The 57671-nt window shown below is 31.1% G+C and carries 49 protein-coding genes (1 of these 49 running past the window's edge); 37 read left to right on the top strand and 12 right to left on the bottom strand.

Annotated features, from left to right (window positions below; translation table 11 throughout):
* The 10 genes from pseI to RDK80_RS09160 form a co-directional block, all read left to right on the top strand.
* Positions 1-518, top strand: partial view of a pseudaminic acid synthase gene (gene pseI / locus RDK80_RS09205; protein WP_308524110.1) — the 3' portion only. 499 nt of this gene lie to the left of the window's left edge; 518 of the gene's 1017 nt are visible here — the last part of the coding sequence; its start codon lies beyond the left edge, outside the window; its stop codon occupies positions 516-518.
* Positions 515-1480: a hypothetical protein gene (locus RDK80_RS09200; RefSeq protein ID WP_308524109.1), complete on the top strand. Its 966-nt coding sequence runs from the start codon at positions 515-517 to the stop codon at positions 1478-1480. Before pseI ends, RDK80_RS09200 begins: the two co-directional genes overlap by 4 nt.
* A gap of 12 nt (positions 1481-1492) precedes the next feature.
* Positions 1493-3106 carry a glycosyltransferase gene (locus tag RDK80_RS09195; protein ID WP_308524108.1) on the top strand — a complete coding sequence of 538 codons (1614 nt, stop codon included), beginning with the start codon at positions 1493-1495 and terminating at the stop codon, positions 3104-3106.
* An 80-nt stretch (positions 3107-3186) separates the two neighbouring features.
* Positions 3187-4470 carry a 6-hydroxymethylpterin diphosphokinase MptE-like protein gene (locus RDK80_RS09190; RefSeq protein ID WP_308524107.1) on the top strand — a complete coding sequence of 428 codons (1284 nt, stop codon included), beginning with the start codon at positions 3187-3189 and terminating at the stop codon, positions 4468-4470.
* A 19-nt stretch (positions 4471-4489) separates the two neighbouring features.
* Complete coding sequence (locus RDK80_RS09185) at positions 4490-4687, top strand: YjfB family protein (RefSeq protein WP_256311256.1); 198 nt, start codon at positions 4490-4492, stop codon at positions 4685-4687.
* A gap of 145 nt (positions 4688-4832) precedes the next feature.
* On the top strand, positions 4833-5492 hold the full coding sequence (locus RDK80_RS09180) for a hypothetical protein (protein ID WP_216554827.1): 660 nt from the start codon (positions 4833-4835) through the stop codon (positions 5490-5492).
* Between the two features lie 74 nt (positions 5493-5566).
* Entirely contained in the window at positions 5567-5884 is a 318-nt protein-coding gene (locus RDK80_RS09175; protein WP_094899663.1) for a hypothetical protein, read from the top strand.
* 259 nt (positions 5885-6143) lie between these two features.
* On the top strand, positions 6144-7130 hold the full coding sequence (locus RDK80_RS09170) for an alpha/beta fold hydrolase (protein ID WP_308524106.1): 987 nt from the start codon (positions 6144-6146) through the stop codon (positions 7128-7130).
* A gap of 197 nt (positions 7131-7327) precedes the next feature.
* Entirely contained in the window at positions 7328-8569 is a 1242-nt protein-coding gene (locus RDK80_RS09165; protein WP_094899673.1) for an aminopeptidase P family protein, read from the top strand.
* A gap of 24 nt (positions 8570-8593) precedes the next feature.
* Positions 8594-10021, top strand: coding sequence for an aminopeptidase (locus tag RDK80_RS09160; protein WP_308524105.1), 1428 nt, complete (start codon positions 8594-8596; stop codon positions 10019-10021).
* 56 nt (positions 10022-10077) lie between these two features.
* Here the strand turns inward: RDK80_RS09160 and RDK80_RS09155 are convergent, their stop codons facing one another.
* Positions 10078-10620 carry a hypothetical protein gene (locus RDK80_RS09155; RefSeq protein WP_094904305.1) on the bottom strand — a complete coding sequence of 181 codons (543 nt, stop codon included), beginning with the start codon at positions 10618-10620 and terminating at the stop codon, positions 10078-10080.
* Positions 10621-10910: 290 nt separating this feature from the next.
* Between RDK80_RS09155 and RDK80_RS09150 the strand changes: the two genes are divergently transcribed.
* Together RDK80_RS09150 and RDK80_RS09145 are read left to right on the top strand one after the other, a co-directional pair.
* On the top strand, positions 10911-12944 hold the full coding sequence (locus tag RDK80_RS09150; RefSeq protein WP_308524104.1) for a methyl-accepting chemotaxis protein: 2034 nt from the start codon (positions 10911-10913) through the stop codon (positions 12942-12944).
* Positions 12945-13088: 144 nt separating this feature from the next.
* Positions 13089-15551, top strand: coding sequence for an ABC transporter substrate-binding protein (locus RDK80_RS09145; RefSeq protein WP_308524103.1), 2463 nt, complete (start codon positions 13089-13091; stop codon positions 15549-15551).
* Between the two features lie 35 nt (positions 15552-15586).
* Here RDK80_RS09145 and RDK80_RS09140 read toward each other — a convergent pair whose 3' ends face one another.
* Together RDK80_RS09140 and RDK80_RS09135 are read right to left on the bottom strand one after the other, a co-directional pair.
* Positions 15587-16438 (bottom strand): YihY/virulence factor BrkB family protein, encoded by an 852-nt coding sequence (locus RDK80_RS09140; RefSeq protein ID WP_216554848.1) that lies wholly within the window; start codon positions 16436-16438, stop codon positions 15587-15589.
* Between the two features lie 85 nt (positions 16439-16523).
* Complete coding sequence (locus RDK80_RS09135; RefSeq protein ID WP_094904299.1) at positions 16524-17588, bottom strand: winged helix-turn-helix domain-containing protein; 1065 nt, start codon at positions 17586-17588, stop codon at positions 16524-16526.
* 187 nt (positions 17589-17775) lie between these two features.
* Between RDK80_RS09135 and RDK80_RS09130 the strand changes: the two genes are divergently transcribed.
* From RDK80_RS09130 to RDK80_RS09100, 7 genes are all read left to right on the top strand, one after another.
* Positions 17776-19479, top strand: a complete 1704-nt coding sequence (locus tag RDK80_RS09130; protein WP_216554869.1) for a peptide ABC transporter substrate-binding protein — start codon at positions 17776-17778, stop codon at positions 19477-19479.
* 74 nt (positions 19480-19553) lie between these two features.
* A complete protein-coding gene (locus RDK80_RS09125; protein WP_256311262.1) occupies positions 19554-20489 on the top strand; it encodes an ABC transporter permease in 936 nt (311 codons plus the stop codon).
* Positions 20490-20500: 11 nt separating this feature from the next.
* Positions 20501-21421: an ABC transporter permease gene (locus RDK80_RS09120; protein ID WP_216554871.1), complete on the top strand. Its 921-nt coding sequence runs from the start codon at positions 20501-20503 to the stop codon at positions 21419-21421.
* Between the two features lie 12 nt (positions 21422-21433).
* A complete protein-coding gene (locus RDK80_RS09115) occupies positions 21434-22459 on the top strand; it encodes an ABC transporter ATP-binding protein (RefSeq protein WP_094904296.1) in 1026 nt (341 codons plus the stop codon).
* A complete protein-coding gene (locus tag RDK80_RS09110) occupies positions 22452-23408 on the top strand; it encodes an ABC transporter ATP-binding protein (protein WP_094904295.1) in 957 nt (318 codons plus the stop codon). Before RDK80_RS09115 ends, RDK80_RS09110 begins: the two co-directional genes overlap by 8 nt.
* Positions 23409-23427: 19 nt before the next feature.
* Positions 23428-24813: a TldD/PmbA family protein gene (locus tag RDK80_RS09105; RefSeq protein ID WP_308524102.1), complete on the top strand. Its 1386-nt coding sequence runs from the start codon at positions 23428-23430 to the stop codon at positions 24811-24813.
* Between the two features lie 2 nt (positions 24814-24815).
* Positions 24816-26168 (top strand): TldD/PmbA family protein, encoded by a 1353-nt coding sequence (locus tag RDK80_RS09100; RefSeq protein ID WP_308524101.1) that lies wholly within the window; start codon positions 24816-24818, stop codon positions 26166-26168.
* 22 nt (positions 26169-26190) lie between these two features.
* Here RDK80_RS09100 and RDK80_RS09095 read toward each other — a convergent pair whose 3' ends face one another.
* Complete coding sequence (locus RDK80_RS09095) at positions 26191-28191, bottom strand: S9 family peptidase (protein ID WP_308524100.1); 2001 nt, start codon at positions 28189-28191, stop codon at positions 26191-26193.
* A 161-nt stretch (positions 28192-28352) separates the two neighbouring features.
* On the opposite strand from RDK80_RS09095, the gene RDK80_RS09090 reads away from it, so the two are divergent.
* From RDK80_RS09090 to RDK80_RS09075, 4 genes are all read left to right on the top strand, one after another.
* On the top strand, positions 28353-28895 hold the full coding sequence (locus tag RDK80_RS09090; protein ID WP_216554888.1) for an RNA polymerase sigma factor: 543 nt from the start codon (positions 28353-28355) through the stop codon (positions 28893-28895).
* The gene (locus RDK80_RS09085) at positions 28888-29199 is read left to right on the top strand and encodes a hypothetical protein (protein WP_094904290.1); all 312 of its coding nucleotides are present in this window, start codon (positions 28888-28890) and stop codon (positions 29197-29199) included. Before RDK80_RS09090 ends, RDK80_RS09085 begins: the two co-directional genes overlap by 8 nt.
* Positions 29189-31315 carry a hypothetical protein gene (locus RDK80_RS09080; RefSeq protein ID WP_308524099.1) on the top strand — a complete coding sequence of 709 codons (2127 nt, stop codon included), beginning with the start codon at positions 29189-29191 and terminating at the stop codon, positions 31313-31315. The genes RDK80_RS09085 and RDK80_RS09080 overlap by 11 nt, the downstream gene beginning before the upstream one ends.
* 97 nt (positions 31316-31412) lie before the next feature.
* A complete protein-coding gene (locus RDK80_RS09075; protein WP_308524098.1) occupies positions 31413-32255 on the top strand; it encodes an HDOD domain-containing protein in 843 nt (280 codons plus the stop codon).
* A 19-nt stretch (positions 32256-32274) separates the two neighbouring features.
* Here the strand turns inward: RDK80_RS09075 and RDK80_RS09070 are convergent, their stop codons facing one another.
* From RDK80_RS09070 to RDK80_RS09045, 6 genes are all read right to left on the bottom strand, one after another.
* Positions 32275-33990 (bottom strand): hypothetical protein, encoded by a 1716-nt coding sequence (locus RDK80_RS09070; protein ID WP_216554902.1) that lies wholly within the window; start codon positions 33988-33990, stop codon positions 32275-32277.
* A gap of 143 nt (positions 33991-34133) precedes the next feature.
* The gene (locus tag RDK80_RS09065) at positions 34134-35165 is read right to left on the bottom strand and encodes an ABC transporter permease (protein ID WP_094903545.1); all 1032 of its coding nucleotides are present in this window, start codon (positions 35163-35165) and stop codon (positions 34134-34136) included.
* Positions 35162-36199 carry an ABC transporter gene (locus RDK80_RS09060; RefSeq protein WP_094903547.1) on the bottom strand — a complete coding sequence of 346 codons (1038 nt, stop codon included), beginning with the start codon at positions 36197-36199 and terminating at the stop codon, positions 35162-35164. Before RDK80_RS09060 ends, RDK80_RS09065 begins: the two co-directional genes overlap by 4 nt.
* Positions 36200-37783 (bottom strand): sugar ABC transporter ATP-binding protein, encoded by a 1584-nt coding sequence (locus tag RDK80_RS09055; protein ID WP_308524097.1) that lies wholly within the window; start codon positions 37781-37783, stop codon positions 36200-36202.
* Between the two features lie 62 nt (positions 37784-37845).
* Complete coding sequence (locus tag RDK80_RS09050; RefSeq protein ID WP_256313001.1) at positions 37846-38967, bottom strand: DUF3798 domain-containing protein; 1122 nt, start codon at positions 38965-38967, stop codon at positions 37846-37848.
* A 196-nt stretch (positions 38968-39163) separates the two neighbouring features.
* Entirely contained in the window at positions 39164-40411 is a 1248-nt protein-coding gene (locus tag RDK80_RS09045; RefSeq protein WP_201259998.1) for an HlyC/CorC family transporter, read from the bottom strand.
* 199 nt (positions 40412-40610) lie between these two features.
* Here RDK80_RS09045 and RDK80_RS09040 point away from each other — a divergent pair, with 199 nt between their 5' ends.
* Positions 40611-42308, top strand: coding sequence for a M3 family oligoendopeptidase (locus tag RDK80_RS09040; RefSeq protein WP_235601395.1), 1698 nt, complete (start codon positions 40611-40613; stop codon positions 42306-42308).
* 41 nt (positions 42309-42349) lie between these two features.
* Here RDK80_RS09040 and RDK80_RS09035 read toward each other — a convergent pair whose 3' ends face one another.
* Positions 42350-43258, bottom strand: a complete 909-nt coding sequence (locus RDK80_RS09035; protein WP_308524096.1) for an aromatic acid exporter family protein — start codon at positions 43256-43258, stop codon at positions 42350-42352.
* A 170-nt stretch (positions 43259-43428) separates the two neighbouring features.
* Here RDK80_RS09035 and RDK80_RS09030 point away from each other — a divergent pair, with 170 nt between their 5' ends.
* The 11 genes from RDK80_RS09030 (at position 43429) to panF (ending at position 54747) form a co-directional block, all read left to right on the top strand.
* On the top strand, positions 43429-43803 hold the full coding sequence (locus RDK80_RS09030) for a flagellar protein FlaG (RefSeq protein ID WP_094903557.1): 375 nt from the start codon (positions 43429-43431) through the stop codon (positions 43801-43803).
* A gap of 11 nt (positions 43804-43814) precedes the next feature.
* Complete coding sequence (fliD, locus tag RDK80_RS09025; protein WP_094903559.1) at positions 43815-45497, top strand: flagellar filament capping protein FliD; 1683 nt, start codon at positions 43815-43817, stop codon at positions 45495-45497.
* A gap of 16 nt (positions 45498-45513) precedes the next feature.
* Positions 45514-45903 (top strand): flagellar export chaperone FliS, encoded by a 390-nt coding sequence (gene fliS / locus RDK80_RS09020; protein WP_094903561.1) that lies wholly within the window; start codon positions 45514-45516, stop codon positions 45901-45903.
* Positions 45904-45911: 8 nt separating this feature from the next.
* Positions 45912-46382 (top strand): flagellar export chaperone FlgN, encoded by a 471-nt coding sequence (gene flgN, locus RDK80_RS09015; protein ID WP_094903564.1) that lies wholly within the window; start codon positions 45912-45914, stop codon positions 46380-46382.
* A gap of 235 nt (positions 46383-46617) precedes the next feature.
* Positions 46618-47958: an MATE family efflux transporter gene (locus RDK80_RS09010; protein WP_094903566.1), complete on the top strand. Its 1341-nt coding sequence runs from the start codon at positions 46618-46620 to the stop codon at positions 47956-47958.
* A gap of 403 nt (positions 47959-48361) precedes the next feature.
* Complete coding sequence (panB, locus tag RDK80_RS09005) at positions 48362-49201, top strand: 3-methyl-2-oxobutanoate hydroxymethyltransferase (RefSeq protein ID WP_094903568.1); 840 nt, start codon at positions 48362-48364, stop codon at positions 49199-49201.
* A 26-nt stretch (positions 49202-49227) separates the two neighbouring features.
* Positions 49228-50151 carry a ketopantoate reductase family protein gene (locus tag RDK80_RS09000; protein ID WP_094903570.1) on the top strand — a complete coding sequence of 308 codons (924 nt, stop codon included), beginning with the start codon at positions 49228-49230 and terminating at the stop codon, positions 50149-50151.
* A gap of 55 nt (positions 50152-50206) precedes the next feature.
* Positions 50207-51466, top strand: a complete 1260-nt coding sequence (locus RDK80_RS08995; protein ID WP_308524095.1) for a M20 family metallopeptidase — start codon at positions 50207-50209, stop codon at positions 51464-51466.
* A 22-nt stretch (positions 51467-51488) separates the two neighbouring features.
* Positions 51489-52826, top strand: coding sequence for a branched-chain amino acid transport system II carrier protein (locus RDK80_RS08990; protein ID WP_308524094.1), 1338 nt, complete (start codon positions 51489-51491; stop codon positions 52824-52826).
* Between the two features lie 67 nt (positions 52827-52893).
* Positions 52894-53235 (top strand): YhdT family protein, encoded by a 342-nt coding sequence (locus RDK80_RS08985; protein ID WP_235601396.1) that lies wholly within the window; start codon positions 52894-52896, stop codon positions 53233-53235.
* Between the two features lie 15 nt (positions 53236-53250).
* Positions 53251-54747, top strand: coding sequence for a sodium/pantothenate symporter (gene panF, locus RDK80_RS08980; protein WP_308524093.1), 1497 nt, complete (start codon positions 53251-53253; stop codon positions 54745-54747).
* 154 nt (positions 54748-54901) lie between these two features.
* Here the strand turns inward: panF and RDK80_RS08975 are convergent, their stop codons facing one another.
* The gene (locus tag RDK80_RS08975) at positions 54902-55657 is read right to left on the bottom strand and encodes an IclR family transcriptional regulator (RefSeq protein WP_094903578.1); all 756 of its coding nucleotides are present in this window, start codon (positions 55655-55657) and stop codon (positions 54902-54904) included.
* Positions 55658-56052: 395 nt separating this feature from the next.
* Between RDK80_RS08975 and RDK80_RS08970 the strand changes: the two genes are divergently transcribed.
* Both RDK80_RS08970 and RDK80_RS08965 read left to right on the top strand, forming a co-directional pair.
* The gene (locus tag RDK80_RS08970) at positions 56053-56757 is read left to right on the top strand and encodes a TraX family protein (protein ID WP_094903580.1); all 705 of its coding nucleotides are present in this window, start codon (positions 56053-56055) and stop codon (positions 56755-56757) included.
* Positions 56758-56909: 152 nt separating this feature from the next.
* Positions 56910-57608, top strand: coding sequence for a response regulator transcription factor (locus tag RDK80_RS08965; protein ID WP_308524092.1), 699 nt, complete (start codon positions 56910-56912; stop codon positions 57606-57608).
* Positions 57609-57671 lie beyond the last annotated feature (63 nt).

The following is a 57671-nucleotide window of genomic DNA, read 5'->3' as shown; positions in this document are numbered from 1 at the left end:
ATAATATTACAATATTAAAATGTACAAGTTCATATCCAGCTCCATATGAGGATATGAACATACTAACAATACCAAACATGAGGGAAACCTTTGGAGTAAACGTAGGATTATCGGATCATTCAATGGGAAGCACAGTGGCTATTGGAGCAGTAGCATTAGGTGCTAAACTTATAGAAAAACATGTAATTTTAGATAGAAGTATAGGAGGACCTGATGCAGAATTTTCAATGGAAATAGATGAATTTAAATCAATGGTAGACGAAATAAGAAAACTAGAAAAGGCATTAGGGAAGGTAGAGTATGATCTTACAGAAAAAGTAATAAAAAATAGAACCTTTTCCAGATCATTATTCTTTACAGAAGATATAAAAGCAGGAGATAGAATAACTGAAAAGAACATGAGGTCAATTAGACCAGGATATGGAATGCATCCAAGATATTATTATGAAATATTAGGAAAAAAAGTAACCAAAAATATCAAAAGAGGAACTCCTGTTGATTGGAGCCATATAGAATGAAAAGAATAGTAATTAGAACATTGGGAGGCAGGAAAATAGGATATGGACACTTTTATAGGTGTCTTTCTTTGGCTAAGGCTATTAGATTATTGGATAAAGATATTGATATTACTTTTATAATAAATGAAGAACTAGAAAATCTAATAGCTAACACTGGATTTAAATTTATAATAAGTAGTGATTTAAAAAAGGATTATAAGATAATGGACAAACTAAATATTAATTTGTTTATATTTGATTCATATTTGGGTAATAATGAATACCTTATAAATGTGAAAGAGAAAACTAAATTAATGCTAATTGATGATAACAATGATATATACGATTCATCAATACCTGATATTATTTATAATGGAAATATACATGCTGAAAGTTTAGGATATTCTGATATAGAAGGACAATTAAAATTATTAGGACCCAAATATTTAGTAATGAAGGAAGAATATTGGGATAATAATACAGATTTAAATTCAAATAAAGATGGGATTCTAATTACAACAGGTGGTACAGATGAATATGGTATTACATTAAAGATATTAGAAGAGATCAAAGACTTAGATATAAAGATAAAAATTATCATTGGACCTGGATATACATATGATTATATTAAGAAGATTGAAGAAATAAAAATGGAGAATGTAGAACTAATTTATAAGCCAAATAGTTTAAAAAGATATATAGCTTCTTCTAAATTAGTAATTACTGCAGGGGGAAGTACAGTATATGAGGTACTATCACAAAGAAGCATTCCAATTATATTTAGCATAGCAGATAATCAGGATTTGATATGTAAAGAATTAAGTGATATTGGAATTGAGTATTTAGGCAAGTATCCAGATATAAATTACAATATGATTATTAATAATATTAAAAGATCGAATATTAGAATATATTCAAAAGATGAAATGTTTAGTTTGATAAAAGGTGATGGAGCTAAAGTGACTGCAGAAATATTAATGTAGGAGTGGTATAAGTTGGGTGAAAAAATAGTTGTATTTGAAATAGCTAGAGATGGAAACTATACATGTAAACTTCAGGATTCTAAACATACGAGGTATCTATACTCTAAGTATAGACCAATCCGTTCTATAGAAGATATAGGTTGGAGTTACACGCAATCACAAGAGTATATATTGTTAGGAATAGGATTAGGATATGAGTTAGAAAGTCTTATTGATAAAGGAGCAAAGCATATTATAATAATAGATAAAGATAACACTTTTATTAATTTTATTAAGGATAACATGTTAGAATTATGGGAAGAAATAAAGGATCATATTACTCTATATATAGGAGAAGAGTATTATTCATTGTGTAAAAAAAATATTAAAGGTAAAGATATAGTTATTAATAATCATTTAATGCAAGTGGATCCTTTATACTATTCCAATGTAATAAAATATTTGAATGATATTTCCGAAAGTTCTAAAACTGTTGAAAAAGATACTGTAATGGTATTTGAACATCCTACAATTGCAGATGATTGTATAGAAGCTTTTAGAAACTTGGGGTATATAGTAAACAAACAACATTGGCTTCCAAAGGAAAGATTGTATACAGAGATATCAAAGAAACACCCGAAATTCATATTCACTATTAACCCTAGCGAAATAATATCTGAGATAGCGGATTATTTAAATATTATATATATATCATGGACAGTAGATACGCCTGCATATTCTTTATATTCTGAAGGAAGAAAACGGAAAAAACAAATTTATTTTGTTTATGATGAAGTTATTGTTTATAAGCTTAGGCAGAAAGGACTAGATAATGTATATTATATGCCTGTAGCTGCTAATGTAGAACGGTTGGATAAGATTGATATTTCGGACAAAGAAAAGATGCTTTATAATACCGTAGTTAGCTTTTTAGGGTCTTCAGCCTATGAAAATGAATTTAATGAATATATAGAGAAACATCTTTCGGTAGCTTTAAAAAGAGAGATAGAGAATAAGATTTCTCTTCAAAATTTATCAAAAAATTTTATTTTACCATACATTGTAGATAATTCCATAATTGAAGATATTAATAGGGAAACAGGGTATCTAATTACTGGAGATGATTACCTAAGCCCCTATGAAAAGTTAGGATTTTTGTTAGGAAGAAAGCATAGTGAAATTGAGAGGGAACAAATAATTAAGTTTTTAGGAGAATTATATAAAGTAAAAGTTTATGGAGATGAATCATGGAGAAATAAAATTTATGGTAAGAGTATTTATATGGGTTATGCTGAGCATTTTATAGAAATGCCCAAAATTTTCAGATGTTCCAAAGTGAACATTAATTTAACAAGATCTTTTGTTGAAACGGGATTACCTATGCGAGTTTTTGATGTTCTAGGAAGTAAAGCTTTTTTAGTAACGAATGATAAATTAGATATACGAAGATATTTTCAGGATGGCAGGCATTGTATAATATTTAGAGATTTACAAGACTTACAAGATATCATAGAATATTATTTAGTACATGAAGAAGAACGACAACATATAATTAATGAAGGATATAGCTTGGTAAAAAAACATCATACATATGAGATACGTCTAGAAAAAATGATGGAAATTTGCAGAAAAGAGATACAACAATAGACGAGTAGATTAGTACTAGGAACAGATAATAATAAACTTGGATTAAAATTGATAAAAATTTTCAAGGGAGACAAGTAATCATGATAATTAATCGCTCTTATACACTGATTTTGACAAAACAATCTAATATGCCGACTATTCAAGCAGATGTTGATAATAAAAGCTTTCTTCTCTATAGCAAATATAATCCTATTAGAGATTCTAAGGCTTTTGCAGAAGAAGTATATGATGAAAATGCAGAAATTTACTTTATCTATGGATTAGGGTTAGGTTACCATATAAATGCATTAGAAGATAAAATTAATGCTAATAGTAAAAGTTATCATATATATGTTATTGAATGTAATAGGGATATATTGAAATTAGCAAGTGAAAACGTTGATTTAAATAGAATTTTAAATAATAAAAACATAACTTTTATTAGGATGAAAAATGAACGAAAATCCTATGAAAAACTAAACAAAATACTATCAATTAATAATATAAAAATAGCAATCCATAGACCATCATTAAATATCATTCCAGAAGAATTCATAGAACTTAAATACATACTGGAAGAATTTCAAATGAAACAAAATACCATAGATTCAACAAAAGATATGTTAGAACAAAACTTTATGGAGAACATTAAGAACTTTGATGAAAATGTAGACATTTTATTTAGTAAACATATAAATAAACCCCTCTACTTAGTTGCAGCAGGTCCATCTTTAGATAAAAATATCCATGAATTATCTAAAGTTAAAGATAATGGGATTATTTTATCTGTTGGTAGAGCAGTTAGAACACTATTAGTATCAGATATTATACCAGACTATATAATTATCACTGATCCATCAGAATATCTCTATGATATGCAATTAAATGGACTAAATATTGATGTGCCAATCATAGTATTATCTACATGTGATAAAAATGTAATGCTAAAATATAATGGATTTAAATATATAGCGTTACAAGAAGGATATCCTCTAGCTGATGAATATGCCAAAAACAATAATCGCAAGCTAGTAAAAACAGGAGGTTCTGTAGCCACTACAGGATTAGATGTTGCTATTAGAATGGGATGTAACCCAATAATATTTGTGGGACAAGACCTTGCATTTACAGAAAATAAAACTCATTCCAAAGATACCTTTGCAAAAAATGTAATTGAAAGTAATAGTTTAAGAGAAGTTGAGGATGTTTACGGAAATACTATACGGACCTCAAAAAACTTATATATTTATTTGAGATGGATACAAAATAGAATCTTAGAAGAAAAAGATATAGAATTTATTGATGTAACTGAAGGGGGAGCGAAGATTAGGGGAACTAAGGTTATGAAGTTAAGTGAGGTTATAGATAAATATAGTAGAATATGATTAAAGGAGGCACAACACCATGGATATAGCAGCAATATCAATGAATCTTAGTCAAATGAAAGTAGCCCAACAAGCCAGTATTTCAGTAATGAAGATGGCAATGGATACAGTAGAAGTACAAGCCGTAGATTTGACTCAAATGCTAGAGGTAAATACGAAGATGATGGAGCAATCAATTACTCCTCATCTAGGTAAGACTATAGATATTAGATTATAAGGACAGATTTTCTGTTCTTTTTTTATAAGCAAATAGGATATAATTGGATTCAAAAAAACATGTATCTACATTCAGCTATATGATACAATTAGAAAGAAGTAAATGAATAGAAAGTGAATTTCAGAAGTTGAATGGAGGAACATACTTGACTAATCTTAATACAACAGTAAAAGAAAATATAATAGAAGAAGCATATCTAACAGACCATGAAGATTTTGTCAAAGTTAATAATTTATATTATGGTGGACTTCAAAAGTGGCTATATATGGAGAAGCTGAGAACTAAATTCTGGGCAGATAGGTCTTGTGGTGTAACTGCTGCTGGAAATGCTTTGATCCATATGGCTATGTATAGGAAGGGGTTAGAGGATATATATAGATATCCGGGTCTTTCAAGAGTTGAATTCACTAGATTTATTGATGAAATTTATAGATATGTTAAACCTAATATATTTGGTATACCTAGTTTAGGAAAATTAAATAAAAGATTGAAATCATTTGCTAAATCTAAGGGGGTTATCCTAGATGCCAAAAGTCTATCTATGCCTAAGGATGTAGATACTGCCATAAATTTTATTAAAGAAGGATTGATGATAGATTCACCAGTACTAATGCTTACTTGGAATAGCAAAATCAAAAACCTCAGATATCATTGGGTGACTATTACGGGCTATGTTAAAGATTTAGAAGGTATTAATTATATAATTACGTCCAATTGGGGACAAAAAGAGATGTTTTCCTTAGATAATTGGATAAAAGAAAAGAATTTATATAGGGGATTAATTTATTTCTACCAACCTATATAGGTATTAAGTTTCAAATCTTATAAAATGAGAGAATTTATTGAATTCTATGATATAATTTACTTGAGGTGATTTTCATGGCATATGAAATGTGTAAGAGATGTGGGAAATTCTTTGATAGAAATGGAAGATCATATTGTGAGGATTGTTTTAAAAAAACAGAGAGAGAGCATGATCTAATCATAGAGCATATAAGGAAGCATCCTGATGCCACTATTTTAGATATTATCACCGCAACAGGAGTAACACTGAAAAGTATTAATTGTTTAGTGGAAGATGGATATGTTTCTTATATAGATAATAAAATTAAGAAACTAGATAAAGAAGAAATTTCTAGGGCGATAGATAAAATAATAGATACAAAAAGTAAGTTTCATATAAGAAGAAGCTTATAGTAATGCATTTAGGAAAGTTGGGTAAACCAGAAGAAATAGAGAAACTGGCAGTATGTTCAAAGTTTGTATATGGAGCTGTATTTGTTATATATAGCGGATGGTTAATTAAATAGGTTAAAATATAAGGATAGTTTTGAAAATTAATTCATTACTGTCCTTTTTTATTAATTCATAAAGTTATAAATATAAAATAATCTTGCAAGTCAATAATATTAGTTATACAATATATATAACAAATATTATTAATGGAGGGAATTCCATGAACAAAATAAATAGAATTACTTTATTTCTTATGATAATTCTTATTTTAACTTCTGTTACAGGTTGTACGAAGAATAATGATAATGATGAAATAGGAACGGAATTTATAGAGGAAGAATATAACTTAGAGGTTGCAGAAGGAAATATATATGGAACCTTAACTTTACCTAAGGAAGGAAATAATTTTCCAGTAGCTATAATAATAGCTGGGTCTGGACCAACAGATAGAGACGGTAACAATCCATTAGCTGGAAAAAATAATAGTTTAAAGATGATTTCAGAGTCTTTAGCGAAAGAAGGAATAGCTTCTATTAGATATGATAAGCGAGGAATTGGAGAAAGTAAGCCTTTAGTTAAAAAGGAAGAAGATTTAATCTTTGAAGATTATATAGATGATGTTGTAAGATGGGTGAATAAATTAAGAGAAGATAAAAGGTTTAGTAAAGTCATAATTATAGGTCATAGCGAAGGTGCATTAATTGGTGCTACAGCATCTTATAAGTCTAATGTTGAAGGATTCATTTCAGTGTCTGGTATGGGGTATTCTGCTTATGATACATTGAAAAGACAATTAAAAAATCAGTCAGGAGATATATATGAGAAGAGTCTTCCGTTGTTAGATACATTAAAAGAAGGAAATTTAATATTTAATCCTCCGCAAGAATTATATTCCTTATTTAGACCTAGTGTTCAACCATATATGATTTCTTGGTTTAAATACGACCCTGTGGCAGAAATTGCAAATGTGAAGGTACCTATATTAATTCTTCAAGGAGATAATGATATTCAAGTTGAAGTAACAGATGCAGAGATTCTACATGAAGGAAATCCTGATAGTAAGTTAGTTATAGTTAAAGGAATGAATCATGTATTAAAGGATGCACCTACAGATAAAGAAGGGAATATGGCTACTTATAGTAAGCCTGATTTACCATTGAACCAAGAATTTATAACTGAGATAATAACTTTTGTTAAGGGCATATAAAGGATAAAGAGCAGGAAATATATCTTATTATAATAGGACTAGTAAAGCTAGTTCTATTATTTTGGAAAAATTCTCATATTATGAAAGTTATATTTGAATTTGTTCCCTTACTAACATATAATCAAAGATATAGCTGTTTAATATTACAGATTGCAAATATCAAAGCTAATAAAATTATAAATAATGGGGGGATGGATATGGACAAAGGATTTTTCACCAAGAATAGAAAAGAACTAGAAGAAAGGTTAAATAATGATAGTGTTTTATTATTATTTGCAGGGACAGCACCATATAAATCTGCTGATGAACTCTATCAATTTATACCAAATAGAAATTTTTATTATTTAACGGGTATTGATCAAAGTAAAATAATTCTTTTAGTGAGCAAAATTGATGGAAAGATTTCAGAGAAACTATTTATAGAAAGACCAGATCCAATTATGGAGAAGTGGGTAGGGGCTACGATTACTTCTGAAGAGGCAATAGAATTATCGGGAATAGATAACATTGAATACTTAGATAATTTTGAGGGAGCTATAGGATCTATCTTAAGCAGAAATAGAATAGAAAAAATATACTTGGATTTAGAAAGACAAGAAATTAATACATCAATGACAGAGGCTCAAAACTTTGCTAAGATAATTAATGAAAAATATCCATATATACAAATTAAAAATATTTATTATGATATTGCAGAGTTAAGAATGATAAAATCAGATGAAGAGATTGAGTTAATTAAAAAGGCAATAGAAGTAACTAATGAAGGAATTATGAATATGCTTGACAATATTAAACCAGGAATGATGGAATATGAAATTGAAGCATATTTTGATTTTACTTTGAAGAAAAATGGAATAACCAATAGAGCCTTTGAAACAATCGCTGCAAGAGGTAAAAATGCTACCATACTTCACTACTCCCAGAACAACTGTAAAGCAGAAGAGGGGGATTTGATATTATTTGATCTGGGAGCACAATATAGATATTATAATGCAGATATAAGCCGTACATTCCCTATCAATGGTAAATTTACTGAAAGACAAAAACAAATTTATAATATTGTTTTAAAGGCACAAAAAGCTGTTGAAGAAGCAGCAAGACCAGGGCTTCCTTATAAAGAATTAAACGAAATTGCTAAAAAGGTATTAGCAGAAGGATGTAAAGAATTAGGGTTAATAAATGAGGATAGAGAAATTTCAAAATACTATTTTCATGGAGTGTCACACTATTTAGGAGCAGATACACATGATGTAGGAATATATAATATTGATTTAAAACCAGGTATGATTATAACTAATGAACCAGGTCTTTATATTGAAGAAGAGGAAATAGGAATAAGAATAGAGGATGATTTGTTAATTACGGAAAATGGATGTGAGAATTTATCTAAAAACATCATAAAAACTGTGGAAGAAATAGAAGCAGCTATGAATAAATAATCTAGATATTATGGAGGGGTAAAAATGACTAATAAATCAGAAGGAAAAAAGCTACAAGAAAAATTAACTCACAAATGGAAAAATGTATGGGAAACATTAGATAGTAGTGAAAAAGAGAAAATCTTCGATATAAATGAAGAATATAAGGATTTCTTGGATAAAGGAAAAACAGAGAGAGAAGCAGCAATGGAAATAATAAAAGTAGCTAGAGAAAATGGCTATATATCAATAGATGAAATAAGAGAAAGGGGTATAAGGCCTACTCATGGAATGAAAATTTATGCAAATAACAAAGATAAATCAGTTGTATTATTTGTATTAGGAAAAGAAAAACTTGAAAAAGGAATGAATATAATTGGATCGCATTTAGATGCTCCAAGAATAGATTTGAAACAATTTCCCCTTTATGAGGATTCAGATTTTGCACTATTAAAAACTCATTATTATGGTGGAATAAAAAAATATCAATGGGTAACATTGCCGCTAGCTTTACATGGAGTTGTAGTAAAATCAAATGGAGAAAAAGTTAATATTGTTATAGGTGAAGATGAAAATGACCCAGTATTTTTCATAACTGATTTACTTCCACATCTAGCTAAAGATCAAATGGCAAAGAAAATGGATGAAGGAATTACGGGAGAAGGATTAAATATTTTAATAGGTAGTATTCCTTATAAAGATGGAGAGATAAGTGAGAAAGTTAAATTAAATGTATTAAACATACTCAACGAAAAATATGGAATCATAGAAGAAGATTTTACTACTGCAGAATTTGAAATAGTGCCTGCAGGAAAATCGAGAGATGTAGGCATAGACAGAAGTATGGTTGGAGGCTATGGACAAGATGATAGGGCTTGTGCATTTACTTCTTTAAGAGCAATATTAGATATAGGCACTCCAAATAAAACAGCTGTTGCTCTATTTGTAGATAAAGAAGAAATAGGCAGTGTAGGAAATACAAGCATGGAATCAAAATTCTTTGAAAATACAGTCTCAGAATTAATAGATATTATAGAAGAAAAATATTCAGAGCTTATAGTAAAAAGAGCATTAGCAAATTCTTGTGTACTTTCGGCTGATACATTGGCTGGTTTTGATCCTAACTATCCTGAGGTTTTAGATAGAAAGAATTCGCCTTTTATAGGGAATGGAATAACTTTAGTAAAATATACTGGTGTTAGAGGAAAAGGCGGAAGTAATGATGCTAATTCCGAATATCTAGGTAAAATCAGAAAGATATTCAATGATAATAATGTAGTATGGCAAATGGGAGAATTAGGAAAGGTTGATCAAGGTGGTGGAGGAACCATCGCTTATATACTTGCAAATTATGGAATGGAGGTAGTAGACTGTGGAGTACCGTTACTAAGTGTCCATGCTCCATATGAAATTGCAAGTAAAGCTGATATATACATGACCTATAAAGGATATAATGTTTTTTATAAAAATTAAATAAGATAAAATAGAAAAATACATATCCACTGGTTGTCCAGTGGATATGTATTTTTTTATTCTTCATTTACCCAAGCATCAAATTTTTCCATAGTTAATCTATAGGTTTCCTTTGATATCTCTGGAAGTTCACCTAGTATTTTTTCTGCTTCTTTAAAGCCTTGTTCAATAGCAGATTTAAGAGTTTCCGCTTTAGACTTGTCTCCACCTGAGATAGCGATTGCAAAATCTACTAATCTTTGGCTTACAGCTTCTGCTCCAAGTGGACCATCAGGTCCTATTAGTGCTTGTGCTTCAATTCTTGCAGTTTCATCTACTTCTACAATTTCATTTTCACCTAGCAGTTCCAAAGTCTTTCCTTGGCGTTTAAGCATTTCCTGTACTAATCTTATTAGATGAGCATGAGCTTGCTGGCTGTCTCTTTTTAATTTAGCTACTGTATTTTTGTCATAAACATGAGATGTCTCTTTGTTTTCTGTCTTTTCATAAACTGCTGCAGGAGTTTCTTTTACTTCTGATTTTATTGTAGTCTTTTTTTCAGACTCCACTTTTTCAGGTTGAACTATAGGTTGAGTTGGTTGTATATTTTCAACTTTCATCATTATCACCTCTACTATATTTATCGACATATGGTGGAAAAAATTAACTATTTATTTGTATGTCATTTATTTGTATTTTTATAAAAATAAAACCTCTCTTTTCTTATATTTCTTAATCTGATAAGAAAGTCTTATTTTATAATAAAGCCTATTATATATCTATATAGCAAAAAGATAAATATGGAAAAAAATGGAATAATTTGTGAAAAAATGTTACAATGTTTTGGGATATAAGATAATTTTATGTATCCCATATTAGTATAATAAAAGTTAGACAAGGAGATGGGAGAATGCAGAAAGAGAAGAAGCAAAAAAAAGGTATTATCAACTTTAACACTTTGAAAACAAGAATGCTTTTATCAAACGTACTAATTTTATTAGTCGTATCTTTATCTATGGCATTTATATCTTATATACTTTTTAGCAAAAGTATAAGCAATCATATGGATCAGATTTTAACCAATAGAGCTCATGATTCCGCAAGATTAATAGATGAAAAGATAGATAAGTTTTTAGTTGCTATAGAAGGTGTAGCTAGTCATGCAAGAATATCTAATCCAGAAATAAGTTGGGAAGAAAAGTTTCAAGCATTAAAGGAAGAAAAGGAACGAATGAAATACGAAGAATTATATATAGCAGATTTAAATGGTAATATAAAATTAGAGAATGGTGAAACTCTAAATATATCAGATAGAGAACATTTTAAAATTGCTAAGACTGGAAAAAGTACTATGTTAGAAGCTACTGAAAGTAGGATAACAGGATCAGATGTATTACCTATTTCTACACCAATTAAATATAATGGCAGAATAGTTGGAGTATTAATAGGTGCTAAACCTGCAGAAGAAATCTATAGTATTATTGATGGAATAAGTTTTGGAGAAACAGGTGATGCTTTTTTAATTAACCAGAAAGGAGAACTAATATCCTATCATATTAAAGAAGTTGTTGAATCAGGAGATATTACAATAGAAAAAATGAAAGATGTCCCAGAACTTAAAGGACTAACAGAAGTTTTTCAAATGATGGTAAATGGAGAATCATCCGTAGATGAATATTATTATGATGGTAGAATGAGATACGCTAGCTATACACCATTAGGATATAATGGATGGTCCGTAGCTGTGGCTATAGATGTAAAAGAAATGGCAAAGGATATAGAGCAATTAAGGCTTTATATGACTGGTATTACAGCTTTGGCCCTAATCTGTGGAGCATTATATTCAATATTTTCAAGTAATGCTATTGTTAATCCTATAAGGAAAATTACTGAACATATGAAAGAAGTAGCAGAATTAAATATCAAAAAAGATGTAAATATTAAAATCTTAAATAGAAAAGATGAAATAGGAGAAATGGGACGTGCAAATAATACTGTAATTGAAAATCTAAGAAATTTTGCGACCCAAATTAATGAATCTGCCGAGCAAGTTGCTTCTTCTTCAGAAGAATTAACTGCAATATCTGAGGAATCAACATCTGCCGCTGCGAATATGGCTGAAAGTTCCGGTGAAATTGTTCAGAGCTCTGAAAACCAATTAAATGAGATTTTAAGTGTTACATCATATATGGAAGAAATAGCTGCTCAAATCCAAGAGATAAGCAACAATGCTGATTCAATATATAATTTGGGTAACGAGGTATCAGAAAAGACTAATATTGGGAAAACAAAAATGGTAGAAACTGATGTACAGATGAATAATATTGTAAGAAGCTCAGAAGAAGTAAAAGAATCCTTAGAAGAAGTAGATAACAGTTCTCATGAAATGGATGAAATAATCAATGTTATTAGATCTATTGCAGAACAAACAAATTTACTGGCTTTAAATGCTGCAATAGAAGCGGCAAGGGCGGGAGAGGCAGGAAGAGGATTCTCTGTAGTAGCTGATGAGATTAGAAAACTAGCAGAAGAGACAGGAATATCTACAGGGAAAATAGACAATATAATAGAAAAAAATCATGCACTAATAAGTAAAGCCAATTATAATATGGAATTAAGTAATTCTGAAGTTAAAAAAGGTATGAATACTGTAAGTGAAGCTATTCAATATTTTAACCAGATATCAGAAGCCATAGATAAGGTAGTGGTACAAGTAGGAAATATAACTAAGGCTATAAATCAGGTAGCAGAAGGAACTGAGAATGCAGTAAATTCAGCTGTATCTATTGAAGGAATGACTAAAGGTATATATGATAGTATTCAAAATATATCTGCTGCAACACAAGAGCAAACAGCTTCTATGGAAGAAATTGCTTCATCCTCTGAAAGTTTATCTCAATTAGCTATGGAGTTAAGAGATTTAGTATCTAAATTTGAAATGTAATTGATAAAAGGACAGAATTTCTGTCCTTTTATCAATTATTAAGCCTTAATTTTAAAGACATATACCTTATATTTCCTTTTAATTACAAAGCCATTATGATATAATTCTAACATATAAGAATAATTTCTAACATAGGAGGTTGCCATGATTAAGAAATGGAGAAATGGATGGAACTCTAAGAAGGTAGAAAGTATTGAAGAAATTAATGTAAATGCGGATAAAGAAGTGATTATAAAGTCTTTAAAATTAGCAATGATAAAACAAAATGAAGAAAATTTATTGTACAATCTGAATATAAAGATTCAGGATTCAAACAATCAAACGGAAAGCTTAACTAATATAATAGAAGCCTTATCAATAAAGGTAGAAGAACAAATGGCATTTATTTCAAAGGTAGTTGAAGAGATAAATAATTATTCAGCTATGGCTGAAGAGTTGAATGCAAGCTCAAGCACATCCTATGAAACAGCGAAAGATACTCTTGTGGTTGTAGATGAGGGCAGCAGGGCTTTGCATAATACAATTCGATCAATGGAGGAAATAAAACAGTCAATTGCCTCTGTAATGACAGAAATAAACGGATTAAAATCATCTGCTTTTCAAATTGATAGTATATTAAACATAATTAAGGATATTGCTGATCAAACGAATCTATTGTCTTTGAATGCCGCTATAGAAGCTGCTAGAGCAGGAGAAGCTGGAAGGGGATTTGCAGTTGTAGCCAATGAAGTAAAGGCATTAGCAGATAAAAGTGCAAAATCTGCAAATGATATCTCATCTATAATTAAGGATATAAATGTAAATGTGGCTAGAACTATAGATGCTATAGAGAAGAGTAATAAAAAAATAATAGAAGGTTCTGAGATTGCAGAAGAATCAAATCTCTCATTTAAGAAAATTGAAATGGCCATAGAGTCAATGTTAGAAACTATAGACGAAATAAATAATGCCATATCAGTGCAGACAAATAGCTTAGAAGAAATAGTAAATTCTACAGATGCAATGTCAAATATATCTGACAAGTCCATGTCTATGGTAGAGAGTGTACTGATTAATACACAATTTACTAAAGCTGCTTTGATGGCATTACAGCAAGTAGCAAATTTATTAAATGGAATGACAAATGAGTTAATTGGTGAAATAGCTGATAATAAAGAGGAAATTGTAATAAGGCATAATTTATCAGAACCTATATTTACACTTGATCCAGCAATGGCAAATGCCATGGAAAATATTAGGTTCTTAATGAATATACATACGGGACTATTGACTACCAGCGAAACAGGTGATGTGCTACCATCTTTAGCTAAGAATTGGTATGTAGAGGATGATAATCTCACCTGGATATTTAATCTCAAAAATAATGCTACATTCCACAATGGTAAAAGGATTTATAGTAAAGATGTAAAATATTCATTGGAAAGAATGCTGTCACCAAAGCTTAAATCTCCTAATACTTGGTTTATAGATTATATAGAGGGAGCTAAAGAATATATTGATGGGAAGGCAAAAGAAGTTACAGGGATAAGGGTACTAAATGATTATAGATTGGCTATTAAGCTATCAGTGCCTTTTAGTGGATTTTTAATGTTTCTATCACAGACTTCCTGCGCAGTAATGGATCAAGAGGAATTAGACAAGGGTAATTTTGTAGGATGTGGTCCTTACAAAATAGAAAGTTATAATGATAATATCTATAGATTAAGAGCTTTTGAAAATTATATAGGCGGAAGACCCTATTGTGATATTATGGAAATAATAAGTAGTGATAGAAGTCCTTTGGATAATTTTATTAATAAAAAATATGATTTCTATGTAGTTCAAGGCAAGCGAGAATTAGATAGATTAAAGGAAACAGAGTATTTTAAAGGTTTTAAAAGCACCGAATTATTAGCGACTTTGTATTTAGGATTTAAGATGAAAAATAAGGATTCTCATTATACTTCAAAGCCAGTGAGACAAGCCCTTAACTATGCTATAAATAAGAAAAGGATTATAGATGAACTCATAGGAGGACTTGCATCTGAGGCAAAATGTATGATACCATCGGGACTAATACCATGTGATCATGTAAGAGGTTATGAATATAATCCTGAAAAAGCAAAATCAATATTAAAACAGAACAATGTGAATCTAAATCAGCCGTTAAATATTTTATGTGGTGAGAGTATTCATCCATTATTTAAATTTGTGGAAGAGGATTTAAATAATATAGGAATTAAATGCAAGTATAATCAGATATCAAGTAAAGAATTTGCAAATTCAGCTAATTTGTATAAGGGATATGATTTATATATGTATGGGTGGTATGCAGACGCAGTAGAGCCATCTTCATTTATAGAACCATTATTTTCAATAGATAGTGCATCTAATTTCAGTGGATATAGTAATGAGGAAGTTATGAGATTACTCAAAATAGCAAAGGCTACAGTAAATCCAATGAGAAGATTGGAATATTATAAAGAAATACAAAGTATAATATCTGATGATGCACCCTGTATACCTTTATATCATCCACATAATGGAATTTGTACTCAAGAGGGAATAATTAACGTAAATCTTTCTTCGTTAGCCATGATTAAATTTGATAATATAATAAAAGAATAAAATAAAGGGACAGTAAATAATCTGTCCCCGTTTCTCTAATTATCCATTGATTTTAAAGTTGCATTTATTTCTCCACCCATAATAATTATTATACTGCTTATGTAAAGCCATATTAATAGAACTATTATGCCGCCTAGACTGCCATAAGTTTTTCCATAGTTGCCAAAATTATTTACATAATAAGAAAATATAGTAGATGTAATTATCCATCCAAGAGATGCAAAAATAGCTCCAGGCATTGCATGTTTGAAATTTATTTTTTTACCATTTCTGATAGATGGAATATATCTATATAATAAAGCAAATATAAGAACCATAAAGGATAGAGATATAATTACTCTAAAATATTGCCAAAATATAATGAATTTTTGTGTAATGCCTAAAAAGTCAAATAATTTATTTCCTAAAACTTCACCAAAGACCAAAGTAAGAAGTACTATAACCAAGAGTACCAATAATGCAATAGTAAATAATACAGCCAATCCCCGAAGTTCAAGATAAGATCTAGTTTCCTCAACATCATATGCCTTGTTTAGAACCCTAATAAGTGCCATTATGCCTTTAGAGGCAGCCCATATACCAGTTATGGCACTTAAGGAAAGTAAGGTTTGATTACTGGTATTTATAGTTTCAATTACCAAAGTAGCAATTAATCTTTGGGTGTCTAGAGGTAATAATACTATTATGCTATGTAATACATCTTCTCTAGCAATAGGTGTATAGCTTAATATGTTCAGAAAAAATATAAGAAATGGGAAAATAGATAGTACTAAGAAATAGGATAGTTGTGCACCTATGGCTGTTACACTATCATCTTTCATTCTAAATAAAAACTCTTTTAAGAATTTTGCATATTTATTATTATATCTGTCTAGCCAATTTAGCAAAAGACACACCTCCCACTTTCAATATATTACTATTTTACCATATAATTACATATTTGAACAATGAGTCATGGAAGAATTCCATGACTCATTCTAATAAATCCTTTAAAGCTGCATCAAATAACTTCTGAAGATTTTCTTTATTTGTTGTATAGTAATATCTATTATTTATAATACTAGGTTCAAAATTTAGTATTTCTAAATCTAGCAATAAATTTAGGTGATAGGAGAGTGTAGCAGTAGTTAGATTAAAATAGTCTGCCAGTTCCTTATTATACCATGGTTTTTTGGATGTCATTTTTAGAATTTCAATTCTTTTTTCATCAGACAATGCTTTAAATAATGCTTTGTAGGTATCCAATGCTTTTCTGTTTTCAAATCGATGTTCAATAGTCTGACCACAATACATAACTAATGTATCTTCAAATGTAAAATAAAGAAGTCCCACATCAATAAAAAAACTCATATAGATAATGATATTATTGTGAAGAGCCATAGCTTTAGAATAGTCACCCATACCTATAGTATTTATAAAATAGACAGGGTCTTTTTGAAATAATTCATTATGAAAAACAAGTCTTTCTTTCATATAGCTATAAATATTTTCTTCAAAAGGTTTATAGAATTGATCATAAAAAATAGTGAGTACATCTATTGACCTATCTAGGTATTGTTTTGGATGATTTTTAAAATGTAGAAAAGAAGAGGCTATTTCGTCAGAAAAATTCTCGGTTAAGGCAAGTTTTAAATTCTCATCATCATCTAATGAAGTATCCAATTCATAAAATTTGTAGGCAATCTTGACCATAGTAAATAAATCTAATGATTTCAATGACTCTATTAGGGCGAGAGGTTCTTTTATATTTTCCATTAGAATCAGATGAAAACAAACGTCTAATAATCTATAGGTATCATTTGTCACAAATATTATATCGCTGCGTAAAAAAGGTGATATATTATTATCTACATATTTTAGCCATTCTTTTACCTTTTCATTGGGTGAAAAATCCATAATATCTTTTGCAACGTCTTTTTCTAACTCTGGAGTATTCCAGTGGACTTGGCGTGTTTTATTATTGCTATATTTTAAAATTGATGTAATGAATTCTACTGCTTTATTATATTGAATTTTACATGCAATACTATTCTCCATTTCTCATCCTCCTAAGTAGTGTTAAGTAAATGATACATTATACAGAAAATTTATTCAATACCTATAATAAACTATGTTAGAAAATATTCTAATGCAATGTTAGATAATAATTGACTTATGTTAGAAAATATTCTATACTAAAGTTGATAAAATTAATATACTTAATAATAAAAAGGAGGATTCACAGATGAGAAACAAGAAGTTTTTAGCATTATCAATGGCGATTTTGTTAATTTTACTTGCTGTAGCAGGCTGTGGAAAAAAAGACGATGCAGTTGTTGACAAACCAACAGATACTGCTGGTGGAGAAAATGATGAAGTAGCAGCAATTGACAGTGAACAATATCTAAACCTAATATTAAGTGCAGAACCAAGCACTTTAGATGCATCTAAAGGTTCAGATAGTTATTCAAATGGAATACTTAATAATGTTCTAGAACCACTTACTAGATTAGAAGAAGATGAAAACCAAGCTAATTTTTTAGCACCAGCAGGTGCTGAAAATTGGGAACATAATGAAGATGGGACTGTTTGGACATTTAAGATAAGAGATTCAGTATGGTCAGACGGGGTTAAGGTAAGAGCACAAGACTATGAATATGGTATAAAAAGATCAGTAGCAAAAGAAACAGCTGCTCCATATGCATATTTATTAACACCTATCAAAAATGCAGAAAAAGTTAATAGTGGAGAACTTTCAGTAGAGGAACTTGGAGTTAAATCATTAGATGACAACACTCTTGAAATTACCCTAGAGTCTCCAACGCCATATTTTCTATCTTTAACTTATCAGAGAGTTATGTTACCTCAGAGAGAGGATATAGTTGAACAATATGGCGATAAATATGGTTCAGAACTTGATACTTTAGTATATAATGGACCTTTTACTTTAACTAGTTGGGTTCACAATAGTGAATTAATTTTAACTAAAAATGAAAATTATTGGGGAAAAGATGAGGTTAAATTACAAAATATAAATCTTAAGATTATTCAAGATGAAAATGCAGTTTATAATTCCTTATCTAACGGTTCTGTTGACCTAGCAACAGCTAATAAACCAGAATGGAAAGAAAAGTTTATGAAGGATGAGAACTTAACTCATCTTGAAGTAGTTAATCCAAATACTTTCTTTATGTTTTTCAATACTCAAGATAAGGTATTTAAAAATGCTAACATAAGAAAAGCATTTTCAGCAGCTATAAATAGAGAAGAATTAGCTAATGTTATTTTCCATGGAGTACATGCTCCAGCATATGGTTGGGTTCCACCAAATATAAATATAGGTGATGATGAATATAGAACTGTAGCAGAATCACCAGTTAAAAAATTAGCTGATGAAAATCCAGATCCAAAGGCACTATTAATTAAGGGTCTGGAAGAATTAGGAATGGACCCAGATCCATCTAAACTAACAGTAAAGATATCTTTAGGAGCAACAGATCAATGGTTTAGGACTTTTGGGGAATATTTACAACAAATGTATATTAAAAATCTAGGTGTTAACTTTGAAGTTGAGCAAATGGAATGGCCAGTATTCAATAGTAATGTAGAAGAAGGAGATTTCCAAATAGGTTATATGGCATGGGGTGCAGAGTTTAATGATCCAATTGCTATGTTATCTTTATTAAAGTCTGATTCAGCAGCTATAGGGACTGGTTGGGTAAATCCTAGATATGATGAACTTATAGAATTATCAGCTAAGGAAATGGATCCAGTTAAACGTCTAGAATATTTTAAGGAAGCAGAAAAAATACTATTATATGACGAAGCAGCATTAGCTCCAGTAGTATATCAAAGATTAAATGTATTTCAATATAAATATGTTAATAATCTAGGCGTTACTCCATTCGGTACTCAAGGATATAAATACGGTTTTACACAAGGCAGATAGTTAAAAACATTCATAGCAGTTTGTGGGTTGTGCCTACAAACTGCTAGTTTGTAAATAGGACAAGGAGGAAGATTATGAGTAGATATATTTTAAAGAGAATTGGCTATATGCTACTTACTTTATGGATTGTTATAACTCTTACTTTTTTCCTAATGCATAGTATACCAGGAGATCCACTAGCACATATGGCAAAAAAATTACCTGAACAAATTAGGATAAACTTTTATAAAAAATATGGACTAGATGAGCCTGTTATAGTACAGTATGGAAAATTTATGAAAAATTTAATCACTAAGGGTGATTTAGGAGAGTCTTTAAGATATCCAGGAAGATCAGTTACTGAAACCATATTAAAAAATGCAAATGTATCTGGTAGATTAGGTGCTCAAGCAATAGCACTAGGTATTACCATAGGCATCACTTTGGGGATAATTGCAGCATTAAATAGAAACAAGTGGCCAGATTATCTAGTTATGTTTATAGCGATCTTAGGTATTACAGTTCCAGTATTTATTATCGCTGCACTTTTACAATATACATTATCAGTAAAGTTTGAATTGTTACCAACTACTGGTTGGGGGAAATTCAAACATACAATCATTCCTACAATAGCTATGTGTTTTGGTTCTATAGCTACCTATGGAAGATATATGCGTTCTAATGTATTAGAGGTTATAAATCAAGATTATATTCTTACTGCTCAGGCTAAAGGTGTTAGCCCATTTAATGTCGTAAGAAAACATGTACTTAGAAATGCAATACTTCCTGCTATTACTATACTTGGACCTCAAATAGCTGGAATATTTACAGGTTCTTTTGTTATTGAAAGAATATTTGGTATTCCAGGTCTAGGATCATATTATATTACTTCCATTAATGATAGAGATTATACTATGATCATCGGAACCACAGTTTTCTATGCAGCATTATTTGTAATATCTCAATTGGTGGTAGATTTACTTTATGGTGTTGTAGATCCTAGAATTAGGGTTTCAAAAAATAGCAAGTAGGAGGGGTGGCAATGGAAAATATTTCAAAAGATAAATTTAGAAAGATTGGTATTGATTCATCTTCTGGGGAAGCCATGGCACGTCCTAGAGTTGGCTATTGGCAAGATGCTTGGAGACGATTAAGAAGCAACAAAGTTGCAATGTTAGCCATTATAATACTTTTCACTATAGGTATAATGACTGTAATAGGACCATATATAAATGGATATAAATATGAAGAGATAGATTCTACTAAGATGAATATGAAGCCAAATGGAGAGCATTGGTTTGGTACAGATGAACTTGGGCGTGATGTTTTTTCAAGGGTATGGCAAGCAGGTAGGACGTCTATGATTATAGGTATTTTTGGTGCAATTATTTCTACTGTAGTAGGAAGTATCTATGGTGCTGTTGCAGCATATTTTGGTGGTAGAGTAGATAACATTATGATGAGGATTGTTGAAATTCTAACATCTATTCCATATTTGATAGTTGTTATCCTAATATCTATAATTGCGGAATCAAGAGATATATGGACTTTGCTTTTGACTTTGACTTTAACTGGCTGGTGTGGAATGGCAAGACTTGTTAGGGGACAGATGTTACAAATAAAACAACAGGAATATATTATGGCGGCTGAAGCATTGGGAGTTAAACCTTGGAAGATTATCACAAAGCATTTGATACCCAATTCTCTTGGTATAGTTATTGTTGCTATTACTTTTGATATTCCAGGATATATATTTGCTGAATCCTTTTTATCATATATTGGACTTGGACCTCAACCGCCAGCTACTTCTTGGGGGGCTTTAGCATCAGCTGCTCAACAAAACTTTATTTTTTATCCTCATCAATTGTTTTTCCCAGCACTTATGATTGCTTTAACCATGTTGTCATTTACATTGCTAGGTGATGGACTTAGAGATGCTTTAGATCCTAAACTAAGACAATAAGGAGGGAAAAAGATGGACAAGATATTAGAAGTTAAAGATTTAAATATATCATTTCATACCTATGCAGGCGAAGTAAAGGCTGTTAGAGGAATTAGTTTTGATTTAAATAAAGGAGAAACCTTAGCCCTTGTTGGAGAATCAGGTTGTGGTAAGACAGTTACAGCGAAGGCTATTCTAAGACTATTAAAGACACCACCAGCAGAAATAAAGAAAGGTTCACAGATTTTATTTGATGGTGAAGATGTTGTACAAATGAATAAAAAAAGACTGCTTTCTTATAGGGGAGAAGATGTAGCCATGATTTTTCAAGATCCTATGACATCTTTAAATCCTACTATGACTGTAGGTAAACAAATAATGGAAAGCTTACAAATTCACAAGAAAATGAGTAAAAAAGAGGCAGAGCAGGAAGCTGTTAAACTTCTTAAACTGGTTAATATTCCAAATGCAGAAGAAAGAGTAAAGCAATATCCCCATGAGTTATCAGGTGGAATGAGACAAAGAATTATGATTGCAATTGCATTATCCTGTAATCCAAAGGTTCTTATTGCAGATGAGCCAACGACTGCTCTTGATGTTACTATTCAGGCACAGATTATAGATTTATTAAGGGAATTAAAAGAAAAATTTGATACATCAATTATCCTTGTAACTCATGACCTTGGAGTTGTTGCAAACTTTGCAGATAGAATTCAAGTTATGTATGCGGGAAGTATTGTAGAGACCGGAACCAAAGAAGAAATCTTCTATAACAGTCAGCATCCATATACTTGGGCATTACTCAATTCTGTACCAAGTATAGATAAAAAGAGTAAAGAGGAACTTTATTCATTAGGAGGAACACCTCCGGATTTAATACTTCCATTAGAAGGCTGTCCATTCACTTCTAGATGTGAGCATGCTATGGAAATATGTAAGGAAAGAAAACCAGTAGATACATGTCTATCAGATACCCATAGGGTAAGCTGTTGGTTGCAACATCCAGATGCTCCTAAGGTAGAAAGACCTGTGAGTTTTGGAGGTGGGAGAAATGAGTAAAGAAAATTTATTAGAAATAGTAAATTTGAAAAAGTATTTTCAGGTGGGGAAAAATGCAACTCTAAAAGCTGTAGACGATGTAACATTTAATATTAAAAAAGGTGAAACATTAGGGTTAGTAGGGGAGTCTGGATGTGGAAAGACTACCTGTGGTAGAACTATACTAGGTATTTATCCAGCTACTGGTGGGCATGTGTACTTCAATGGGCAGGATGTTCATCAAATGAATAGAGAAGAAAAGCTCAAATTCAAGAAAAATGCTCAAATTATATTTCAAGATCCCTATGCTTCATTGGATCCTAGAATGACCATAGGTGAAATCATAGGTGAAGGAATGGATGTTCATCTAAATTTGAGCAATAAGGAAAGACAAGAGAGAATTAGTGATTTACTAAGTAAGGTAGGACTAAACGCTGAGCATGGTTCTAGATTTCCCCATGAATTATCTGGAGGACAAAGGCAAAGAATTGGAATTGCCCGTGCCTTAGCCGTAGAACCACAATTTATTATGTGTGATGAACCGATATCAGCCTTAGACGTGTCTATTCAAGCTCAGATAGTAAATCTTCTTATAAAACTTCAAAGGGAAATGGGACTTACTTATTTATTTATATCCCATGACCTTTCTATGGTAAAACATATATCTGATAGAGTAGGCGTGATGTATCTAGGTTCAATGGCAGAATTAGCCAGCAACGAATTATTATATAGAAATCCTTTACATCCTTATACTAAGGCTTTAATATCTGCGATACCTATTGCTGATCCTAGTACAGAAGAAACAAGGAAAAGAATAAAATTAGAAGGTGAGGTACCATCTCCTATTAATCCACCAGATGGATGTAAGTTTGTTAAGAGATGTGCTCATGCAAAGGATATATGTCATAAGATGACCCCACAACTTAAAGAAGTAGAAAAGGATCATTTTGTAGCTTGTCATTTATATTAGAAAATTAAGGTGGGATTTTATGTTAAGTAAATCAATAATAGAAGATATATTTTTTGAAGCATTGGCTAGCGGCGGTGACTTTGCTGAGATATTTATGGAAGATAATTTTTCTACAGAGATAGCCACAGTTGGTGGCAATATTGAAAGAGGTATGAGTGGTAGAGATTTTGGTATAGGAATTAGAATATTTTCAGGATTAAGATCTGTATATGCATATACCAATGATTTATCTAAAGATAATCTTATAAATATTACTAGAAGGGCAACCCAAGCCATTAAAGAAAATAAAAAGGATATCGTAGTAAACTTTGATAAAAAGGTAATACCAGTAGATCATCCCTATAGATTGTTACCATCAAAAGTAGACTTCACAAAGAAAATGGAATTTACAGAGAGAGCATATAATGCGGCAAAGACTTATGACGAGATAATATCTCAGGTTACAGTAAATTACTTAGATCAAGAGCAAAATGTACTAATAGCAAATACTGAAGGAGTTTATGTAGAAGATAAAAGAGTAAGGACTAGAATGTTGATTCTAGTAGCTGCTGAGTATAATGGACAGATAGAGACAGGCTACATTGGACCTGGAGCATTAATGGGTACTGAGTTTTATGAAAAAATCAGCATAGAAGATTATGCAAGGGAAGCCGCTAGAAATGCCAAAACTATGGCAATGGCTGACTATTGTCCTGCTGGAAATATGCCAGTTGTCGTAGATAATGGCTTTGGCGGATTAATGTTCCATGAAGCCTGTGGTCATAGCTTAGAAGCTTCTTCTGTAGCTAAAGGTCTTTCAGTTTTTTCTAATAGAATAGGAGAAAAAATAGCCTCAGAAGTAGTTACTCTAGTGGATGATGGCTCTATTACTAATTCATGGGGCTCTCTTGGAGTAGATGATGAGGGAATGAAGACTCAAAAGAATATATTGATTGAAGACGGTATCCTAAAGGGATATATGATAGATAAATTAAGTGCAAGAAGGATGAATATGGCTCCTACAGCTTCAGGACGAAGACAGAACTATAGATTTGCTCCTACGTCACGTATGACTAATACTTATATAGATAAGGGTACTAGTACAAAGGAAGAAATAATTGGAAATACGGAAAAAGGATTATTTGCTAAATATCTTTCTGCAGGTTCCGTAAATCCAGCTACAGGTGATTTTAACTTCTCACTTTCAGAAGCTTATTTGATTGAAAATGGTAAGATAACTAAACCTGTTAAGGGAGCAACTCTAATAGGAAACGGAAATAAAATACTTCAGGATGTAGATATGGTGGGAAATAATCTCGAAATAGGACAAGGATATTGCTATGCAGGAAGCGGGGCATTATTCATTGGTGCTGGACAGCCTACCATTAGAGTTAAGACCATGACTGTTGGTGGGAGGGAAGAATAGATATGGATAGAGATAAATTAATAGGGATATTATTTGAAAAAGCTAAAGCGTATAATATTGAGGAAGTAGAAGTCTATATCAATAAGGATTCATCCATAGATTTTAACATATATGAAGGTAAGTTAGAAAAATATGTAGCAGCAGAGGAAGAGAATTTATCTCTAAGGGGTATTTACAAAGGGAAAATGGGATATTCATATACGGAAAAATTAATTGAAGATAGCTTAGATGAATTGATAAATAATTTAATTCAATATGCAGAAAATAATCATAGTGATGAAGTAGAGAAAATGTCTTCATCCATATTGGAAAGTAAGAAAACCGTTGGAAGGGAAAATTTATTAGGTAATTTTACAGAGGAAGAGAAGATTGGATATTTATTGGATCTAGAGAAAAGAGCTTATGACTATGATAAACGAGTAAAGACCATAGATGATTGTAGTTATCGAGAAAAGATTCAAGAGGTATATATTAGAAATACTAAGGGACTGGAAGTAGAAGACAGACATACCATTGGTATAATAAGTCTTTCAGCTGTTGCAGAAGAAGGAAATAATATGCAAACAGGATATTCAAATTATGTATTTAATGAACTTTCTAAGAAGTATAAGGATAAGCTTATTGAAGATAGTGTCGGAGATGCTATAGGGATGTTAGGTGCTAAGGCTATAAAATCTGGTAATTATAAAATTATCCTTAGAAATAATGTAGCTGCAGATATGTTTAGTTATTTTTCACCTATATTCTTAGGAAGCACAGTTCAGAAAAATCTATCTCTAATGAAAGGAAAACTAGGCTCAAAAGTAGCTGTAGATTTTTTTAACATAGTTGAAGATCCCTTAATGGAAAATGGAAAATATTTTAGAACCTTTGATGATGAGGGGACAGTTACTTATTCAAAACATATAATAGAAAATGGAATATTGAAGACTTTTCTTCATAACAATAAAACTGCTGAAAAAGATGGTGTAAAATCCACTGGAAATGGTTTTAGGACTTCGCATAAATCATCTATTGGAGTAATGTCTACAAATATGTATATTGAAGAAGGAGATAAATCTTTAGAGGATATGGTAAAGAGCATGGAGAATGGTGTTATTATTACTGATATCCATGGATTACATGCAGGAATCAATCCGACATCAGGAGATTTTTCTCTATCGTCAAATGGATTACTTGTAGAAAATGGGAAGGTAATTAGACCATTGGCGCAAATAACTATGGCAGGTAATTTATATACTATGCTAAAAGATATAAAATATATAGGAAATGATACTAAATTTTCTCATCCTAGTTCAAGCTACTTTGGATCCCCCTCCATTTATATTGGTAGCTTAACTATATCAGGAAAATAAAAACTGGTCATCTGACCAGTTTTTATTTTAAATATTTATTAAACCAATTAGTTATCTCTTCTAATCTTCTAATCCTATGTTTTGGTTTTCCGGATCTGCTTAATTCATGGTTTTCTCCTCTAAACATACAGAGTCTGGAATCTACGCCATGATATTTTAAGGATGTAAACATTTGAATACCCTCCGGTAGCCAACATCTATAATCTTCCTCTGAATGAATAAATAGAGTAGGTGTGACTACCTTATCTGCATATTTCATAGGAGAGTGGAACCATAGCTTTTCCACATCGGACCAGGGAGTAGCAGCATTTTGGTCTTCTACAAAATAATATCCAATATCAGTAGTACCAAACTTAGAAATCCAGTTGGATATAGATCTTTGAGATGCAGCAGCTCTAAATCTGTTTGTATGACCTATTATCCAATTGGTCATGAAACCGCCATAGGAGCCACCAGTTACTCCGACTCTTTCGTTATCTATAAAAGGATATTTTTCAAGGACTAAATCTGTAAACTTCATTATATCATCATAATCTATAGTACCATATTTACCTCTTATATCTGCAAATTCATTGCCCTTACCATCACTTCCTCTTGGATTACAGAAGAATACAGCATAACCTTCATTTGCCCAGTATTGCATTTCATGATAGAATACTTCACCGTATACGGTCTTAGGTCCACCATGAATGTCTAGTATTGAAGGATATTTTTTTCCTTCTTCAAAGTCGACAGGCTTCATTATCCATCCATCTATAGTTATTCCATCTACTTCAAAACTTAAATGTTCAGGGATAGATAATTTTTTCTCCTTCATTATCCATTCATTAAATTTAGTTAATTGAGTTTCTTGCTTTCCTTCTAGGCTATATAATTCTTGAAGTTTAAGTCCTCTAAGCCCTATAAATTTTATATTTCCATCTAATATATCAAAGCCATCTACAGAACCTTTTCCTTGGATTAGCTTTTCCATATTTCCATTTTTATCTATTTTATTTATATATGAGCTATCTCCCTCAGTAGTTATGAAATATAGATAGTCACCATCTACTACCATAGATTTGGAGCCACCAAATCTACAGTCTGAGCCTACAGAGTTCCATATACTATAATCAAATTCATCAGAAGATATTCTAATGGCATTGGAACCATCTAAATTCATTAAATAAAAATGCGGGTTTTCATTTAAACCATAGGATTTCATATCCTTCCCAGCAAATATTATTTTATCCCCGAGGAAATCAGCGTAAGAGTAACTAAAGATTTCCTCATGTGTTAACTTATCTAATTGTTTTTCTTTAATATTATATAGATGTAAATCAGATTTTAACTGCATTTTATCTGTATAAGAACTAGCAGCTATGATTATTTTAGATTTGTTCTTGTCAAGTTTAACACTCTCTACATCTGTAAATTCATCTGTAATAGGAGTAAGTTCCTTATCCTCTAGATTATAAAGATAAAGTCTATTTCTTTTTTTATTTGTAAACCCTCCACCATTAGACCAAAATGGTATTTCATCTAGTACTTCATAATCCTTATCTTCCTCCATCTTTTTTACGGCATTATCTTTTTCCTCTCCAGATAATTCTTTAAGATTTGGCCGATTAGGATCAAAGGTTGCAGTTAGAAGAAGATTATTTCCATCTAAGATTTCAAGTGAATTAACATTTAGTGGGATTTCAAATGCTTTATTAGCCTCTCCGCCATTTAGATTGATTTCATAATAAAAAGTCACTTCTTCTTTTTCTTTTCTTTCCTTATCTTTTTTACCTCTTATAGCAGGAAATAGTATAGTATTATTATCTTTCCATATGAAGGATTTTTCCTCATCTAAGGATGTTAATTTATATTCTGATTTTTTTTCTTCATTATAGATATAAATATTAGATAGATATTTATTTTCTTCGACATCTATTCTATGTAGTACAAAGGCAGTATTTTTACCATTTGGTGATAATCTAATGCTTGATAAAAACTTATATTTTGTAAAGTCATCTAGTTTTAAATTCTCCACGTACATCCCTCCATTAATTCTTTAGTGCATCTAATATTTATTATATACTATTTATATAAAGAAAGAAATGGAACACCACTGTTAAAATTGAATTGGGATAAGAAATCTTTTGAATTAATGCAACCTTTTTGAATATAAGTCGTCTAAATAGTAAAGGAGGGTTAGGGGTGGCTAGAAATGAAGAGAAAGAGCTAGTGAGAAAACTTAGAAAAGGAAATGAAGAAGCATATATAGAGCTTTTGGATATCTATGGAAATAGGCTATTAAAAACTTGCTACCTAATCCTTAAGAATGAAAAGGATGCTGAGGATATAGTTCAAGATACATTCCTTAGAGTATTTAATCAGATAGATAATTATAATGGGAATAGTTCCTTATATACTTGGATTTATAGAATAGCATTGAATTTATGTAAGGATAAGATAAAGAGTAGGAGAGAATTTGAAATTTACGAGGATATATTTGAAACCAAGGAAAAGGTGGAAGATATAGTATTTAACTCTATTGACAGGGAAATTTTGAGAAGGGAATTATTTAACTTGAATGCTCTGTATAGAGAAATTTTAATATTATTTTATTTTGAGGAATTAGCAATTAAGGAAATATCAGAAATTCTAGAGGAAAAGGAAGGAACGATAAAGAGCAGATTGAGCCGTGGAAGAGTAATATTGAAGAATGCCATTGAGAGAGGAGGAGAGTTATATGAATAAAGATAGGTTAGGTAATGAATTGAATATTATTATGGAATGTGAAGCGAAGGACATAGAACTTTCTCAGGGCTTAAGAGACAGGATACTAAGTAATAGAAAGAAAAGCATTGATGAAAAAATAAGGGATTTCTTAAATAAGGAAATAGAAATACCTTTAGTGCCTATGGTAGCATCTTTTATTATATTTTTCATAATAGTGGGAGTACCTAAGGATATAATGGTTAAGAGCGAAAATATTATAGATTTAGGTTCAACTCAGATTATAGTTAGAGAAGAAAGGAGAGTGAGTAGTCGTGAAGATTAGAATAAAGGTAAAATTAATACTATTAATAGTAGTATTAATTTTAGCAGTAGTACCCTTTGTCAATCTGACATTGGCTGAGATTTTTAATAAATCTAAGCCAGAAGTAGCAGAGAAACTTTATGACTACTATTTAAAATACCCTGTTTCTTTTCAAAAAGATGAGGTACTATATAAAAGGGCTGAGACTATAATTAGTGGATTAAGTAGATATAGAATAATGATGGAAATGAAGATGGGAGAACGAAACTTAGATTATAGTACTATAGATAAAGCTATAGACAGCTATAAAAAAATAATACAGGATTATCCTAAGAGTAAGAGATACACTTTGGCTTACAAGGGTATATTAGATTTATATATATATAATGGTGATGCAAATAATTTAGAGAATTGGATAAAATGGGGAAAATACTCAGAGAAAGATGAAATAAGAGGTATATCTATGCTTTATGAAGGGTATGTACATTTTTCCAATAGGGAATATACTGAGGCAGAGGATGTGTTGGAATCTTTTGTACTAGGAAATAAGGATATAGATTATATGTATTATTTTTTAAAAGGGCATATAGAATTTGCTAGGGAGGATTTTCAGAAAGCAGATGAGTATTATGGAAAAGCCAGTGAAGTTGGGTGGAGATTCGATGGTACTTTATTTGGCAATTTAGTTCCAAGTTATAGAAAGTTATGGTTAGAAGAGTTAGATTACAAAAATGGAGAAAATAAGATCAAGGGAAGGGTAACTGTTGACGGAGTAGGCATTCCATTTGTGGAAGTATATCTGCAAAAAGCTAGGCAAGGCTATTCTTCCAGAGGTATAGATTTCGTTGCCATTACAGATAAGGATGGATATTATGAAACCATCGGCGTGAAGGATGGAAAGTATGATTTAGGTATTGGAGTAGGTACGGGAATATTATTTGAAAAGGCATATTTAGAGAAAAATAGATTTAACTTTGAGGTATTAGACGATGTAGAGTATGATTTTCAATTTAGCTCTGCTATGAAGATTATAAAGCCTAAGGCTGAAGAGTTAGTAGATGGAAATAAGTTTGAAGTAGAATGGGAAGAAGTCCAAGGAGCAGAATTTTATAGGGTTAAGGTTGTAGGGGTAGGAAATTCATCTATGTTTACTACTGTTATAATGGATGAGAAAGGGCAAGTGGATATAAGAGGAAATAAGGCAGTATTTGATATAGAGGTTCTTAAACATTCTCCTTCAGGGTACTCTATTGATGAAAATGGTGTTGTAAGTCCTGGAGCCATAATGGGATATGTATATAGTGAGATTACAGTTTATATTATGGTTGATGCCTATGATGAGAATGAAAATATGTTGAGCAGCAGTGCTCCGATGACTAATTATTATGATATGATGCCCAGCTTAAAGGTAAGAGGCAAGCAAACAGAGGGGGAAAGACTAATATCAAAAGTACAGTATAAAGAAGCCATAAATCATTATGAAAATTTGCTGCTAGATGATGAAGAAAATATAGAAGCATTATCATATTTGGCTAAACTATATATATATGGTTGGGGTAAGGGAACTTCAGATGCTGAAAAGGCTATGAATTATGGAATACAGGTATATGAATTAACAGGTAAAGCAGATGTACTCCTTAGGGTATTAGGAGCTACAACTTCAAGTCAATATAGAGAAAATATTGAATTAGGGAAGAAAGTTTTTGATATAATACCTGAAGAATATAGAGATAGCTATTATTATTGGTATAGAGGAGATTATTATAGATCTATAGGTGAATTTGAAAAAGCTAGGGAAGATTTACTTCTTGCAGATAATGTAAGGGATTCAGATATTATATATATAGATTTATACCATGGTGAATATGAAAGGTCAATAGAATTTTTAAAAGATGAAAATACTAAATTATATTTCATGAGTAAGGGAAAACTGATGGATGGTATAGAGCTGTTAACGGATTTAGATAAAAATGATAGAGAGCTTATATTGTTTAAAGAATTCCTAGATAGGTATTTAAAAAGGGAATTGGACTATGAGGAAAGAAAAGATGATTTCTACAGGGTTTATAATAATATAAAAAATCCTGACATTAGAATTATTTTAAATGAAATAAAAGCAGATAATTATTGGGACTAAATTGTCCCAATGTTTTTTGAGTCTTTATGTCTATGTCATATATGATTAATTTTGGGTATAATTAAAGAAAATGCTTATATTGATTGGGGAGATTAATGTGACAAAACTTACTTTAGAGTATATAGTCAATAAAGTCGAAGATATGAAGGTTTTACCTGAGATTATAAATAAGATAATAGTATTAACTGATGACCCAGATTCTACAGTCCATGATATGGAGGAAGTAATATTACAAGATCAGGTTCTAACTACTAAGATTCTTCGCCTTGCTAACTCTGCTTACTATGGTTATGCAAGAAAAATTTCTACTATATCTCAAGCAACTGTTTTATTAGGGTTTCAAGCAATAAAGGGAATAGCACTTGCTTCTACTGTAAGAACATATTTAATGGATGAGTTAAGAGGATATTCTTTAGAGAAAAATGAACTATGGTCACAATCTCAAACCTGTGCCATAGTATCAAGGTTTATTGCTAAAAGCATAAAGTATTATAATCCAGAAGAAGCTTATATAGCAGGACTTTTGAGAGATATTGGAAAAACCATATTGAACCAGCATATGGAAAAAGAATATATGGAAGTATTGTTAAAGATGGAAGAAGGTAATATATCCTTCTTAGATGCCGAAAGAGAGGTTTTAGGTTTTGGGCACGCAGAAATAGGAGAAAAGATAGCTGAAAAGTGGAATCTTCCTAAGGATTTAGTAGAAGCAATTGGATATCACCATACTCCAGAATTAGCAAATATAAATCCAATTTTAGTTTCGATAGTTCATATTGCTGATGCTATTACTATGATGATGGGAGTAGGACTTGGACTTGACGGATTAGCCTATAATTTATCTCCAATTGCGATAGATAATTTAAGCTTAGATGAATTACAATTTCAGACAATTATATCTCAAGTATCTGATTTAATAAAAGATGAAGATAGTTTTTAACAATAAAAAAGCAGATAATTTATCTGCTTTTTTTAAAGGATTCTAGATTTATTACACTACACTCATGTTTTCTATTATTTCTTGATTCTAAAAAGTTTAAAACAGTCTTTCCCAAAGAAGTCAATTTGATTTCATAATTTGGATATAAATTGCATTTAATAATTCCTAGATATTGTAAGTATATATAAGATGCAAAGAAAAACTTAAGATTATTTGAGAATTTTGGTAAAATGCTCCCAATTTCATAATTTGTATTTTCACTTAGGGAAGATAGAGATAACATTAAATCCTTCTTGGATTTTTCCAATATATTTATATTTTCTATATCGCAAAGTTCAGATATAAATTCACTCTTCCAAATATGTTGAAAAAATAATGCATATTTATCTTCATCTCTTAATCTCAAATAATTAGTTCCCTTATTAGAAACAGATAATTTATTGCCGTTTATTGAAAGTAATCCTAGATTAAGAGAAAGCTTATAAAACATATGGATTATAGGGAAATCCTTTTGATTAGGTGAATCTTTATCTACATGATTAGAAAGTTCTAATATTTTATTCATTTCTAAAAGATTCTTTCTTTTTATGTATTTATTTTTTTCTGTTAAATCTAAGGGTTTATCTAATACATATAGCATAAATTTATCATAATCCATAATAAGAGATATTGCATCTTCATTTAGAAAGTCTGATACAATATTTGATAGTTCCTTGTCTATTACAAAGGGTGATTTAACTAGCTTTAACTGATTCATAAAGTCAAATCTAGTTTTACTGATATTTAATAGTTCTTTATATACCTCTTTATAATCTGAGTCTTTATTACTTAAAAATCCCAAATAATTTTTAAAAGTTGCTATATAAGAATTAAGGTCTTCTTGAGATACTATAAATCCTTCTTCTATGGCATCCTTAAAGAAATAATGAAAATCTACTTGATCAAGATCATATAAAGTTAAATCTTCATCTGCTAGATAGTATTCAAAAAAATCTATTAAATTTGCGATATATTTCTTTACTATGGATTTAGGCACTTTAAGTCCCAGATATGCTTCGAACTCGTCTAATTCGTCATATAAAACTGAAACAATATCTTCATCCATTTCCATTGCCTCAAAGATGCAATTTGTATAGATTTTATATAAGTTTATGCTATATTTCTTTAGGTACTCTTTCATAGTAAGTGTTTGGAAATTTAATCTCAAACGATTAAAATCAATAAATACTTCTTCAAGGAACATGGATTTAATAGAAGAAGGTAAATAACTAATATCCCCTACAAAAGTAAAATATCCTAGTAGATTTCCAACTCTAGCAAGAGCAAAATCTCCAATGGATATAGTATGTGCTAATTCTGGTTCCCATAATTTATAACTTTTATTTTGAAGTAAATCAACGACTTTGATAAATTCTCCATCAGTGTCAAGGACTTCAAAGAGAGATATATTTGATTTGTTACGTTCAATTAGAATATCTTTTTCTTGCTCTGTTAATACTCCTGATTTTTCTTCAAGAAATTTCTCAATAAAGGTTTTCCCATCTTTCCCCATGAAGTCGATGCTTATCCAGACATTGAATGCTAAAGTATGTTTTTGTTCACCAAAATCAGGATAAAAAAATTCAAGTTTATCTAAAATACTCTCATCCTGTATTTCCTTAGATATATATTTTAACAACTTTTTAGTTGCAGACTTATCAATTTTTTGTATTTGCTTATAAGTTAAATCTTGCATAATTCCCCCCAAAATATATTACGAATAATTCTTCATTAAAGTATATTATATACTATTATATAAGAGATTGCACAGGAAAAAATCCTCTTTTACAAAAAGAGGATTTTTTCAATTAATTCGGAATTTTAAATCAACACAATTTATTATATATCAGATAATTGTGTTCTTGCTTTATTTTGTTCCCAAGCATGAAGTAGAAGTGCAAGACCTATAACACCGTATGCAATAAATACCCTAAAGTATTCACCTATTTGGGCATTTCCCATTAGATTTTGACCAGCTAGTGGAGAAATTATAAACAGTAGATGGAATAGGAAGGTGCCTATTAGAGCTTCCCTCCAAGATGCTTTATTTACTGATGCACCACCTATTAGAAGGGATGCAACCGCAAAAAGACCTACCTGCTCATGATTGCTAAAGGTATTTAATGTACCCATATTTTGAAGATATACTATTTGTCCCCAAGCAGCCAGTACTGTTGAGATTATTATTGCAATAATTCTAGTTTTATCTACATTGATACCGGAAACACTGGATATATGCATATTTTGCCCTACAGCTCTCATTTCCTGACCTAATTTAGTTTTTAGGAAAAAGTAAAGAGCAAAAAATAATAAGGCAGTTACTATCAATGTAACAATAGGGTAAGAGGTGATGTCTTTAAAGAATAAATTATCTAGAGATTTTCTAATAATATTTAAGTCTATGGTGTTTCTAAGTCCCACACCTGTGGGCATAAGTATATTTTTATTACTAATAGGTATGACTTTACCAGCAAGTACTATAAATATTAATTGATATATCCCATTGGCGAAGAATCCTAAAATCATGGAAGTTATCATTTCTTTTCCTTTAGCTTTGTTTAGTACTTTTCCAACTAGGTAACCAAGGATTATAGCTACAGGAGTAGATACTAATATTGCAATTAAAAATCCACCTATTCCTCCTATACCATAATTCATTATAAAGATAAGACCAATTTGTCCAGCCATGGCCCCTAGAACTATACCGAAGTTCAGTCCCATTCCAGTTATAACTGGAATTATAAGTGACATTACTAATATCAGATTTCTTGATAGTCTAAAAATCATTTCATTAAAAAGAAAGTTAAGTGGCAAACCAGATAAGAAAAAGCCAACTACGCATATAGCCATGAATACTATTGGAACTATCATGCTGCGTCACCTGCCTTTCTAGTTAGTGCATAGATAATAATACCATTACTGATTATTATTCTTATTATTTCAGCCATACTTCCTTCAGATAAAATATTGATTACAGGAAGTGCTACAACTAATAAACCTTGAAACAAGAAAGTACCGATTATCACATGAATTATTTTTGCTTTTTGCAGAGTTGCACCACCTATCAATATAGAAGCAGCTGCTGGAAGTGCTACATAAAGAGGTGCATTATATAATTGTAAGAAACCAAAGGACTGACTGTATACTATGATACCAATAGCAGCCAATACAGTAGATAGCATAATACCTAAAATTCTTTGCTTATCTACATTTACTCCATTTGAGGTTGCAAAGGCTTCTGAGCTTCCAGCAACTCTCATGGCAGTACCCTTTTTACTTTTTGAAAATATCCATACGACTGCTGCGAGAATTATAAATATAAGGATTAAACCTGTAGGAAACTTTATTTTACCAAGAGAAAAGGATAAAAATCTATCTAATACTCCTCCCATTGAGGATTCTAAGGAAAGTGTAACACGAAGTCCTGATCCACCCATTGCCCAAATTAAACTCTCGTTTTTAAATGGGGCAACAAGCCAAAATATACACATAAAGGACACTATTGAGTAACCAAAATAATTACCTACAGTCATTTCCTGTCCTTTTACTTTATTGAGCATTAGGCCATATAGATATCCTGCTATAGTTGCCAATGGAATTGCAATAGCCAAAGATACGGCGAAACTGGCAAATCCAGTAAGTCCCAGCTCAATACTGACTAAGGCACCAATAAGCCCAAATATAACTCCAAGGGGAAGGTTAAAGTTAATGCCTATACCTGATTGTATAGAAGGAACCATGGCTAGTACTAAAATTACATTCATACCAAATCTTGTGAATATGTCTTGCCATATCCCTGATAGAGGAATATCTAATATAGCTGCTGCAATTAATAAGACGATTAAAAATGCTGAAATTATCAATCTAGGGAATCCAATTTTTCTGTATATTTTCTTAAAGTCCATTTAACTCACCACCTTATCTATATCTTCTCCAGCCATGGCTAGACCAAAAGCCTCATCTGATGCATCTGGTGGAAGGATTGTATGAACTTTACCTTCTGCAATAATGGCTATTCTATCAGATACCTGCCTTAGCTCAGCTAATTCACTGGAAGTGATTATTATGGTCATATTGAGCTCTTGATTTAGCTTAACTAAAGTATCTAGAACCAGTTTTTTAGCTCCTATATCTATACCGCGGGTAGGCTCTGATACTAATAAAATATCTGGATTTAGAGTAAGAGCTCTAGCTATACATACCTTTTGCTGATTTCCACCAGATAGGAATCTAGTATATTGATTAGGTCCTGTACATCTAATATCTAAATCCTTTATTATTTTTTCCGCATGAAATTTAATTGATTTGCTATCAACTATTTTAAAAGGGCCAATTTTATTGATAAACTTTTCTTGAATTTCAAGGGATGTAAATGCAATATTAAAATCAATTGGTTCATCTAATAAAAGCCCAACACCTTTTCTATCCTCAGAGAGAAAAGCCACAGCGTTATTTAGCATTTCCCTTGGATTATTTAATGGCATTTCTTTACCATCTTTCAATATACTCCCCTTAGTTGGATAGAGTCCCATGATTCCATTGGCTATACCAATTTTACCTTGTCCAGCCAATCCTCCAAGGCCTAGAATTTCACCTTTTCTTATTTGAAGGTTAACGCCTTTAACTCTTTCACCAGGCATATCTACATATAAATCTTTTAACTCTAAATATGGTGAGGTATCAGAGTCAATATCCTTTTTATCCGATATGGTAGAAGTTATTTCCCTTCCTACCATAAGTTTTGCTATTTCAATAATATTAATCTCAGAAGTCGGTATAGATTTAACTAAGGAACCATCTCTTAAAATAGTGATAGAATCTGTGACCTGTTTGATTTCATCTAATCTGTGAGTGATGAACAAAATAGCTATGCCCATATTTGATAGATTCTGTATGACATCTAGAAATTGATCAGCTTCAGATTCTGTAAGTACAGCAGTTGGCTCATCTAGTATTAGGAGTTTTAGATTTGATTTATCTATTTCCCTAGCAATTTCAATAAACTGCATATAGCCAACGGGTAGTCCTGCTACTGGAAGGTATTCATCTACAGTCATATTTAATTTATTTAAAGCATTTTTAGCATCTTCTTTCATCTTGGTGAAATTGAGTTTTTCTAATTTTGGTCCTAAGACTTTAGATAGTGCTGTAGGTTTAGTGTTTTCGCGATTTAACTTTATATTTTCCGTAATAGTAAATCCAGGAATAAGCATGAATTCTTGATGTACCATTCCAATACCCATTTCCATAGCTTCTGTTGGAGTTTTTGGATTATATGCTTTTCCATCAAAGAGAATTTCACCTTCAAATCCTCCGGTAGAGTGTATAACGGGCATACCAAATAATATATTCATTAGGGTTGATTTGCCTGCGCCGTTTTCTCCTACCAAACCATGAATTTCACCTTCTTTAATAGTCAGAGAAACATTTTTAAGTACTTGATTTCCAGAGTAAGTCTTTGATATATTTTTCATTTGGAGTAAATCCACTTTATAACCTCCTTTACTTAAAGAGAAGGGAGTCGTCGAAACGACCCCTTATATTTAGTTTATTAGAATATTTGAGATCCTAGTACAAATAACAAGAAGTTTGGAGTATCTTCATTAAGCTCTGAGAATTTAACTTCATTATTCTTATCTCCAGTTACTTCTTTCATATACTGAACCATAGCATCTTTATCGAATTTTTCTATTTTACCTTCAGCGTATGCTTTAGCGTATTCTACACCGGCTTCAATTATAGCTACGTTTGCTGGTCTATTCCAAGTACCAAATCTTCCAGTACCACCTTTTTCAGCTATCTTAGCAGAGATTTGTTCTGATAGATAATCTAAATCTCCTGCTTTATCGGAAGGAATTTCAATACCTAAAGCACCAGGATAAGCATGATATGGGGATGGACAGCATTGTTCAGGATAGATTGCACCTGTTTCAAGAGCTTGTTTAATTAAAGGCTCCTGCATAGAGCAGTTTGTACTGAAGAATGCAGTATCTTTACCGTATTTATCTACTTGTCTTGGAACATCTTCTAATATAAATAGTTGTGCACCTGGCACACCTGCATCTGAAAGTGGATCTGGAGCGTCTACTTCAACAAACTGAATGCCTAGATCAGCACAAGTTTCTTTGAATATATCCCTTCTAGCTGCTAACAATTCCATAGACATATGTCTTGGGAATGAGTAATGTATAAATGTCTTAGCTCCCATTTCTTTAGCTTTATGAATCACAGATTTCCCACGTTGAAGCTGGTCAAGTTCAAGTAAGATATCTCCACGAGAAGCTATTGTATCAGGATTTTCATGAGGTACACCTAAGATAAATAATATATCTGGTCTAGTTTCTCTAACTTTATCTATAGCTGGTGCAGCTCCTTCAACTGCTTGAACGAAAACTATAGCTTTTACAGCTGGATCAGCTGCCAATGAAGCAACTTGAGCAATGGTAGTTTCCTGTTCTTGAGCAAACTTGTCAGGATAAGTAATGTGTTTAATCATATCACCATATTTCGCGACCATTCTTTCACCTGCACGAAACTCTTCTTCCCCTTGAGATACAGTGCCAGTCACTATACCAATTTTATAATCGGTTTTACCTGATGTAGTTTTAGTTCCGCAGCCAGCTAAGCTAATCACTAGTATAGCCACTAGAAACAATACAAATATTTTTTTCATAGCTATTCCCCCTTAATTTTTATTATAAAAAAAGCCCAATTACTAGTTGGGCTTATATTTAGAGATACAAGAATAGAGAATCAAAATGATATAAAAATTAAAGGCTTGTTCTTGTATCTTATTATTTAATTTGTATTAAATGGGAGGTAAAAATATTCCTATTATTTCTATTAAATTACTAATAAAAATATGACTGTTAAGTAAGTATCCTCATCTTTTCAATTCTATTTTTTTCTATTTTTTCGATTATAAATTTAAGGTTTTCATATTCAATTATTTCATTTTCTTCAGGGAAACGATCTAATATACCTATTACGAATCCACCTATGGAATCAAAATCTTCAGATTCTATATTAGTTCCTATCATTTCATTTAGGAGGTCAAGCTTTGTACTGCCATCTACTAGGTATTCGTCCTCTTTAATCACTTCGATATCTTCGTGTTCTTCATCATATTCATCCTTGATTTCACCAACTATTTCTTCAACAAGGTCTTCTGTAGTAACCATTCCAACAGTACCACCATATTCGTCTAAGATAATAGCTACGGGAATTCTATTTAATCTCATTTCATCGAAAAGTTCAGCAGTTGATTTAAATTCATAGGTATAATAAGCAGGTCTTATTATATCCTTTAGCTTGAAATTGTCCTTGTTGTCAACATAAAGTATAAGGTCTTTTACATGCATTATACCAACGATATCATCTATATCTTCGTCATATACCGGAATCCTAGAGAAGTTTTCTTCTTTTAAAAACTCTAGCAATTCACTGTATGTAGAATTTATATTTACAACAGCCATATTGGTTCTAGGTGTCATTACGTCTTTAGCATGAGAGTCGCCAAATTCAAAAACATTATAAATCATTTGTCTTTCTTCACCCTCTAGAACTCCTTCTTCATGGCTTACATTTACTATGGTCTTTAGTTCATCCTCTGTAATTAGAGGCTGTGTTCCTGTTTTAGTACCACCTAATAGTCTAACTATACCATTAGTTACAAAAGTTAAAATAGAAATAAGAGGCTTAAAGACTATAGTTACAAAGCTAATAGGTCTAGCTACTTTAACAGATGTTTTTTCTGAATTTTGTGCAGCTAGCGATTTAGGTGTTACTTCACCAAAGACCAATATCAAAATAGTCATAACAATTGTAGAAATTAAAGTACCTTTACTGCCGTATAAGTCTATAGCTATTGATGTAGCTATTGCAGATGCTCCAATATTAACAACATTATTCCCTATTAAAATAGCCCCTAATAATTTATTTGGATTTTCAACAAGATTGCTAATTAATTTTGCATTTTTTTCATTATCTTCAACCATACGTCTTAATCTAATTTTACTTAAGGAAACGAGGGCTGTTTCAGATGCAGAGAAAAAAGCAGAAAGTCCAATAAGAATAAATAAAATAATAAATTCCCAAAATAAATGGTCTGACAACATCATCACACTCCAATTAAATATTGATTAGTTTATAAAATATCATACCATATTATACCACATTATTTTTATACTACTATAATATACATTAATATTATTAGGCATTTTAGAGATAATAAACAAAAATAAATATTTAATCTATTAATTAATGGAAAAATCTGATATTATTGAAAATAAGAACCAATTAGAATGGAGGGTTAATGTGCTAAAATTTAAAGATTATAAGTATGAGAGACCAGATTTATCTAAGATTACTGAGGAGTTTGATGAGATTTTAAAAAGATTCAGTGAGGCAAAATCTTTTGAAGAGCAAAATGAAGTAATGAAAGAAATAAATAAAGTAAGAAATCATGTAGATAGCATGGCTACTTTAGTGAGTATTAGACATTCAATCGATACTGAGGACGAATTCTATGCTGAAGAAAATGATTTCATTGATGAAAACAGACCGAAGTTTGAAAATTTAGTGTCTAAATTTTATAAGGAACTTGTTAACTCTAAGTTTAGAAAAGAATTAGAAAAAGCATGGGGAAAGCAAGTATTTACTCTTGCAGAACTGCAATTACAAACTTTTTCAGAGGAGATAATTGAAGATTTAATTAAGGAAAATAAACTTGTAACAGAATATGATAAATTAATTGCTTCAGCTAAATTAAATTTTGAAGGTGAAATAAGAAATCTAAGTCAGATGAGACCCTTTATGGAATCAAAGGACAGAGATATGAGAAAAAAAGCATCTGAAGTTACGACTGGATTCTTTAAGGAAAACGAAGAAGAACTTGATAGAATTTATGACGAACTAGTTAAAGTTAGAGATAAGATGGCTAAGACTTTAGGATTTGCTAGCTATGTAGAAATGGGATATAAAAAACTTGGCAGATCAGATTATGATGCGAATATGGTTGCTAATTATAGGAAACAAGTATATGAGGATTTGGTTCCAGTAGTTGCTGAATTAAAAGATAGACAGAGAAGAAGACTTGGACTTAAAGAAATGAAACATTATGATGAGCCTTTGGAATATTTAACTGGAAATGCGACTCCAAAGGGAGACCCTGATTGGATTCTTGAAAATGGAAAGAAAATGTATAGAGAACTATCTCCAGAAACTGATGAATTTTTTACATTTATGATAGAAAGAGAGCTATTAGACCTAGTTAGTAAAAAAGGAAAGATGGCTGGCGGATATTGTACTATTATACCAGAATATAAATCACCTTTTATATTCTCTAACTTTAATGGAACATCTGGAGACATTGATGTATTAACTCATGAAGCAGGTCATGCTTTTCAATCCTATTTAAGTATGGGATTTGAGTTGCCCGAATATGGCTTCCCAACATTAGAGGCTTGTGAGATTCATTCAATGAGTATGGAGTTTATTACTTGGCCATGGATGGAACTTTTCTTCCAAGATGAGGTAGAAAAATATAAGTTTAGTCACTTAGCTGGTGCAATTAATTTTATACCTTATGGAGTAACTGTAGATGAGTTCCAACATTATGTATATGAGAATCCAACTGCTACACCAGAAGAGAGGAAGCTTAAGTGGAGAGATATTGAAAAGAAATACCTTCCATTTAGAGATTATGGAGATAATACTTTCTTAGACAATGGTGGATATTGGTTTAGACAGGGACATATATTCAGTAGTCCATTCTATTATATAGACTATACTTTAGCACAAGTATGTGCATTCCAATTCTGGATCAAGACTAGGGAAGACAAAGAGAAAGCGTGGGAAGATTATATAAGACTTTGTAGAGCAGGAGGAAGTTTACCTTTCCTAGAGTTAGTTAAACTAGCTAACCTAGAAAATCCTTTTGTAGATGGAACAATAAAAAGAGTAGTAGAACCTATTAATGGGTGGCTAGATAGTATAGATGATAGTGACTTCTAATAGTTAAGACTAATAAATAACTTGTGCTTACAAAGCACAAGTTATTTATTTTCTAAGGGATGTTCTTCTAAAAAGCTTTTTATCTCGAGAAGTAGATTTAAGCTTTGATTTAGATGATAATTATATACAATATCTATATCTTCTTTAATTAAACCTTCTTTGGGATCTAAAGTTTTATCGAATAATTCCTTTAACAGTTTTTGATTTTTCCCATCGATATATGGGATTTTATCCATCTTTGATAATAAAGAAATATTAGTCTCTATAGAATCTGCAATAGATAATATTTTATTATATGAATTTGAATCTTTATTTCTAAATAAGTTAAGATCAATGTCATTACTAAGTGCCTCATAGTTTTCCGCCAATAACGTTATATCTGATCTAAGTTCTCTTAGGTCTACTTCTCCTTGTTTCCATATTATGGTATAGATTATTTTCTTACATTCATTATAAAGAGTATTTATAGAACCTCTTATTCTTTTCTCCATATTTGGGGCAGAAATAAAATAGTTTATTATCATTCCTACAATGATTCCTATGAAAGTATCTATTATTCTAAACAATGCATATGAAAATCTAGCTTCTAGTATTGGATTCAATGCGATACCCATAAAAACTATAGCTGATAATTGTAATGCCTTATTCCATCTCATAATATAACATAAATGGATAACAATTATAACACCAATTCCAATAAAAAAAGGATTTTGTGGAAATGCTAGAGAAAATAGCAATCCAATAATAGCACCTACAAATGTACCTAGCATTCGATTTTTTCCCATTGTAAAGGATTCAGAAACCGAGGCTTGCATTGCCATAATTGCCCCTATGCCTGCAAATATAGGACTTTTAGATTCAAATAGAGAACAAATCATAATACTTATTGAAACTGCCAACCCTGTTTTAATAGTTCTCATGCCTATTCCTAAATTCATATTTTTTTTCAAAAATTTCCCCCTCTCTTATAAGGTAACAATATTATACCCCAAAAAACAATGATAACAATAATTTATAGACTAAGAAGGATATATATGTAAAAAATTAACTCATATTATTAAAGAATATGAGATATTAGTCGATATAATGTGTAGGAGATTATTAAGGGGAGGTAATATAGATGCAGGTTAGTACTATGGCAAATATCTCAACAAATTCAAGGATTAGCCAAGCTCAAACCAATACTGTCACATCAGGGAATGGAGAAATTAAAATACCAAAACAGGCAAGACAAAGTGAGGAACAAAGATATAAAGAGGATAAAAAATTTTCACAAGAAGAAGTTATAGATATAATACAAAAAGCAAATAAGGACTTTGTTGCTTACGATAGAAGATTTGAATTTTCAATACATGAAGCAACTAAAGAGATAATGGTAAAGGTCATAGATGTAACAACAGATGAAGTGATTAGAGAACTTCCACCAGAAAAGATACTAGATATGGTTGCAGCAATTTGGGAAGTTGCAGGAATTATAGTAGATAAAAAAATATAGGCGGTGATTTTATGAGTAATTTAAGAATATCAGGGTTAGCATCAGGTATGGATACAGATGCTATGGTTCAAAGTATGATGAAAGTAGAAAGGCTAAAAGTTAGTAGATATGAGCAGAGCAGGCAAATGGCTCTTTGGAGACAAGAAGCATATACTAGTATGAATAAGATGTTTGCAAACTTTATATTGAATACTAGAAAGGATATGGGACTGACCAAAGTCACTAGTACAGGTATAGCTCTTGGTAATTCATATTCAAATTTAGATTATATAAGGAAGGCAACGTCGTCAGATGAAACAGCAGCAACTGTGTCTAGTACAAGCAAGGCTGTTAATGGAAGTTATACAATTACAGTTGATAAATTAGCTACCAATGCAAAACTAAATAGTGCAAAGGTAGCTGAGAGTAAAAAATTTGACAATGAAATTACTATTAACTTAGGTACAGGTGGAGAAGATATTGTAGTTAAAAATGAAAATGGTGTTACCATGAGCGATGTGGCTAAGGCAATAAATAATGCTAAGCAAGGAGTTACGGCTTTTTTTGAAATAGATAGTAGTAAGGAAGGAGTACTATTTTTACAAACTACTAAAACAGGAGAGACTGCAACAATTAATCTTACTTCATCAAGTAGCGAATTTTTAAGCTGTTTTTCTGAAAAAACGGCACAAGGTATAAATTCACAAATCGATTTTAATGGACAAAAATTTAATTACTCTGATAACAATATAACTTTCAATGGTCTAAATATTGAACTTAAAGCACAAGGCACTACTACCATCAAAGTAGATACAAATGTTGATGGTATAATGGAAAAAATTCAAAAGTTTATCAATGATTATAATGAATTAGTGGACAAGGCATCTAAATCATTAAATGAGAAAAGATATTCAAGTTATCATCCTTTATCTCAAGAAGAGAAAAAGGCTATGCATGAAGATGATGCTAAGCTATGGGAAGAAAAAGCTAAATCAGGAATGTTAAATAGTGATGCAACCATTCAAAGAGCACTTCAAAATGCAAGAACTGATATATATAAAACAGTAGAAAATGTTGAAGGCTCTTTTAACCATATTACACAAATAGGTATAAGTACTGAAAAATATGCGAGAGGTACTACTGGTGGAAAACTTCAAATAGATAAGGAGAAACTTAGAGAAGCAATTGAAAAAGATCCAGAGGGAGTAATGGAATTATTATTCAAAGAACCTCCGGCAATGGCAGGTAGACCACCAGTTCCAGAGAAACCGGTACAAGGTGAAGGGGAACCAGATGATGAATTTGCTGAGAAAATGGCCCTATATGATGAAGAGTTTAAAAAATATCAAGAAGATTTACGTAAGTATGAAATTGAAGATAAGAAATATAGGAATGCTAATGGAGGCATTTTCACAAGAGTATATGATAATTTAATTGATGGAATGAAATCCATTATAGATAAATCAGGTCCAGGTGAAGATGCAGAATTATTTAGGTCAGTGAAGTCCAATATCCTTATAGATTTTGTAACTAAAAAATCAAGTATATCAGATTTAGATAAAGAAGTATCAGAAATGAATAGAAAAATAGATGATTTAAACGTAATGTTATACAGAAAAGAAGAATCATATTACGCTAAGTTTGCAAATATGGAAAAAATGTTACATCAGATGAATAGCCAAAGCAATTGGCTGACACAACAGTTAATGCGATAAATAAGGGGAGAATAAAATGACATATCAAGCATTAAACCAATATAAGCAGAACGCTGTCCTGACGGCTACTCCAGAGGAACTTACATTGATGCTATATGAGGGTGCTATTAAATTTATGAATATTGGGAAATATAGCATAGAGAATAAGGACATGGAAAAGGCACATTCCTCATTACTGAGGGCACAGGACATTATATTAGAATTAAACTATTCTCTAGATATGAACTATGATGTATCCAAAGGACTTAGAAAGTTATACGATTTTGTTTTAACTAAATTAGTAGATGCAAATATAAATAAAGATAGTAAGGCAATAGAGGAAGCACTTACCGTAGTAAATGATATGAGAGATACTTGGAAAGAGGTTATAAAACAAATAAAACAAAAAGTTTATCAAGCTAAGTAGGTGTGCAAATGACTTATGATAATGTAAAAAAAATGATAGAACTTTCTTTGAAAAAGAAGGATATATTAATTCAAATTTTAAAATTAACTACAACTCAAGCAAGCACAATAGAAAACGATAATATAGATAATTTAAGTAAAATATTAATTCAAAAAGAAAAATTAATGGAAGAGATAGATATCTTAGACAGGGATTTCTTATCATTGTATAATGATATAAAATCAGAGGAAGGCATAGATAATTTAGAAAAGATTAATATAGAAAAATATGCTAATATAAAATCTTTAAAGGGAATCGTCACCGAAATAAATGCCATATTAAATGATATATCGATGATAGATCGTAATAATACAATTAAAATGAAATCAAATGTTGATAAAGTTAAATCAGATCTTAAGCAAGTAAAGGAAGTTAAAAGAGCATATAAAGGATATAACTATGAAGCTGTGGAAAGTATTCTAATAGATGAAAAGCAATAGAAAGGATACAATCTAAATTTTTCGTACAAAATCTTTATATTTAAAAAATAGCATAAAAATAAATTGACATAGATATTCTATTATGCTATTATATACAGAAATTATGTAAATTGAATAAATCTCTAAGTATTGTCCTCGCCGGAGGATAATACTCTTTAAAAGAGATAAGAAATCGCATCGATAGGCCTGAGGTTGCGTCAGGTCTATTTTTTTTATTTATAAGGGGGAGTTGTATATGAAAAATACTGAAACATTACTTAATAAAAAGGAAAGTCAATCTAAGAACATACTTAAACTATTATTGTCCTATATTATTCCTGGAATAGCAGGACTTTTATTTAATTCAATATATATTGTAGTTGATGGGTTATTCGTAGCAAGAATGCTTGGAAGAGATCCACTTGCCGCTGTGACAGTTGCTGTACCTATTGTAGAAATATTGATTGCATTAAGCATGCTTGTATCTGTGGGGGCAGGTATAATGATTTCTAATAGTAATGGTATGGGGAAGTACAATGAGGGGAGGAGAATTTTCAACTTATCTGCCAGACTTTTAGTTATAGTATCTATATCTATAGCAATATTTAGTTTAGTACTAAGATACCCTATTGCAAAAATATTAGGATCTACCCCTGATATAATGGATATGGTAGTAGAATATACCACATATCTTTTTGCATTTAGTCCTACTTTTATGTTTAGTTATGCTATGTGTACATGGCTAAGAAATGATTCAAAGCCGAAACTTGTGATGTTTGCTCAAATTGTTGGAGCATTGTCAAATGTGTTTCTTGATTGGTATTTCATGGGGCCATTAAAAATGGGTGTAGGTGGAGCAGCACTAGCGACTGGTCTGGGCCCTGTATTTAGTATACTGATAGTGCTTCCACATTTCATATTTAAAAAAGGGAACTTATATATTGAGAAGACAAAAATGAACTTACAAGTTATTTGTGAGATTCTATTAAAAGGTATTCCATCTTTTACTATGGAATTCGCATTAGGTATAACTGCTCTATGTGTTAATATTGCAATTGGAATACATATGGGAGCTCTAGGTTTTGCAGCATTTGGAATAGTAGGGTATATAGCTCTCATTGTTTTATCAATATTTTTAGGTATGGCAGAAGGTTCACAGCCATTGATAAGTTTTTTCTACGGAGCTAATGAAAAAAATAGTATAAAGGTGATTTTAAAAATCAGCTTAGGAATATCATCGACAATTGGAATAGTGTCATATTTATTGCTATTTAAATATGCAGAGATTCCAGTATCTATATTTGCAGATAATGATATTGAACTGGTTAGAGTGGCCGTCAAAGCTTCTATGTACTATTTCCCTGCTTTATTTGTATCAGGTATCAATATACTTATGGCATCTTATATGCAGTCTATAGGATATTGGAAGAAATCCGTACTTATATCACTATGTAGGAGTCTGATTATACTGTTTCCCTTATTACTAGTTTTACCAATGTTTTTAGGAGGAAATAGTATTTGGATAGCAGTTCCTATTGCAGAAATATTAACAGTTCCTATAGTTTATATGCTTTGGAAGAATAAAGGATTGGCATAAGTAAATTCTCAAGGGACTTTCTTGAAAAAACTAAATAGATATTAAAAATATAAAATATAAAGTTTAGGTGTAAAAGATTTCTAGATAAAATTATATTAAGATAATAATCAATAAGATAGGTTAGAGTGAAAAGATATATTTACATTCTAATCTATTTTTATTTTATTGATAATTTATTTTGTTAAATGTGATAAAATATTCTAATTATTTTAATAATTTTAACTACATTAGATTGACTTAAGAAAATATTATTGTTATAATGACATTATGCCGTATTACAATATAATGTACCGCAATACGAAACAAAAAGATTTAAAACAAAGAAACATCAAATAATACTACAAATAGCAATGCTTATGAGTCGTATTGTTTAAGATATAATAATAAAAATAGGGGTGGTAAAATGTCAGAAGGAAAGAAGAAGATGACAGTCACGGATTTCAAAAAGTACAAAGAGGAGGGAAGGATGTTTACCTATGTGACAGCATATGATTATACAACTGCTACTATCGTAAATGATAGTAATTGTGAAGTCATACTTGTTGGTGATTCATTAGGAATGGTAATGTTAGGATATGATGGGACAACTTCGGTTACAATGGAAGATATGTTACATCATATAAAGCCAGTGGTGAAGGGGGCTCCAGATACATTTATAGTAGGGGACATGCCATTTGGGTCATATAATGTTAGTAAAGAACAAGCTGTTGAGAATGCAAATAGACTATATAAAGAAACAGGATGTGATTGTGTAAAATTAGAAGGTGGAACAGAAATGGCAGATACAATAGCAGCTATAGTGAAGGCAGGTATACCAGTAATGGGACATATAGGACTTACACCACAAACAGCAGGAATGGTAGGTGGATTCAAGGTACAGGGAGGAACACCAGAAGCAGCTAGACAGCTAATAGAAGATGCAAAGACATTGGAAAGAGCAGGAGTATTTTCAATAGTAGTAGAATGTGTACCAAAGGGAGTAGCAAAAGCGCTAAAAGAAGCTGTAAGTATACCAATATTAGGAATAGGAGCAGGACCATATGTGGACTGCCAAGTATTAGTAACACAAGATCTATTAGATATGTATGGAGAGTTTAAACCAAAATTTGTAAAACATTTTGCACATATCAGACAAGAAATGGTAGACGGTCTAAACAAATTTCATCAAGAAAGCATTGATGGCACATTCCCATCAAAAGAATACTGTTTTAATGCAAGTGTAGAAGGATTTGAAATAGAATAAACAAAAAACATGGAGAGATGATTAAAATGAAGATAGCCATAATAGGCTCTGGAGCCATGGGAAGTTTGTATGGAGGAATTTTAGCAGAGGCTGGAAGTGAAGTATATTTTATTGATGTTTTCGAAGAACATGTAAATAAAATAAATGAAAATGGTTTATGTATAGTAGAAGATGGTGTAGAAAGATATATTAAAAATGTAAAAGCTACAACAGATGCTAAGAAAGTTGGTAGGGTTGATCTTGCTATAGTATTTGTAAAGTCTACTATAACAGATATTGCAGTAAAGCATAATAGTGCTGTATTTGATAAAAACACAATTGTATTGACATTACAAAACGGATTAGGGAATATAGAAAAAATTAATTCTGTTGTTGATATAAATCAGATAATTGCAGGTACTAGCTCAAATGGTGCTAGTATGATAGAGCCTGGCAAGATTAATCATGCAGGTAATGGAGGAACCACCATAGGAGAGATAGATGATATAATTACAAACAGGATAAAAGAACTAGGCAATCTATTAAATCTACCAAAATTAGGACCAGCAAAAATATCAGAAAATGTAATGGGATTAATATGGGACAAGCTACTTATAAACGTTGGAATAAATCCATTAACAGCAATAACAGGATTGAAGAATGGACAATTATTAGAAAATGAAGAAAGTATATTATTGTTAGAAAAATTAGTAAGTGAAGGCATTGAAGTGGCAAAAGCATTAGAAATTAAATTAGGATTTGAAAATTCGGAGCATTGTAAAGAGATATGTAGAGCAACATCTGGAAATACATCTTCAATGTTGGCAGATATAATTAATAGGAGAAAGACGGAGATTATGAATATCAACGGTGTTATTGTAAGAGAAGGGAAAAAGTTAGATATTCAAACACCTGTAAATGAAATGATGACTAATCTAATTTTATTGAAAGAAAAAAGTTATTTTAGCTAATTACATCAAATCCAAATAATTAATTTACTATTAAAATCATGGGAGGATTATAAATATGAACAGTTCTGTGATAGCGGACAATTCTATTGTATTAGAAAACTTAAAGACTGATGAAATGATAGAATTCATTCAGAAGCTAGTTAGAATCAATAGTGTGTATGATCCTGAAGTAGAAAATGCAAATGAGGCAGAAGTTGCACAATTTATCTATGAATTTTTAGAACAAGAGGGATTTGAAGTTCATTTAGACGAAGTAGTCCCTGGAAGACCAAATGTTATAGCTATATTTACTGGAAGTGAAGAAGGAAAAACCCTTCTATTTGAAGGTCATACAGATGTAGTATCTGCTGGAGATATAGAAAAATGGGATTATAATCCATTTGGAGCAGAAATAGTCAATGTAGATGGCAAGGATAGAATGTTTGGACGTGGAACAAATGATACCAAAGGAAATGTTGGTGCCATGATATATGCGACAAAGGCTATAAAAGATTCAGGTGTGCCATTAAAAGGAAAAATAAAGCTTTGTATTCCAGTTGATGAAGAAGGTCTAATGATTGGGATAAAAGATTTTATTAGAAAGGGTTGGGCAGATGATGTAGATGCAGGCATTATTTGTGAGCCTGAAGAGAAAAATTTATGCCTTGTACAGAAAGGTGCTTTAAGACTTGGTATTACAATAAATGGAAAGATGTCCCATGGAGCTATGCCTTTAACGGGTAATAATCCAGTTTGGGGAGTTGGTAAAGTAATAACAGAACTTAGAAAGCTTGAAAATGCAGAAAAGGATAGATTAGGTAAACATGAATACTTAGGTTGGCCAAGCATAACACCTACGACGATTCAAACACCTATAAAGGGAGTGGCTCAGATTAATGTAGTACCTACTGATGCATATATGACATTGGATATAAGGACTGTACCTGGTCAAAATCATGATGCCTTAGTAAATCAGGTTCAAGGAATTTTGGATAGACTAATGGAGCAATATCCTTCTGGTGATGACAAGTTTTATGCAACACTTGAGATTATTGACAATAGACCAGTTGTTGAGTGTGACATTGACGAACCAATAGTTAAGGCACTTGCAAAAGCTTATACAGAAGTTATGGGCTCTGAACCTATTTATAATGGGGTGCCTGGTGCAACTGATGGGACTTTTTTAACAGCATGGAGGAATATTCCTGTAGTAGTTACAGGGGCTGGAGATAGGGAAGTTCCCCATCAAGTTAACGAATGGTGTGAAATTGATGATTTGATTGAAACGGCTAAAATGTATACATTAGCAGCTTTAAACTTTTTAAATGGAAATTAACTTTGATTAAGAGGTGAATTGGATGAAAAAGCATACCTTATCTGCCATGACATTATTACCTTTAGGTGGTGCCCTATTTTCAATGCATTTTGGAGCTTCTAGTATGATTTGGCCCATGACTTGGGGAAAAGAAAGTGGAACATCCATAATACCAGCTTTTTTGGGTGTATATGTAACAGCAGTTTTTATTCCATTTTTAGGATATTTTGCACTTGCTAAGGGAGAAGGAACATTCCTTGGACTATCTAGGAGAATATCACCTATATTTGCAAAAATATTTTGTAATATAACAATTTTGGTGTTGGGGCCATTATTTGTCATACCTAGGATGAGTGCTGCTGCTTGGGGTGCTTTTTTGCAAATCACCGGTTATGAACCTTTTAGTATGATACCTCTTTTGATATTTACCTCAATATACTATGCATTAGTTTATTGGTTTATTTCGGGAAAAGATAATACCATGGATAAAATCAGTAAGATACTATTTCCTACATTGTTAATTACGGTTGCAGGAGTTATAACTAAAGGGCTATTTACTCCCTTGTCCATACAAGGACCTAAGATGTATAGTGAGCCTGCCTTTGTATATGGATTTTTACAAGGCTATGCGACTATGGAGTTGCCTTGTGCTCTATTGTTCGGAGGCCTTATAATTAATAGTTTAAAATCAAAAAATATAGGGAAAGACAGTATAAGTAGATATTTGATAATCGTAGGATTAATAGGCACGAGTATACTTGCTTTATCTCATTTTTTCCATATGGTTATTGGCTCAACCACTTATGGATTCTTTGATGATTTAAAATTTTCTGCTTTATATGCGGCTGCAGTAGTCCAATTATGGGGGACTGCTGGAGGTATAGTGTTTAATATAGGGCTTTTATTTGCTGCATTAACTTGTGCTGTTGGAATAACAGCGTCTACATCTGAGTTTTATGAAGAAGTAAGTGATAAACAAATTAAATATAAAAATGCAGCTATTATAATTTCAATACTTAGTGGAATCGTGAGTATACTAGGTTTGGAAAACATAGTAATATTGACCGAGCCAATGTTAACTGTAATCTATCCTCCAGCAATAATGCTAACTCTATGTTATGCTTTGATTCCAAATATAATCTACAATGAAAGATTAATGTCTGGTATGAGAGTTGCAGTGTCAGTATCATTGGTGTTTGGCATTATTGATGGACTAATTGGATATATGAATATGTTTAATTTAAATATAAGTGCTTTTGAGAAAGTTTATCGATTGTTACCTCTATCCAATTATGAGTTAGGTTGGATCTTATTTTCCATATTAGGATATTTTGTTGGGTACTTTTTCATCAAGAAAACATCAGCTATTAAAATGTTTTGAAATGACGATATACAAGTTTAAAGACTTAGTATTGTTATATAAATTTAAAAAGGGATGGTGAATAATTGTGAAAGAAGTAGAACAAAAAAAGAGAATCGACAACAGTGAAGGGGATTTCATGGAAGACCCCAGGTATAAACAATGTAATAAAGAAGCAATGTATGGTGTAATATTAGGAATTGTGAACTTGATTTGGTGGTATGTATTCGGATATGGAATGGGCAGTAAACCAGTGGAAGAGTACACATATATTCTAGGCTTCCCAGCATGGTTTTTTATGAGTTGTATAGTAGGTGCAGTAATATTTACGGCTTTAACTTTCATAATGGTAGATAAAGGATTTAAGGACATGCCACTTGATAAATTCACACAGGAAGAAGCAGAAGAATATATAAGATTAGTTAAATAAGGGGGAGGCTAGAATATGAGCAATCTAAATCTTCAGGTTTTAGTTCCAATAGTATTATACTTTATAGCTATGTATTTCATTGGAATCTACGCTGCAAAGCTTCTTAGCAAGGTAAAGAAATCAAAAAATGGTGATGGTACAGAATACATGGATGAGTTCATGACTGGTGGAAGGGATACTGGCGGATTTGTATTAGCTATGACACTTGTGGCTACTTATTTAAGTGCAGGTAGTTTTATTGGTGGGCCAGGTACTGCATATACTCATGGTCTTGCATGGGTATTTCTAGCAATGGCACAGATGCCAACAGGTTATTATACTCTTGCAGTATTGGGTAAAAAGTTTGCAATAGTTTCTAGAAAAATAAATGCTAATTCAATAACTGACTTTCTTAGAGTTAGGTATGAGAGTAAAGCAGTTGTTATAATATCATCCTTATCCATTATTTTTTTCCTAATAGCTGCAATGGCAGCCCAATGGATAGGTGCTGCAAGATTACTTCAAGGATCTACAGGAATAGATTATACTATAGCATTAGCTTTCTTCGGAATCACAGTAGTAGTTCATACAGCAATAGGAGGATATAGAGGTGTAGTATTAAACGATACTATGCAGGGAATAGTTATGACAATTTCAACTTTAGCTTTATTTACCGTAGTTCTAGTTAAAGGTGGGGGTATTGCAAATATTGTACAAAATATGAAGGCCATAGATCCGGGGATGATAACTCCTTTTGGGGTACAAGATGGATTTATGACAAAGCCTTGGGTTACATCGTATTGGGTCTTAGTAGGATTTGCCGTAGTTGGACTTCCAAGTGTTTCCCAGAGGGCTATGAGTTATAAAGATTCTAAGAGCTTAAATTCAGGGATCAAAGTTGGTACACTGGTTTCCATATTAATATTAACAGGAATGCATTTAGTAGGTGCATTTGGTAGTACTCTAGTATCTGGAATAAGCTCAGGAGACCTAGTAGTACCTACATTGGCAGTTACACTATTTCCAAGTGTAATAGCTGGTATAATATTATCAGGGCCTTTAGCAGCTGTTATGTCCACAGTAGATTCTCAATTATTAGTTGTTGTAGGGGCGATAGTGAATGACCTAATTATAAACTATATTAAACCTAAATTTGCTAAAGATTCACATAAGGTGTCAAGATGGACTATTGGATGGGCAGTAATAGTTGGCATAATAATATTTTTAGTTTCTATGGAGCCGCCAGAATTAATGGTTTGGTTAAACTTATTTGCTACGGCTGGACAGCTTTCAACATTCTTATGGCCAACTATCTTGGGGCTATATTGGAAGAAAGCTAACAAGGAAGGTGCAATCGCTAGTATGATAGTGGGTATTGGTTCATATATAATACATAACTACTATTTACCAAGACCATTTGGACTTCATGCAATAGTGCCTTCATTATTATATTCATTGCTTGCATTTATAATAGTATCAAAAATTACAAAACCACCTTCAAAGCAAACAATTCAAACATTTTGGGGTATATAGAATGATATCTAAAGGTTTATCAATTTAAAAGAAATTATAGTAGAGATTAGAAATAATCTCTACTATTAATATTTCATCGTTAATTATAGATTATATTATAATAGCTTAATCTAATTCATCAACTAATAAAATGATTATATCTACTACTTTCTAATTAATATAAATCATTTTGTATTTTAATAGCATAACCCTTTAGTAGAGATGAATAATAAGGAATATCGTCTTTATTAAATCTAATTGCAGGTTTGGAAATACTTATACTAGCAATAGCATTTCCTATGGAATTTACGATAGGGACGCCTATACAGATAAGACCTTCAACATATTCCTCATTGTCGATTGCATATCCAAGTTTTCTAACCTGTGCTAAATTCTCATATAATTCCTCATCAGAAGAAATAGTTTTTTCTGTATACTTAATATAATTTTTTTCAAAAGAAATTACTTCATTATTAAATGCAGCAATAGCTTTACCTAAAGCACTGCAATAAAGTGGAACCTTAATACCTAATTCTAATTCTACTCTCAAGGGTGACTTAGAAACCATCTTATCTAGATAAACAACAGCGTTGTCATCGAGTATACCTAAGTTAATAGTTTCATTTACTTCATTATATAGTTTGATTATGTGAGGCTTCGCTACATCTTTTATTGCCATATTATTTACTACACTACTACCCAATTCATATAACTTTATTGAAGGGAAGTATTCTGATGTTGACATATCTTGGTCAATATATTTTAAATATTTCAATGTATTTACTATACGTTGAGTAGTACTTTTACTATAACCTGTTAAGTCACTTAGCATACTTATACTAAGTTTTTTATGTTCAGTTAGTACTTCTAATAAATGAAAAATTTTTATAGCAGATTTAATAATATTTTTATCATCTAAATTATTATCCAAGACTTTACCTCCATTTTGAAATAATAGTTATTCTATCAAATAAGTTTGTAAATGGCAAGTTAATAAGTATTTAAGGTCATGGATTCTTCTTAACTAGTCAATCATATATTGCTATTACATATGTTATTATAACCAATAGAGGATTATCATAAGTAAATTCTAAAGGAGCTTTAGAAAAACTACCTAAGTTCCTTGAGAATTATTATTTTAAATTATTTAAAAAACATATCATATAAAATAAAAAGATAATATCTATGCACTCATAGATATTATCTTTTATTATATTTATTACATAATTGTAAGAAAACTATTAAAAAATGTAATTTAAATAAATTGATAAAATATGGTTTAGATTTTAAAATTATTATATGAATAAACAAAGGAAGGAGATTTTTATGAATGCATTTATATTAAAGATTATAATGGCAATTCTTATGGTTTTTGATCATGTAGCAAGTGTCATAGGAAATGCTCCTATTTGGTTTACATGGTTAGGGAAGTTAGTGGCTCCAATATTCTTCTATTTAGTAGTAGAGGGATTTTTTCATACAAGTAATAGAAAAAGATATGCTTTAAGATTATATCTTTGGTCAATAACAATGTTTGCTGGATCAGCATTATTATCTATATTGGTTCCCAGCGCACCATATATAAAGAACAATATATTTTTATCTCTTGCCCATGGGGTTACTATGTTAATAGGTATAGACTATATTAAAACTTCAAAGGATTATAAAAAAGGTCTACCTCTAGCTATAATATTTGGAATTTTAGGTTTGATTACGGAGGCTTCAATACTTGGTGTCTTAATGTTTTTAATATTTTATTTCTGCAGAGATAAGAAAACATTATTATCAACAGTGTATGTATTAGTATTTACACTTTTGATAGTTCCAATATCACTTAATACTGGTGAAGGAACAGTATATGAGAAACTATTATTATATGATCCACAGATACTTATGATATTTGCTGTACCATTTATTCTTTTATATAATGGAGAAAGAGGACCTAATAATAAGTTTACTAAATACTTCTTTTATGTATTTTATCCATTACATCTATGGATATTAGCTATAATAAAAGCTTTCATGATATAAGATTTATTTTCATAGATATAATAGGCTGACAGTTTTACTTTCAGCCTATAAAAATGTAATGATTAAAATATAAGACTTATAATTTATCTTGTTATTATGTAAAAAGGGTATAATACAATTGGATTTATTAACTGTAGAGGATGGTGATCTTAATGAGTTATAGGATAATGATAGTAGAAGATGATATAAATATTGCCGAGCTTTTGGGTTCACATATTTTTAAATATGGATATACACCTTATGTAGCTAAAAATTTTGATGATATATTAAGTGAATTTAATGAGTTAGAACCTCATTTAGTATTGTTAGATATAAATTTGCCTAAATTTGATGGATATTATTGGTGTAGAAAGATCAGGCAGGTTTCTAATTGTCCAATTGTATTTATTTCTGCTAGGAGTGGAGAAATAGAGCAGATTATGGGAATCGAAAGTGGCGGTGATGACTATATCACTAAGCCTTTTTATTATGATGTTGTAGTAGCTAAAATAAAAAGCCAACTAAGAAGAGCCTATGGCAGCTATGCAACAAATTCTTCTGAAAGAATAGTAGAATTAGAAGGAGTAAGCTTATATCCTGAAAGACCAGAGATTGGATATAAAGATAAAAATATATTATTAACTAAGAAAGAGGCAGTTCTTGCAGAAATACTTATGAGAAACTATCCAAAAACAGTATCAAGACAATTGTTATTAGAGAAATTATGGGATGACGAATCCTTTGTAGAGGAGAATACTCTGAATGTAAATGTAGCAAGGCTAAGAAAACGATTTGAAGAGTTGGGCATAGATAATGCTATAGAAACTATAAGGGGAGTTGGTTATAAAATAGTAGTTACTTGGAGGAACTAGTATGAAGTTATTTTTAAAGGAACATATTTCATATATTTTAATATATATCTTTAACTTTTCTAT

It is taken from the genome of uncultured Tissierella sp., assembly GCF_902479755.1.
In the GTDB taxonomy this organism is placed as follows: domain Bacteria; phylum Bacillota; class Clostridia; order Tissierellales; family Tissierellaceae; genus Tissierella; species Tissierella carlieri.
Note: the sequence above shows the minus strand (reverse complement) of the source record. Positions and strands in the feature narration are given on the sequence as shown.

Excerpts from the sequence above, each read along its gene's own strand:
- RDK80_RS09200 (WP_308524109.1), top strand. The coding sequence starts at position 515 with ATGAAAAGAATAGTAATTAGAACATTGGGAGGCAGGAAAATAGGATAT.
- RDK80_RS09190 (WP_308524107.1), top strand. The coding sequence starts at position 3,187 with ATGATAATTAATCGCTCTTATACACTGATTTTGACAAAACAATCTAAT.
- RDK80_RS09185 (WP_256311256.1), top strand. The coding sequence starts at position 4,490 with ATGGATATAGCAGCAATATCAATGAATCTTAGTCAAATGAAAGTAGCC.
- RDK80_RS09175 (WP_094899663.1), top strand. The coding sequence starts at position 5,567 with ATGGCATATGAAATGTGTAAGAGATGTGGGAAATTCTTTGATAGAAAT.
- RDK80_RS09170 (WP_308524106.1), top strand. The coding sequence starts at position 6,144 with ATGAACAAAATAAATAGAATTACTTTATTTCTTATGATAATTCTTATT.
- RDK80_RS09165 (WP_094899673.1), top strand. The coding sequence starts at position 7,328 with ATGGACAAAGGATTTTTCACCAAGAATAGAAAAGAACTAGAAGAAAGG.
- RDK80_RS09160 (WP_308524105.1), top strand. The coding sequence starts at position 8,594 with ATGACTAATAAATCAGAAGGAAAAAAGCTACAAGAAAAATTAACTCAC.
- RDK80_RS09155 (WP_094904305.1), bottom strand. The coding sequence starts at position 10,620 with ATGAAAGTTGAAAATATACAACCAACTCAACCTATAGTTCAACCTGAA.
- RDK80_RS09150 (WP_308524104.1), top strand. The coding sequence starts at position 10,911 with ATGCAGAAAGAGAAGAAGCAAAAAAAAGGTATTATCAACTTTAACACT.
- RDK80_RS09145 (WP_308524103.1), top strand. The coding sequence starts at position 13,089 with ATGATTAAGAAATGGAGAAATGGATGGAACTCTAAGAAGGTAGAAAGT.
- RDK80_RS09135 (WP_094904299.1), bottom strand. The coding sequence starts at position 17,588 with ATGGAGAATAGTATTGCATGTAAAATTCAATATAATAAAGCAGTAGAA.
- RDK80_RS09130 (WP_216554869.1), top strand. The coding sequence starts at position 17,776 with ATGAGAAACAAGAAGTTTTTAGCATTATCAATGGCGATTTTGTTAATT.
- RDK80_RS09125 (WP_256311262.1), top strand. The coding sequence starts at position 19,554 with ATGAGTAGATATATTTTAAAGAGAATTGGCTATATGCTACTTACTTTA.
- RDK80_RS09120 (WP_216554871.1), top strand. The coding sequence starts at position 20,501 with ATGGAAAATATTTCAAAAGATAAATTTAGAAAGATTGGTATTGATTCA.
- RDK80_RS09115 (WP_094904296.1), top strand. The coding sequence starts at position 21,434 with ATGGACAAGATATTAGAAGTTAAAGATTTAAATATATCATTTCATACC.
- RDK80_RS09110 (WP_094904295.1), top strand. The coding sequence starts at position 22,452 with ATGAGTAAAGAAAATTTATTAGAAATAGTAAATTTGAAAAAGTATTTT.
- RDK80_RS09105 (WP_308524102.1), top strand. The coding sequence starts at position 23,428 with ATGTTAAGTAAATCAATAATAGAAGATATATTTTTTGAAGCATTGGCT.
- RDK80_RS09100 (WP_308524101.1), top strand. The coding sequence starts at position 24,816 with ATGGATAGAGATAAATTAATAGGGATATTATTTGAAAAAGCTAAAGCG.
- RDK80_RS09095 (WP_308524100.1), bottom strand. The coding sequence starts at position 28,191 with ATGTACGTGGAGAATTTAAAACTAGATGACTTTACAAAATATAAGTTT.
- RDK80_RS09085 (WP_094904290.1), top strand. The coding sequence starts at position 28,888 with ATGAATAAAGATAGGTTAGGTAATGAATTGAATATTATTATGGAATGT.
- RDK80_RS09070 (WP_216554902.1), bottom strand. The coding sequence starts at position 33,990 with ATGCAAGATTTAACTTATAAGCAAATACAAAAAATTGATAAGTCTGCA.
- RDK80_RS09065 (WP_094903545.1), bottom strand. The coding sequence starts at position 35,165 with ATGATAGTTCCAATAGTATTCATGGCTATATGCGTAGTTGGCTTTTTC.
- RDK80_RS09060 (WP_094903547.1), bottom strand. The coding sequence starts at position 36,199 with ATGGACTTTAAGAAAATATACAGAAAAATTGGATTCCCTAGATTGATA.
- RDK80_RS09050 (WP_256313001.1), bottom strand. The coding sequence starts at position 38,967 with ATGAAAAAAATATTTGTATTGTTTCTAGTGGCTATACTAGTGATTAGC.
- RDK80_RS09045 (WP_201259998.1), bottom strand. The coding sequence starts at position 40,411 with ATGTTGTCAGACCATTTATTTTGGGAATTTATTATTTTATTTATTCTT.
- RDK80_RS09030 (WP_094903557.1), top strand. The coding sequence starts at position 43,429 with ATGCAGGTTAGTACTATGGCAAATATCTCAACAAATTCAAGGATTAGC.
- fliD (WP_094903559.1), top strand. The coding sequence starts at position 43,815 with ATGAGTAATTTAAGAATATCAGGGTTAGCATCAGGTATGGATACAGAT.
- fliS (WP_094903561.1), top strand. The coding sequence starts at position 45,514 with ATGACATATCAAGCATTAAACCAATATAAGCAGAACGCTGTCCTGACG.
- flgN (WP_094903564.1), top strand. The coding sequence starts at position 45,912 with ATGACTTATGATAATGTAAAAAAAATGATAGAACTTTCTTTGAAAAAG.
- RDK80_RS09010 (WP_094903566.1), top strand. The coding sequence starts at position 46,618 with ATGAAAAATACTGAAACATTACTTAATAAAAAGGAAAGTCAATCTAAG.
- panB (WP_094903568.1), top strand. The coding sequence starts at position 48,362 with ATGTCAGAAGGAAAGAAGAAGATGACAGTCACGGATTTCAAAAAGTAC.
- RDK80_RS09000 (WP_094903570.1), top strand. The coding sequence starts at position 49,228 with ATGAAGATAGCCATAATAGGCTCTGGAGCCATGGGAAGTTTGTATGGA.
- RDK80_RS08995 (WP_308524095.1), top strand. The coding sequence starts at position 50,207 with ATGAACAGTTCTGTGATAGCGGACAATTCTATTGTATTAGAAAACTTA.
- RDK80_RS08990 (WP_308524094.1), top strand. The coding sequence starts at position 51,489 with ATGAAAAAGCATACCTTATCTGCCATGACATTATTACCTTTAGGTGGT.
- panF (WP_308524093.1), top strand. The coding sequence starts at position 53,251 with ATGAGCAATCTAAATCTTCAGGTTTTAGTTCCAATAGTATTATACTTT.
- RDK80_RS08970 (WP_094903580.1), top strand. The coding sequence starts at position 56,053 with ATGAATGCATTTATATTAAAGATTATAATGGCAATTCTTATGGTTTTT.
- RDK80_RS08965 (WP_308524092.1), top strand. The coding sequence starts at position 56,910 with ATGAGTTATAGGATAATGATAGTAGAAGATGATATAAATATTGCCGAG.